This is a genomic window from Tenacibaculum ascidiaceicola (assembly GCF_047470925.1).
Classification (GTDB): Bacteria; Bacteroidota; Bacteroidia; order Flavobacteriales; family Flavobacteriaceae; genus Polaribacter; species Polaribacter discolor.
Window position 1 is genome coordinate 170,832 of sequence record NZ_JAZKJP010000008.1, and the last position, 57,671, is coordinate 228,502.

The 57,671-nt window shown below is 32.1% G+C and carries 52 protein-coding genes and 3 tRNA genes (1 of these 55 only partly in view); 40 read left to right on the top strand and 15 right to left on the bottom strand.

Annotated elements, in window-relative coordinates; all coding sequences use genetic code 11:
- The 11 genes from tuf to VBY68_RS09280 form a co-directional block, all read left to right on the top strand.
- Positions 1-227, top strand: partial view of an elongation factor Tu gene (gene tuf, locus VBY68_RS09230; RefSeq protein WP_099214072.1) — the end only. 961 nt of this gene lie to the left of the window's left edge; the window shows 227 of its 1,188 coding nt (coding positions 962-1,188); its start codon lies off the left edge, out of view; its stop codon occupies positions 225-227.
- Positions 228-286: 59 nt separating this feature from the next.
- Positions 287-359, top strand: a tRNA-Trp gene (locus VBY68_RS09235).
- Positions 360-413: 54 nt separating this feature from the next.
- Entirely contained in the window at positions 414-605 is a 192-nt protein-coding gene (gene secE, locus VBY68_RS09240; protein WP_099214073.1) for a preprotein translocase subunit SecE, read from the top strand.
- 2 nt (positions 606-607) lie between these two features.
- Positions 608-1,156, top strand: a complete 549-nt coding sequence (gene nusG, locus VBY68_RS09245; RefSeq protein ID WP_099214163.1) for a transcription termination/antitermination protein NusG — start codon at positions 608-610, stop codon at positions 1,154-1,156.
- Between the two features lie 65 nt (positions 1,157-1,221).
- On the top strand, positions 1,222-1,659 hold the full coding sequence (gene rplK / locus VBY68_RS09250) for a 50S ribosomal protein L11 (protein WP_047790105.1): 438 nt from the start codon (positions 1,222-1,224) through the stop codon (positions 1,657-1,659).
- 20 nt (positions 1,660-1,679) lie between these two features.
- The gene (gene rplA, locus VBY68_RS09255; RefSeq protein ID WP_099214074.1) at positions 1,680-2,369 is read left to right on the top strand and encodes a 50S ribosomal protein L1; all 690 of its coding nucleotides are present in this window, start codon (positions 1,680-1,682) and stop codon (positions 2,367-2,369) included.
- 21 nt (positions 2,370-2,390) lie between these two features.
- A complete protein-coding gene (rplJ, locus tag VBY68_RS09260) occupies positions 2,391-2,909 on the top strand; it encodes a 50S ribosomal protein L10 (RefSeq protein ID WP_099214075.1) in 519 nt (172 codons plus the stop codon).
- Between the two features lie 50 nt (positions 2,910-2,959).
- On the top strand, positions 2,960-3,334 hold the full coding sequence (gene rplL / locus VBY68_RS09265; RefSeq protein ID WP_099214076.1) for a 50S ribosomal protein L7/L12: 375 nt from the start codon (positions 2,960-2,962) through the stop codon (positions 3,332-3,334).
- Positions 3,335-3,573: 239 nt separating this feature from the next.
- Positions 3,574-7,383, top strand: a complete 3,810-nt coding sequence (gene rpoB, locus VBY68_RS09270; protein WP_099214077.1) for a DNA-directed RNA polymerase subunit beta — start codon at positions 3,574-3,576, stop codon at positions 7,381-7,383.
- A gap of 98 nt (positions 7,384-7,481) precedes the next feature.
- Entirely contained in the window at positions 7,482-11,756 is a 4,275-nt protein-coding gene (gene rpoC / locus VBY68_RS09275; RefSeq protein ID WP_099214078.1) for a DNA-directed RNA polymerase subunit beta', read from the top strand.
- Between the two features lie 91 nt (positions 11,757-11,847).
- A complete protein-coding gene (locus VBY68_RS09280) occupies positions 11,848-12,159 on the top strand; it encodes a DUF3467 domain-containing protein (protein WP_047790111.1) in 312 nt (103 codons plus the stop codon).
- 56 nt (positions 12,160-12,215) lie between these two features.
- Here the strand turns inward: VBY68_RS09280 and VBY68_RS09285 are convergent, their stop codons facing one another.
- Positions 12,216-12,902, bottom strand: a complete 687-nt coding sequence (locus VBY68_RS09285; RefSeq protein WP_099214079.1) for a Crp/Fnr family transcriptional regulator — start codon at positions 12,900-12,902, stop codon at positions 12,216-12,218.
- Between the two features lie 103 nt (positions 12,903-13,005).
- On the opposite strand from VBY68_RS09285, the gene VBY68_RS09290 reads away from it, so the two are divergent.
- The 12 genes from VBY68_RS09290 (at position 13,006) to VBY68_RS09345 (ending at position 24,914) form a co-directional block, all read left to right on the top strand.
- A complete protein-coding gene (locus VBY68_RS09290) occupies positions 13,006-15,378 on the top strand; it encodes a heavy metal translocating P-type ATPase (RefSeq protein WP_415269553.1) in 2,373 nt (790 codons plus the stop codon).
- Between the two features lie 4 nt (positions 15,379-15,382).
- Entirely contained in the window at positions 15,383-16,048 is a 666-nt protein-coding gene (deoC, locus tag VBY68_RS09295) for a deoxyribose-phosphate aldolase (protein WP_415269554.1), read from the top strand.
- Positions 16,049-16,090: 42 nt separating this feature from the next.
- A complete protein-coding gene (deoD, locus tag VBY68_RS09300; RefSeq protein ID WP_121148342.1) occupies positions 16,091-16,789 on the top strand; it encodes a purine-nucleoside phosphorylase in 699 nt (232 codons plus the stop codon).
- A 51-nt stretch (positions 16,790-16,840) separates the two neighbouring features.
- The gene (hemN, locus tag VBY68_RS09305; RefSeq protein WP_415269555.1) at positions 16,841-18,202 is read left to right on the top strand and encodes an oxygen-independent coproporphyrinogen III oxidase; all 1,362 of its coding nucleotides are present in this window, start codon (positions 16,841-16,843) and stop codon (positions 18,200-18,202) included.
- A gap of 89 nt (positions 18,203-18,291) precedes the next feature.
- Positions 18,292-18,627: a hypothetical protein gene (locus VBY68_RS09310; RefSeq protein WP_099214084.1), complete on the top strand. Its 336-nt coding sequence runs from the start codon at positions 18,292-18,294 to the stop codon at positions 18,625-18,627.
- A gap of 112 nt (positions 18,628-18,739) precedes the next feature.
- On the top strand, positions 18,740-18,904 hold the full coding sequence (ccoS, locus tag VBY68_RS09315) for a cbb3-type cytochrome oxidase assembly protein CcoS (protein ID WP_073184498.1): 165 nt from the start codon (positions 18,740-18,742) through the stop codon (positions 18,902-18,904).
- Between the two features lie 33 nt (positions 18,905-18,937).
- On the top strand, positions 18,938-21,139 hold the full coding sequence (gene ccoN, locus VBY68_RS09320; RefSeq protein ID WP_099214086.1) for a cytochrome-c oxidase, cbb3-type subunit I: 2,202 nt from the start codon (positions 18,938-18,940) through the stop codon (positions 21,137-21,139).
- Between the two features lie 5 nt (positions 21,140-21,144).
- Entirely contained in the window at positions 21,145-21,312 is a 168-nt protein-coding gene (locus VBY68_RS09325) for a CcoQ/FixQ family Cbb3-type cytochrome c oxidase assembly chaperone (protein WP_099214087.1), read from the top strand.
- A 14-nt stretch (positions 21,313-21,326) separates the two neighbouring features.
- Positions 21,327-22,247, top strand: a complete 921-nt coding sequence (locus tag VBY68_RS09330) for a cbb3-type cytochrome c oxidase N-terminal domain-containing protein (RefSeq protein ID WP_099214088.1) — start codon at positions 21,327-21,329, stop codon at positions 22,245-22,247.
- A gap of 31 nt (positions 22,248-22,278) precedes the next feature.
- Entirely contained in the window at positions 22,279-23,700 is a 1,422-nt protein-coding gene (gene ccoG, locus VBY68_RS09335) for a cytochrome c oxidase accessory protein CcoG (RefSeq protein ID WP_415269556.1), read from the top strand.
- Positions 23,701-23,769: 69 nt separating this feature from the next.
- Complete coding sequence (locus VBY68_RS09340) at positions 23,770-24,216, top strand: FixH family protein (protein ID WP_099214090.1); 447 nt, start codon at positions 23,770-23,772, stop codon at positions 24,214-24,216.
- A complete protein-coding gene (locus VBY68_RS09345) occupies positions 24,216-24,914 on the top strand; it encodes a sulfite exporter TauE/SafE family protein (RefSeq protein ID WP_099214091.1) in 699 nt (232 codons plus the stop codon). Before VBY68_RS09340 ends, VBY68_RS09345 begins: the two co-directional genes overlap by 1 nt.
- Positions 24,915-24,950: 36 nt before the next feature.
- On the opposite strand, the gene VBY68_RS09350 is transcribed toward VBY68_RS09345, so the two are convergent.
- Positions 24,951-26,255: a hypothetical protein gene (locus VBY68_RS09350; RefSeq protein ID WP_415269557.1), complete on the bottom strand. Its 1,305-nt coding sequence runs from the start codon at positions 26,253-26,255 to the stop codon at positions 24,951-24,953.
- Positions 26,256-26,384: 129 nt separating this feature from the next.
- Between VBY68_RS09350 and VBY68_RS09355 the strand changes: the two genes are divergently transcribed.
- Complete coding sequence (locus VBY68_RS09355; protein ID WP_099214093.1) at positions 26,385-27,221, top strand: universal stress protein; 837 nt, start codon at positions 26,385-26,387, stop codon at positions 27,219-27,221.
- 61 nt (positions 27,222-27,282) lie between these two features.
- Here VBY68_RS09355 and VBY68_RS09360 read toward each other — a convergent pair whose 3' ends face one another.
- The 9 genes from VBY68_RS09360 to VBY68_RS09400 all read right to left on the bottom strand — a co-directional run bounded on the left by VBY68_RS09360 (position 27,283) and on the right by VBY68_RS09400 (position 37,293).
- Entirely contained in the window at positions 27,283-27,987 is a 705-nt protein-coding gene (locus VBY68_RS09360) for a DUF4369 domain-containing protein (RefSeq protein ID WP_121148354.1), read from the bottom strand.
- A gap of 40 nt (positions 27,988-28,027) precedes the next feature.
- Positions 28,028-29,335, bottom strand: coding sequence for a DUF819 family protein (locus VBY68_RS09365; protein ID WP_099214095.1), 1,308 nt, complete (start codon positions 29,333-29,335; stop codon positions 28,028-28,030).
- 42 nt (positions 29,336-29,377) lie between these two features.
- Complete coding sequence (locus VBY68_RS09370; protein ID WP_121148357.1) at positions 29,378-30,043, bottom strand: DUF2490 domain-containing protein; 666 nt, start codon at positions 30,041-30,043, stop codon at positions 29,378-29,380.
- 140 nt (positions 30,044-30,183) lie between these two features.
- Positions 30,184-32,103, bottom strand: a complete 1,920-nt coding sequence (locus tag VBY68_RS09375; RefSeq protein ID WP_124590938.1) for a S9 family peptidase — start codon at positions 32,101-32,103, stop codon at positions 30,184-30,186.
- Positions 32,104-32,147: 44 nt separating this feature from the next.
- The gene (locus VBY68_RS09380) at positions 32,148-35,342 is read right to left on the bottom strand and encodes a WD40/YVTN/BNR-like repeat-containing protein (protein WP_415269558.1); all 3,195 of its coding nucleotides are present in this window, start codon (positions 35,340-35,342) and stop codon (positions 32,148-32,150) included.
- Between the two features lie 96 nt (positions 35,343-35,438).
- Complete coding sequence (locus VBY68_RS09385) at positions 35,439-35,606, bottom strand: type II toxin-antitoxin system antitoxin (protein WP_081728321.1); 168 nt, start codon at positions 35,604-35,606, stop codon at positions 35,439-35,441.
- 138 nt (positions 35,607-35,744) lie between these two features.
- The gene (locus VBY68_RS09390; RefSeq protein WP_415269559.1) at positions 35,745-36,245 is read right to left on the bottom strand and encodes a hypothetical protein; all 501 of its coding nucleotides are present in this window, start codon (positions 36,243-36,245) and stop codon (positions 35,745-35,747) included.
- Between the two features lies 1 nt (position 36,246).
- On the bottom strand, positions 36,247-36,414 hold the full coding sequence (locus VBY68_RS09395; RefSeq protein WP_121148363.1) for a DUF4177 domain-containing protein: 168 nt from the start codon (positions 36,412-36,414) through the stop codon (positions 36,247-36,249).
- 18 nt (positions 36,415-36,432) lie between these two features.
- Complete coding sequence (locus tag VBY68_RS09400; RefSeq protein WP_415269560.1) at positions 36,433-37,293, bottom strand: SPFH domain-containing protein; 861 nt, start codon at positions 37,291-37,293, stop codon at positions 36,433-36,435.
- A gap of 122 nt (positions 37,294-37,415) precedes the next feature.
- On the opposite strand from VBY68_RS09400, the gene VBY68_RS09405 reads away from it, so the two are divergent.
- The 5 genes from VBY68_RS09405 (at position 37,416) to VBY68_RS09425 (ending at position 42,309) form a co-directional block, all read left to right on the top strand.
- A complete protein-coding gene (locus tag VBY68_RS09405) occupies positions 37,416-38,204 on the top strand; it encodes a S1/P1 nuclease (RefSeq protein WP_415269561.1) in 789 nt (262 codons plus the stop codon).
- Positions 38,205-38,332: 128 nt separating this feature from the next.
- The gene (locus VBY68_RS09410; RefSeq protein WP_124590935.1) at positions 38,333-38,845 is read left to right on the top strand and encodes a TlpA family protein disulfide reductase; all 513 of its coding nucleotides are present in this window, start codon (positions 38,333-38,335) and stop codon (positions 38,843-38,845) included.
- Positions 38,846-38,851: 6 nt separating this feature from the next.
- Positions 38,852-39,472, top strand: a complete 621-nt coding sequence (locus VBY68_RS09415) for a thioredoxin family protein (RefSeq protein ID WP_099214103.1) — start codon at positions 38,852-38,854, stop codon at positions 39,470-39,472.
- Positions 39,473-39,587: 115 nt separating this feature from the next.
- Complete coding sequence (locus VBY68_RS09420) at positions 39,588-42,086, top strand: M14 family metallopeptidase (protein ID WP_415269562.1); 2,499 nt, start codon at positions 39,588-39,590, stop codon at positions 42,084-42,086.
- A gap of 67 nt (positions 42,087-42,153) precedes the next feature.
- Complete coding sequence (locus VBY68_RS09425) at positions 42,154-42,309, top strand: YqaE/Pmp3 family membrane protein (protein ID WP_081728322.1); 156 nt, start codon at positions 42,154-42,156, stop codon at positions 42,307-42,309.
- A 91-nt stretch (positions 42,310-42,400) separates the two neighbouring features.
- Here VBY68_RS09425 and pafA read toward each other — a convergent pair whose 3' ends face one another.
- Positions 42,401-44,038: an alkaline phosphatase PafA gene (pafA, locus tag VBY68_RS09430; protein WP_415269563.1), complete on the bottom strand. Its 1,638-nt coding sequence runs from the start codon at positions 44,036-44,038 to the stop codon at positions 42,401-42,403.
- A 118-nt stretch (positions 44,039-44,156) separates the two neighbouring features.
- Here pafA and VBY68_RS09435 point away from each other — a divergent pair, with 118 nt between their 5' ends.
- The 9 genes from VBY68_RS09435 (at position 44,157) to VBY68_RS09475 (ending at position 51,999) form a co-directional block, all read left to right on the top strand.
- Positions 44,157-44,897, top strand: a complete 741-nt coding sequence (locus tag VBY68_RS09435) for an MlaE family ABC transporter permease (RefSeq protein ID WP_099214107.1) — start codon at positions 44,157-44,159, stop codon at positions 44,895-44,897.
- Complete coding sequence (locus VBY68_RS09440; protein ID WP_124590928.1) at positions 44,897-45,661, top strand: ABC transporter ATP-binding protein; 765 nt, start codon at positions 44,897-44,899, stop codon at positions 45,659-45,661. Before VBY68_RS09435 ends, VBY68_RS09440 begins: the two co-directional genes overlap by 1 nt.
- Positions 45,662-45,794: 133 nt before the next feature.
- Positions 45,795-45,867, top strand: a tRNA-Lys gene (locus tag VBY68_RS09445).
- Positions 45,868-45,914: 47 nt separating this feature from the next.
- Positions 45,915-45,997 (top strand) — tRNA-Tyr (locus VBY68_RS09450).
- A 114-nt stretch (positions 45,998-46,111) separates the two neighbouring features.
- Positions 46,112-48,511, top strand: a complete 2,400-nt coding sequence (locus tag VBY68_RS09455; RefSeq protein WP_415269564.1) for a TonB-dependent receptor — start codon at positions 46,112-46,114, stop codon at positions 48,509-48,511.
- A gap of 70 nt (positions 48,512-48,581) precedes the next feature.
- The gene (locus VBY68_RS09460) at positions 48,582-49,697 is read left to right on the top strand and encodes a C1 family peptidase (RefSeq protein ID WP_415269565.1); all 1,116 of its coding nucleotides are present in this window, start codon (positions 48,582-48,584) and stop codon (positions 49,695-49,697) included.
- A gap of 117 nt (positions 49,698-49,814) precedes the next feature.
- Positions 49,815-51,263 (top strand): DUF389 domain-containing protein, encoded by a 1,449-nt coding sequence (locus tag VBY68_RS09465; protein ID WP_121148384.1) that lies wholly within the window; start codon positions 49,815-49,817, stop codon positions 51,261-51,263.
- Between the two features lie 29 nt (positions 51,264-51,292).
- Entirely contained in the window at positions 51,293-51,703 is a 411-nt protein-coding gene (locus VBY68_RS09470; RefSeq protein ID WP_415269566.1) for a winged helix-turn-helix transcriptional regulator, read from the top strand.
- Positions 51,704-51,711: 8 nt separating this feature from the next.
- Positions 51,712-51,999: a YciI family protein gene (locus VBY68_RS09475; protein WP_415269567.1), complete on the top strand. Its 288-nt coding sequence runs from the start codon at positions 51,712-51,714 to the stop codon at positions 51,997-51,999.
- A gap of 123 nt (positions 52,000-52,122) precedes the next feature.
- Here the strand turns inward: VBY68_RS09475 and VBY68_RS09480 are convergent, their stop codons facing one another.
- From VBY68_RS09480 to pdxH, 3 genes are read right to left on the bottom strand one after another with little or no spacing between them, the layout of a single operon-like run.
- The gene (locus VBY68_RS09480; RefSeq protein ID WP_099214114.1) at positions 52,123-53,019 is read right to left on the bottom strand and encodes a Ppx/GppA phosphatase family protein; all 897 of its coding nucleotides are present in this window, start codon (positions 53,017-53,019) and stop codon (positions 52,123-52,125) included.
- 8 nt (positions 53,020-53,027) lie between these two features.
- Positions 53,028-53,516 carry a SixA phosphatase family protein gene (locus VBY68_RS09485; RefSeq protein ID WP_099214115.1) on the bottom strand — a complete coding sequence of 163 codons (489 nt, stop codon included), beginning with the start codon at positions 53,514-53,516 and terminating at the stop codon, positions 53,028-53,030.
- Between the two features lie 30 nt (positions 53,517-53,546).
- Positions 53,547-54,194 carry a pyridoxamine 5'-phosphate oxidase gene (gene pdxH / locus VBY68_RS09490; protein ID WP_099214116.1) on the bottom strand — a complete coding sequence of 216 codons (648 nt, stop codon included), beginning with the start codon at positions 54,192-54,194 and terminating at the stop codon, positions 53,547-53,549.
- A gap of 235 nt (positions 54,195-54,429) precedes the next feature.
- On the opposite strand from pdxH, the gene VBY68_RS09495 reads away from it, so the two are divergent.
- Together VBY68_RS09495 and VBY68_RS09500 are read left to right on the top strand one after the other, a co-directional pair.
- Positions 54,430-56,586 carry a TonB-dependent receptor gene (locus tag VBY68_RS09495; RefSeq protein ID WP_415269568.1) on the top strand — a complete coding sequence of 719 codons (2,157 nt, stop codon included), beginning with the start codon at positions 54,430-54,432 and terminating at the stop codon, positions 56,584-56,586.
- A 101-nt stretch (positions 56,587-56,687) separates the two neighbouring features.
- The gene (locus VBY68_RS09500) at positions 56,688-57,314 is read left to right on the top strand and encodes a tetratricopeptide repeat protein (RefSeq protein ID WP_415269569.1); all 627 of its coding nucleotides are present in this window, start codon (positions 56,688-56,690) and stop codon (positions 57,312-57,314) included.
- The last annotated feature ends 357 nt before the right edge of the window (positions 57,315-57,671 follow it).

Genomic DNA, 57,671 nt, shown 5'->3' on the forward strand with positions numbered 1-57,671 from the left:
ACACTCCATTCCATAACAACTACCGTCCACAGTTCTACGTACGTACAACTGATGTAACAGGTAACATTAACTTACCAGAAGGTGTTGAAATGGTAATGCCAGGTGATAACTTAACTATTACAGTTGATTTAATCCAACCTATCGCATTAAACACAGGTTTACAGTTCGCTATCCGTGAAGGAGGTAGAACAGTAGGAGCTGGTCAGGTAACTGAAATCTTAGACTAATTATAGTTTAATAATAAAGTATAAGGAGTCTCTTTTTAAGAGGGAGACTCCTTTAAAATACGGGTTTAGCTCAGTTGGTAGAGCACTGGTCTCCAAAACCAGGTGTCGGGAGTTCGAGTCTCTCAACCCGTGCAAAAAACTAAAACGAGTTGTGGTGAAAACTGCAACTCGTTAAAAGGATAAAATATGAGTAACTTTGTACAATACATTAAAGATTCTTTTGAAGAATTAAATACCAATATGACTTGGATTTCTCGTGAAGAAGCTCAAAAGTCTACTGTCGTAGTAGCAGCATTTACAATTGTATTTGCTCTAGTTGTGGCTGGAATAGATTGGGTTTTTCAAACAGGGTTAGATAACTTCTTTAAAATGTTTTAATGATGGCTGATTCGGTGATGAAGTGGTATGTGGTTAGAGCTATTGGAGGTCAAGAAAATAAGGTAAAAACTTATATCGAGACTGAGATTGCTCGTCATGGGTTGTCTGATTTTGTGAACCAAGTAATTGTTCCTACAGAAAAAGTTATTCAAGTAAGAAACGGAAAGAAAATTAACAGAGAAAGAGTTTACTTTCCGGGTTATGTAATGGTAGAAGCTAATTTAGCAGGAGAGGTTCCTCACGTAATTAAATCAGTAACAGGAGTTATTGGTTTCTTAGGTGAAACAAAAGGAGGAGATCCAGTACCAATGCGTAAGTCAGAAGTAAACAGAATGTTAGGTAAAGTAGATGAACTTTCTGTTAAAGATGAAAATATCGCAATTCCTTATACAGTAGGAGAAACTGTAAAAGTAATTGATGGTCCTTTCAATGGGTTCGATGGAACTGTTGAAAAGGTAAATGAAGAAAAGCGTAAGTTAGAAGTAATGGTTAAGATTTTTGGAAGAAAAACACCATTAGAGTTAAACTATATGCAAGTAGAGAAAATATAATAGTTACACCTATATTTAGATGGTGTTTAAGCTTCCAATTTAAACACATCGTTAAATCTTAAACAATGGCAAAAGAAGTAAGTAAATTAGTTAAACTACAAGTTAGGGGAGGTGCAGCGAATCCGTCGCCACCAGTTGGACCCGCTTTAGGTGCTGCCGGTGTTAACATCATGGAGTTCTGTAAGCAGTTTAATGCTCGTACACAGGACAAACAAGGTAAAGTATTACCTGTTGTTATTACAGTTTATACAGACAAATCATTTGAATTTGTTGTAAAAACTCCACCAGCCGCAGTACAATTATTAGAAGCGGCCAAAATTAAGAAAGGTTCAGGAGAACCTAATAGGAAAAAAGTAGCAAGCGTTTCTTGGGATCAAATTCGTGGAATTGCAGAAGACAAAATGGTAGATATGAATGCCTTTGAAGTTGAGTCTGCAATGAGAATGATTGCTGGAACTGCTCGTTCTATGGGATTAACAGTAACAGGTGATGCACCTGCTTAAACTTTAAAAGATATTTAGAAATGGCAATTACTAGAAAGCAAAAAGAAGCTCGTGCTAAGGTAGATAGCTCTAAAGTTTATAGCTTACAAGATGCATCAGCATTAGTTAAAGAGATTACAAACGTAAAATTTGATGCGTCTGTTGATTTAGCAGTACGTTTAGGAGTAGATCCTCGTAAAGCTAATCAAATGGTTCGTGGTGTTGTAACATTACCTCACGGAACAGGTAAAGATGTAAAAGTTTTAGCATTAGTTACTCCAGATAAAGAAGCAGAAGCTAAAGAAGCTGGTGCTGATTATGTTGGATTAGATGAATATCTTCAAAAAATTAAAGGAGGATGGACTGATGTAGACGTTATTATTACTATGCCAAGTGTAATGGGTAAATTAGGTCCTTTAGGACGTGTATTAGGTCCTCGTGGTTTAATGCCTAACCCAAAAACTGGTACAGTAACTATGGATGTTGCAAAAGCAGTACAAGAAGTAAAGGCTGGTAAAATCGACTTTAAAGTAGATAAAACTGGTATTGTACACGCTGCAATCGGAAAAGCGTCTTTCGATGCTACGAAGATTGAAGAAAATGCAAATGAGTTATTACAAACATTAATTAAATTAAAGCCAACAGCGGCAAAAGGAACATATATTAAAAGCATCTTTATGTCTTCTACAATGAGTCCTAGTGTTGCTATAGATGTAAAATCTGTATCGTAAGGCAGTTAAAACTTTTTAATTATGACTAGAGAGGAAAAATCACAAGTAATACAAGATTTAACAGCACAATTAGCAGATACAAGTACCATCTATTTAGCAGATATTTCTGGTTTAGATGCAGCAACTACATCTAACTTACGTAGAGCTTGTTTTAAAGCAAACGTACAATTGGCTGTTGTAAAAAACACATTGCTTTCAAAAGCAATGGAAGCTTCTGATAAAGATTTTGGAGAGTTACCAGATGTATTAAAAGGAAATACTTCAATGTTAATTGCTGAGGCAGCTAATGCACCAGCAAAAGTTATCAAAGAGTTCAGAAAAAAATCAAAAGATCGTCCTTTATTAAAAGGAGCGTATGTTGAAGAAGCAGTTTATATTGGAGATGACCAATTAGACGCTCTTGTTAACATCAAATCTAGAGAAGAACTTATTGGAGATATTATTACCTTATTACAATCTCCTGCTAAGAATGTTGTTTCAGCATTACAATCAGGTGGTGGTAAGTTATCAGGTATCTTAAAGACATTATCAGAAAAATAATTTCGCGCACTAATAAACTAAATAAATAAAATTTTTAAAAAACAATTAAAATGGCAGATTTAAAAGATTTCGCAGAACAATTAGTTAACTTAACAGTAAAAGAAGTTAATGAATTAGCTGATATTTTAAAAGAAGAGTATGGTATTGAGCCAGCAGCAGCAGCAGTAGCAGTAGCAGGACCAGCAGCAGGTGGTGGAGATGCAGCTGAAGAAAAAACTGAGTTTGATGTAATCTTAAAAGCAGCAGGAGGTTCTAAATTAGCAGTTGTAAAATTAGTTAAAGAATTAACTGGATTAGGATTAAAAGAAGCTAAAGGTATTGTAGATAGCGCACCAGCACCAATTAAAGAAGCTGTATCTAAAGATGAGGCAGAAGGTCTTAAGAAGTCTTTAGAAGAAGCAGGAGCTGAGGTAGAGCTTAAGTAAGCTATACTCCCGAATTATAAAAAAACGGGAAAAACAATAAAGGTTTAGGTACTAAAAACTTATGTTTTTAGGCCTAAACCATTTTGTGTATATATTCGTTCTTTATTTTTCACAATTTGCAGAATTGTGAATTTACGATTATAAAGTGCTGATTTTTAATCAGTAACAGCAATTAAAATTGCAGTATTGAAACTGTTAAGTTTCAAAAATAATATTTTTAATTAAAAATAGCATCTCTTTTGGCAACGATAAATACTACTGAAAGAATTAACTTCGCGTCATCGCAGTTAGGAGCTGATTATCCAGATTTTTTAGATATTCAGGTAAAATCTTTCCAAGATTTCTTCCAATTGCAAACTAAAGCTGAAGAGCGAGGAGAAGAAGGTTTGTATAAAACTTTCATGGATAACTTCCCGATTACAGATACACGTAATCAATTTGTATTAGAATTTTTAGACTACTTTGTAGATCCACCAAGATACAGCATTCAAGAATGTATTGAACGTGGATTAACTCACAGTGTACCTCTAAAAGCACGTTTAAAATTATATTGTACCGATCCAGAACACGAAGATTTCGAAACAATCGTTCAAGATGTTTATTTAGGTACAATTCCTTATATGACAAACTCTGGTACCTTTATTATAAATGGTGCAGAAAGAGTTGTTGTGTCACAATTACACCGTTCACCAGGTGTATTCTTTGGGCAATCTTTCCACGCTAACGGAACCAAATTATACTCAGCAAGAGTAATTCCATTTAAAGGTTCTTGGATTGAATTTGCTACAGATATCAATCAAGTAATGTATGCTTATATTGATAGAAAGAAAAAATTACCAGTAACAACGTTATTCAGAGCCATAGGTTTTGAAAGAGATAAAGATATTTTAGAAATCTTTGATTTAGCAGAAGAAGTAAAAGTTTCTAAAGCTGGATTAAAGAAAGTATTAGGGCGTAAATTAGCAGCAAGAGTATTAAAAACTTGGCACGAAGATTTCGTAGATGAAGATACAGGAGAAGTTGTATCTATTGAACGTAACGAAATTATTTTCGACCGTGATACTATTATAGAAAAAGAACATATTGATGAAATAATTGAATCTGGAGCTAAAACTGTATTATTACATAAAGAAGACAACCAGCAAGCAGATTATGCCATCATTCATAATACATTACAAAAAGACCCTACAAACTCTGAAAAAGAAGCTGTAGAGCACGTATATAGACAATTACGTAATGCTGAACCGCCAGACGAGGAAACTGCAAGAGGAATTATTGAAAAATTATTCTTCTCAGAGCAACGTTATAGCTTAGGTGAGGTAGGACGTTTTAGAATGAATACTAAACTTCAGTTAAATGAAGATTTAGATCAAAAGGTATTAACTAAGAACGATATCATTACAATTATTAAGTATTTAATTGAGTTAATCAATTCAAAAGCTGAAGTAGATGATATCGATCACTTATCTAACCGTCGTGTTAGAACTGTTGGAGAGCAATTAGCAGGTCAATTTGGTGTAGGTTTAGCTCGTATGGCACGTACAATTCGTGAAAGAATGAATGTTCGTGATAATGAAGTATTTACTCCAATCGACTTAATTAACGCTAAGACTTTATCTTCAGTAATTAACTCTTTCTTTGGTACCAACCAGTTATCTCAGTTCATGGATCAAACCAACCCATTAGCAGAGATTACTCACAAGCGTCGTTTATCGGCATTAGGACCTGGAGGTTTATCACGTGAAAGAGCAGGTTTCGAGGTTCGTGACGTTCACTATACACACTATGGTCGTTTATGCCCTATTGAAACACCTGAAGGACCAAACATTGGACTTATTTCTTCTTTAGCTGTTTATGCTAAAGTAAATAATATGGGATTCATTGAAACACCATATAAGAAAGTAGAAGAAGGAAGTGTTTTAGGAGAAGAGCCTATTTATTTAAGTGCAGAAGAGGAAGAAGGAATGAAGATTGCTCAATCTAATTTACCAATAGCAGAAGATGGTAAGATAGAAAGAGATAGAGTAATTGCACGTGAAGAAGGTGATTTCCCAGTTGAAAGTCCTGAAGCAATTAACTATATGGACGTTGCTCCAAACCAAATTGCTTCGATTTCAGCATCGTTAATTCCTTTCTTAGAACATGATGATGCGAACCGTGCATTGATGGGATCAAACATGATGCGTCAAGCAGTTCCATTATTACGTCCAGAATCTCCAATCGTAGGTACAGGTTTAGAGCGTAGAGTAGCAAAAGACTCTCGTATCTTAATCAACGCTGAAGGAGCAGGTACTGTAGAGTATGTAGATGCAAATAAAATAACAATTAAGTATGATAGAACAGAAGAAGAGCGTATGGTAAGCTTTGATTCTGACGAAATATCATATAACTTAATTAAGTTTAGAAAAACTAACCAAGGTACTAACATAAACCTAAAACCAATTGTAAAAGTTGGTGATAGAGTTGAAGAAGGTCAAGTGCTTTGTGAAGGATATGCAACACAAAAAGGAGAATTAGCTTTAGGTAGAAACATGAAAGTAGCCTTTATGCCTTGGAAAGGGTATAACTTTGAGGATGCGATTGTGATTTCTGAAAAAGTAGTTCGTGAAGATATTTTTACTTCTATTCATATTGATGAATATTCATTAGATGTTCGTGATACGAAATTAGGAGCTGAAGAATTAACAAACGATATTCCTAACGTTTCTGAAGAGGCTACAAAAGACTTAGATGAAAATGGAATGATTCGTATTGGAGCAGAAGTAAATCCAGGTGATATCTTAATTGGTAAGATTACACCAAAAGGAGAATCTGATCCAACTCCAGAAGAAAAATTATTACGTGCTATCTTTGGTGATAAAGCAGGTGATGTAAAAGATGCATCATTAAAAGCTTCTCCATCATTAAGAGGTGTTGTAATTAATAAAAAATTATTCAAACGCGCAGTAAAAGATAAGAATAAGCGTGCTCGTGATAAAGAAGCAATTGCAGCTTTAGAAGCATCTTATGTATCTAAATTTGAAGAGTTAAAAGATGTTTTAGTTGAGAAATTATTCAACTTAGTATCAGGTAAAACTTCTCAAGGAGTGTTTAATGATTTAGGAGAAGAAGTATTACCAAAAGGTAAAAAGTTCACACAAAAAATGTTAAACTCTGTTGAAGACTTTACACATTTAAGTGGAACTTGGACTACCGATAAAGACTTAAATCAATTAGTTGTAGAGTTAGTTCATAACTATAAGATTAAAGTAAACGACTTACAAGGAGTTTTACGTCGTGAGAAGTTTACAATTTCTGTAGGAGACGAATTACCAGCAGGAATCTTAAAACTTGCTAAAATATACGTAGCTAAGAAACGTAAGTTAAAAGTTGGTGATAAGATGGCGGGACGTCACGGAAACAAAGGTATTGTTGCACGTATTGTACGTCAAGAAGATATGCCTTTCTTAGAAGACGGAACACCAGTAGATATCGTATTAAATCCATTAGGGGTACCATCTCGTATGAATATTGGTCAGATTTATGAAACTGTTCTTGGATGGGCAGGTCAAAAATTAGGTCAAAAATATGCGACACCTATTTTTGATGGTGCTAAAATAGATCAAATTAATGCTTTAACAGATGAAGCAGGAATTCCACGTTACGGACATACATATTTATATGATGGAGGTACAGGTAAACGTTTTGATCAGCCAGCAACGGTAGGGGTAATTTATATGATTAAGTTAGGTCACATGATTGAAGATAAGATGCACGCGCGTTCTATTGGACCTTACTCATTAATTACTCAGCAACCATTAGGAGGTAAAGCTCAGTTTGGAGGTCAGCGTTTTGGTGAGATGGAAGTTTGGGCACTTGAAGCATATGGTGCATCAAGTATCTTACGTGAAATCTTAACTGTTAAGTCTGATGATGTATTAGGTAGAGCAAAAACTTACGAGTCTATCGTTAAAGGAGAAGCAATGCCAGAACCAGGTTTACCAGAATCATTTAACGTATTAATGCACGAACTTAAAGGTTTAGGATTAGACGTTAAGTTAGAAGAATAATCACAGTGAAATGTCTCAGAGCAACAGCTCTGAGGCAAATCATTTTTTCAATATCAGTCTTATTATAAGACATTTATTTTTAATTCGAATCCATTATCATGGCAAGAAAAAACGAAAAATACACTGTTAAGAAGTTTAACAAAATTTCAATAGGTTTAGCATCACCTGAGTCTATTTTAGAGGCTTCTAAAGGAGAGGTGTTAAAACCAGAAACTATAAACTACCGTACACACAAACCAGAAAGAGATGGGTTATTTTGTGAGCGTATCTTTGGTCCTGTAAAAGACTATGAGTGTGCGTGTGGTAAATATAAAAGAATTCGATATAAAGGTATCGTTTGTGACCGTTGTGGTGTTGAAGTTACTGAGAAAAAAGTACGTAGAGATAGAGTAGGTCATATTAACTTAGTAGTACCAGTAGCACATATCTGGTACTTTAGATCATTACCTAACAAAATGGGATACCTTTTAGGGTTACCATCTAAGAAGTTAGATATGATTATTTACTACGAACGTTACGTAGTAATTCAGCCAGGTATTGCTAAAAATGCTGAAGGAGAGCCATTACAAAAAATGGACTTCTTAACTGAGGAAGAGTATTTAGATATCGTAGATGAACTTCCACAGGAAAATATGTACTTAGAAGATTCTGATCCTAATAAGTTTATCGCTAAAATGGGAGCAGAGTGTTTAATTGATTTATTAGAAAGAATCGATTTAGACGAGTTATCATATCAGTTACGTCATAAAGCAAATACTGAAACTTCTAAGCAACGTAAAAACGAAGCATTAAAACGTTTAAATGTTGTTGAAGCATTTAGAGACTCTCAAAAAAATAGAGAGAATAATCCAGAATGGATGATAATGAAAGTAGTTCCGGTTATTCCACCAGAATTACGTCCATTAGTACCATTAGATGGAGGTCGTTTCGCAACATCTGATTTAAATGATTTATATCGTCGTGTAATTATCCGTAACAATCGTTTGAAGCGATTAATGGAAATTAAAGCACCAGAAGTAATTTTACGTAATGAGAAACGTATGTTACAAGAATCAGTAGATTCATTATTTGATAACACACGTAAATCATCTGCAGTAAAAACAGAGTCTAACAGACCATTAAAATCATTATCTGATAGTTTAAAAGGTAAACAAGGTCGTTTCCGTCAAAACTTATTAGGTAAGCGTGTTGATTACTCTGCACGTTCGGTAATTGTTGTTGGACCAGAATTAAAATTATACGAATGTGGATTGCCAAAAGATATGGCAGCTGAATTATACAAACCTTTTGTTATTCGTAAGTTAATCGAAAGAGGAATTGTTAAGACAGTAAAGTCTGCAAAGAAAATAATAGATAGAAAAGAACCAGTTGTTTGGGATATCTTAGAAAATGTAATTAAAGGACATCCAGTTTTATTAAACCGTGCCCCTACCTTACACCGTTTAGGTATTCAAGCTTTCCAACCAAAATTAATCGAAGGAAAGGCAATTCGTTTACACCCATTAGTATGTACGGCATTTAACGCCGATTTCGATGGGGATCAAATGGCGGTTCACTTACCATTAGGACCAGAAGCTATTTTAGAAGCGCAGTTATTAATGTTAGCTTCTCATAATATCTTAAACCCTGCAAACGGAGCACCAATTACGGTACCGTCTCAGGATATGGTTTTAGGGTTATACTATATGACAAAAGAAAGAAAGTCAACTCCAGAAGTGCCTATTAAGGGTGAAGGATTAACTTTCTATTCTCCAGAAGAAGTTACTATTGCTTATAATGAAGACAGAGTAGACTTAAATGCTGGAATAAAAGTAAGAACCAAAGATTTCAACGAAAACGGAGAGTTAGTAACTCAAATAATTGAAACTACTGTAGGTAGAGTATTATTTAATGAAGTAGTACCAGAGCAGGCAGGATATATTAATGAGGTATTAACAAAGAAATCGTTACGTGGAATTATTGGAAATATCTTAAAAGTAACAGATATTCCATCTATAGGTAAATTCTTAGATGATATTAAAGGTATGGGGTATACGTTTGCCTTCCAAGGAGGTTTATCGTTCTCATTAGGAGATATCATTATTCCTGAAGAAAAACATACAATGATTGCTGAAGCTAACAAAGAAGTGGATGGAATCGTTATGAACTATAACATGGGTATGTTAACGCAAAAAGAGCGTTACAACCAGGTAATTGATGTTTGGGGATCTACTAATAATAGATTAACTGAATTATCAATGAAGCGCTTACGTGAAGATCAACAAGGATTTAACTCTGTATTTATGATGTTAGATTCTGGAGCACGTGGATCGAAAGAGCAGATTCGTCAGTTAACAGGTATGCGTGGATTAATGGCAAAACCTAAAAAATCGACTGCAGGAGGTGGAGAAATTATTGAAAACCCAATTTTATCGAACTTTAAAGAAGGTTTATCAATTTTAGAATACTTTATCTCAACGCACGGTGCACGTAAAGGTCTTGCCGATACCGCATTAAAAACAGCCGATGCAGGATATTTAACACGTCGTTTAGTAGATGTATCTCAAGATGTAATCGTTAACGAAGAAGATTGTGGTACATTAAGAGGATTAGAAGTTTCTCCATTAAAGAAAAACGATGAAATCGTTGAACCTTTAAGTGAAAGAATTACAGGTCGTACTGCATTATATGATGTTTACGCACCAGCATCTGATGAATTATTAGTTGAAGCAGGTGAGTTAATTACTCCAGTTTTAGCAGATAAAATTGAAGCTTCAGGAGTAGATAAAGTAGAAGTACGTTCAGCATTAACATGTGAATCTGAAAGAGGAATATGTGAAAAATGTTACGGACAAAGTTTATCTACTGGTAAAAAAGTTCAAAGAGGTGAAGCAGTTGGTGTAATTGCAGCACAGTCTATTGGAGAACCAGGTACACAGTTAACATTACGTACATTCCACGTTGGAGGGGTAGCAGGAAACATCTCAGAAGATAACAAGCTAATTTCTAAATTCGATGGAGCTGTAACAATTGATGACTTACGTACTGTAAAAGGTAAAGATACAGCAGGAGAAGAAGTAGATATCGTTATTTCTCGTACTGCAGAAATCAAAATTACCGATAAGAAAACAGGAATTGTATTAAGTACTAACATTATTCCTTACGGTTCTATCATCTTTGATAAAGATAGAAAGACAATAAAGAAAGGAGATGCAGTATGTCAATGGGATCCATTTAACGGAGTTATTGTTTCTGAGTTTGGAGGAAAAGTTAAGTTTGACAATTTAGAACAAGGAATTAACTTCTCTGTAGAAATTGATGAACAAACAGGTTTCCAAGAAAAAGTAATTACTGATTCTAAAAACAAGAAAATTATTCCTTCATTAATTATTGAGGATGCTGATGGTAATGCTTTACGTTCGTACAGTTTACCAGTAGGAGCACACTTAATGGTAAGTGATGGAGATAAAGTAGAGTCAGGTAAAACATTAGTTAAGATTCCTCGTAAGTCTGGTAAAGCAGGAGATATTACAGGAGGTTTACCACGTGTAACAGAGTTATTCGAAGCACGTAACCCTTCTAATCCAGCTGTAGTAGCACAAATTGATGGAGTTGTGTCATTTGGTAAAATTAAGCGAGGTAACCGTGAAATTATTATCGAATCTAAAACAGGAGAGATTAAGAAATACTTAATTAAGTTATCTAATCAAATCTTAGTTCAAGAAAACGACTTTATTAAAGCAGGAATGCCATTATCTGATGGAGCAATTACTCCTATTGATATTTTAAATATTAAAGGACCTTCAGCAGTTCAAGAATACTTAGTAAACGAAATTCAAGAAGTATATCGTTTACAAGGGGTAAAAATTAATGACAAGCATTTCGAAGTAGTAGTACGTCAAATGATGCGTAAAGTTAGAATTATTGATTCAGGAGATACTTTATTCTTAGAAAATCAATTAGTTCATAAAACTGATTTCATCAAAGAAAATGACGCTATTTACGGAATGAAAGTTGTTGAAGACGCTGGAGACTCTGCAAACTTAAAACCAGGACAAATAGTTACAGCTCGTCAATTAAGAGATGAAAACTCTTTATTACGTAGAGAAGATAAAAACTTAGTAGTAGCACGTGATGCACAACCAGCAACAGCTGAGCAAGTATTACAAGGTATTACAAGAGCATCGTTACAAACGAAGTCATTTATCTCAGCTGCATCATTCCAGGAAACAACTAAAGTATTAAATGAAGCTGCTGTAAACGGTAAAATTGATACCTTAGAAGGATTAAAAGAAAATGTAATTGTTGGTAAACGTATACCAGCAGGTACAGGAATGAGAGCTTACGAAGATATAGTAGTTGGACCTAAGGATGAGATTGAACAAAGTTTATAAAAACTTAAGTTTATAAATAATATCAAGGGTTTAGAGTTCTTAGAACTCTAAACCCTTATTTTTTAACTAAATAATATTAAGAGACTTAATTATGGAAGATAATAAGAAAGAACCACAATTAAATATAGAGTTAGATCAAGAAATAGCAGAAGGAACTTATAGTAATTTAGCTATCATAAACCATTCTGTATCAGAGTTTATTGTTGATTTTATAAATATTATGCCAGGAGTTCCTAAAGCAAAAGTAAAATCAAGAATTATTTTAACTCCACAACATGCAAAACGTTTATCAAAAGCTTTAGCAGACAATATTCGTAAGTTTGAACAAGCTCATGGAGAAATAAAAGATTATGAGCAACCACCAATTCCAATGAATTTTGGAGGAACCACAGGTGAAGCTTAAAACAAAAAAATCGTCTATTTAGACGATTTTTTTGTTTGTAATAATATTAATAAGGTTTAAAAACCTTCAGAAAGTTCTTTTAGAGCTTTCACATCAGTTATAAAAATTTCTTTACCTTTTAAATCGATTAGTTTTTTCTTTTTAAATTCAGAAAGTAAACGAATAGCACTTTCAGTTGCTGTACCTATAATATTAGCTATATCTTCTCTTGATAAATTAATATTTATAGAGCCATTTTCGTTTTTATCAAACTTTGAGTCTAGTAATAATAGAGTGGCAGCCAAACGTTGTTTAACAGTCTTTTGAGCCATATCTACAATAACATCATCAGCTTTCTTTAAAGAATTGGCCATTTTCTTTAAAACATCCATAGAAAAGTTAGAATTGTTTTCTAAATCTCTAAGAATTTCTTCTTTAGGAATAAAGCAAACCTCCATATCATTCACGGCAATAGCTTTTAAGTTTGAAGCCTCATTGTTTATTAAACTACGCTCACCTAAAATATCACCTTTTCTTATTAAGTGAATAATTTGGTCTCTACCATTATCACTCATTTTAGACACTTTACAAACACCATCTTTAACACAAAAAACACCATTAATGTATTCGCCTTCATCAAAAAGAACTTCACCTTTTTTTATTTTTTTAGACGTTTTACACCCAGTAATTCTTATCAATTCATCTTTGGTTAAAGCCTTCAAAGAATTAAATTCTCGAATGATACATTGCTCACACTTGCTCATAGATATGCCCTTTTTTTACTACTCAAATATACGGAAAACCTGACAATTATCATGTTTTTATTTAATATCTTATCGGACATTTGTACTAGGCAAAAGAGTAAATATGGAAAGCACAACATGTTTTCATTGTGGTAACGAGTGCGACACAAAAACAATTACAATAGAGGATAAATTTTTCTGCTGTAATGGGTGTAAAACAGTTTATGAAATTTTTTCAGAGAACGATTTAACTTGTTATTACGATTTTCAAAACAACCCAGGAGCAATACCTGAAGAGATACAAGGAAAATATGATTTCTTGGATAATGAATCCATTGTAGATAAACTATTAGAGTTTAACGATGGTAATGTACAAGTAGTAAATTTATATATTCCACATATACATTGTAGCTCATGTATCTGGGTATTAGAAAATTTACACAAACTACAAGAGTATGTGTCTTCATCACAAGTTAATTTTCCTAAGAAAACAGTACGAATCACCTTTAATTCAGAAAAAGCATCACTTAAAGAAATAGTATTGTTACTAAGTTCTATAGGATATGAACCTTATATAAGTCTTGAGGATTACGAGGTAGGTAAAAAGAAAGTAGACCGTAGTTTAATTTATAAATTAGGAATAGCAGGTTTTGCCTTTGGAAATGTGATGTTCTTGTCGTTTCCAGAATACTTTGAAGTATCAGAATATTGGTTAGAACAATACAAAGGAATCTTCCGTTGGTTAATGTTTATATTTTCCCTCCCAGTAGTTTTTTATGCAGGACAGGATTATTTTATCTCAGCTTATAAAGGACTTCGTTCAAAAATTTTGAATATTGACGTTCCTATTGCTTTAGGAATCTTAGTATTATTCGTGCGAAGTACAGCAGAAATAATTCTTGATTTAGGAACAGGTTTTTTTGATAGCTTAACAGGATTGGTGTTCTTTTTATTGCTAGGGAAATTTTTTCAGCAAAAGACCTATAACTTTCTTTCATTTGAACGCGATTATAAGTCATACTTCCCAATTGCAGTAACTAAAATAACAACGGATAAAAAAGAAGAGAACACACAAATCTATGATGTAAAAAAAGGAGATAGACTTTTAATTAGAAATCAAGAACTAATACCCGTTGATGGAATTTTAATTAACGGAGAAGCAAAAATTGATTACAGTTTTGTTACAGGTGAAGCCATTCCTGTAAATAAAAAGTCAGGAGATAAGTTATTTGCAGGAGGAAAGCAACTGTCAGGAAGTATAGAAATGGAAGTGCTAGCTTCAGTTTCACAGAGTTATTTAACACAATTATGGAGTAACGATATATTTCAAAAAGATAAAAACTCATCATTTAAAACCTTAACAGATAAAATCAGTAAAAACTTTACCATAACTGTACTGTCTATAGCGTTTTTGTCTACAGCTTTTTGGTTGTATTATGATTCAAGTGTAGCATTAAACGTATTCACATCAGTACTTATTATAGCTTGTCCATGTGCAATAGCATTAGCAGCACCGTTTACTTTAGGGAATATTTTACGAATTTTTGGAAGAAAGAAGTTCTATTTAAAAAATGCTACAGTCGTAGAACAGTTAGCAGCTGTAAACTCAGTTATTTTTGATAAAACAGGCACGCTTACCACTAATAAAGAGAATACGATAACGTATGAAGGAGAAGACTTAGATAAAACTCAAAGAGCGATATTAAAAAGTTCATTAAGATCTTCAAATCATCCACTGAGTAGAATGTTATACACTTCTTTAGAAGAAGAAATGTTACCAGTTGAAAGCTATCAAGAATACGTTGGAAAAGGAATTGAAGCAAGTTATAAGCATACAACTTTAAAAATAGGCTCATCATCATTTGTGAAAAACGCAAAAGAACAAGCAAATCTTGACACTTCTGTTCATATTAGTATAAATAATGAATACAAAGGAAAGTATGTATTTAAGAATGCTTATAGAAAAGGAGTTAAAGAGTTGTTTTCTAACTTAACTAAAAAATATAGTCTATCAGTAGTTTCAGGAGATAATGAAGGAGAAAAGAAATTTTTAGAAGAGTTATTACCAAAGGAAACTACATTTTTATTCAATCAAAAACCACAAGATAAATTACACTACGTAGAAGAATTACAAGAGAAAAAGAAAAGTGTATTAATGATAGGTGATGGATTAAACGATGCAGGAGCGCTAGCGCAAAGTAATGTAGGGGTAGCGTTATCAGAAAATATAAATGTATTTTCTCCTGCTTGTGATGCTATTTTAGATGCTACAAAATTTAGTGAGATAGGCAATTATATTAAAGCATCACAAAAAGCAATAAAAATTATTAAGTATTGCTTTTTATTATCTTTAATGTACAATATTGTAGGGCTTTATTTTGCAGTAACTGGTCAATTAATGCCAGTAATAGCCGCAATTTTAATGCCGTTGAGTTCAATTAGTGTGGTAGTGTTTACAACTATAGCTACCAATATTTTAGGAAGAAAAATAAAATAAAAAGATGCAGATTAATAAATATATAGATCATACGCTACTAAAAGCCACAGCTACAAAAACTGATATTATAAAACTATGTAATGAAGCTAAAGAGTATGACTTTTATGCAGTTTGTGTAAATGGATGTAATGTAGAGTTAGCAACTAAAGAATTAAAAGGTTCTGATGTAAAAGTAGCAGCAGTAATAGGTTTTCCATTAGGAGCAATGACTACAGAAACTAAAGTTTTTGAAGCAAAAAACTGTATAAAAAATGGAGCTTCAGAAATAGATATGGTTATTAATATAGGCAAGTTGTTAGAAGGAGATGAAGATTATGTAGAAAACGAAATTCGATTAATAAAAGAAGCTATTGGAGATGCTATATTAAAAGTGATTTTTGAAAACTGTTATTTATCAAAAGAGCAAATTAAAGTAGCAAGTAAATTGGCTGTTGAAGCTGGTGCTGATTTTGTAAAAACTTCTACAGGTTTTGGTACTGGAGGAGCAACCTTTGAAGACGTTGCAATAATGGATAGTGTTGTAGATGGAAAAGCTCAAATTAAATCAGCTGGAGGTATTAGAGATATAGAAACAGCTAGGAAGTATATAGAAAATGGAGTAACTCGTTTAGGAACCTCTTCAGGAGTAGCTTTAGTAACTAGCGGTGTTTCTGATAAAAACGAATATTAAAAAACTGAATCTTAATAGTTCAAAACCTAAAAATAGTAAAGAATGAGCATACACATAGAAGCAAAAAAAGGAGAAATAGCAGAAACTGTTTTATTACCAGGTGATCCTATGCGTGCAAAATGGATTGCAGAAACATTTTTGGAAAATCCAGTTTGTTATAACGATGTTCGAGGTATGTTAGGATTCACTGGAACCTATAAAGGAAAACGGATTTCCGTACAAGGAACAGGAATGGGAATTCCTTCTGCTTTAATTTATGCTCATGAATTAATTAATGAATATGGGGTTAAAAACTTAATAAGAGTAGGTTCTGCAGGGTCGTATCAAAAAGAAGTAAAAATCCGAGACATTGTTATTGCTATGGCAGCTTCTACCAATTCAGGATTAAATACCATTCGTTTTAACGGAGCCGATTTTGCGCCAACAGCAAGTTTTGAGTTGTTTCAAAAAGCCGTAGATGCAGCAAAAGAAAAAGGAATTCCACTAAAAGCAGGAAACATCTTAAGCTCAGATGAATTTTATGCAGATGAATTTGAAAGCTATAAAAAATGGGCAGATTATGGTGTGTTGTGCGTTGAAATGGAAACCAACGGATTGTATACAGTTGCAGCAAAGCATAAAGTAAATGCATTATCAATTTTAACCATTTCAGATAGTTTGGTCACAGGAGAAAGAACCACAGCCGATGAAAGAGAACAAACCTTTAAAGAAATGATTGAAATTGCTCTAGAATTGGCGTAATGTCAGTTAGAGTGATTTTATTGAAGAATGAAACAAAACATTATCAAGAACATGAACTCACTTATTCAAAAATATAACATTCCAGGACCTAGATACACAAGCTATCCAACAGTTCCATATTGGGATAACGAAACATTTTCAAAAGAAAAATGGATAGAAACTTTTAAGCGTTCGTTTATAGAAAGCAATTCCTCAGAAGGAATTAGCTTATATATTCATTTACCATTTTGTGAGAGTTTATGTACGTTTTGTGCTTGTCACAAGCATATTACAAAACGACATGAAATGGAAGATCCGTATATAGAAACCGTTTTAAAAGAGTGGCAGTTATATGTTGATTTAGTTGACGAAACACCTATAATAAAAGAAATACATTTAGGAGGGGGAACGCCAACATTCTTTTCAGAGAAACAATTAAAAAGGTTAATTGATGGAATTTTTATCAATGCTGAAAAACACCCAGACCACGAATTTAGTTTTGAAGGGCACCCAAACAATACTACAAAAGAACACTTGCAAACATTGTACAATTTAGGTTTTACAAGAGTAAGTTTTGGGGTACAAGATTATAATCCAAAAGTACAAGAAGCTATTCATAGAGTACAACCTTTTGAAAACGTAGAAAAAGTACACAATTGGGCAAAAGAAATAGGCTACACGTCTATCAGTCACGACTTAGTATTTGGACTTCCATTCCAAACAAAAGAAAACGTAATTTATACCATTAATAAAACAAAAGAATTAGAACCCGATAGAATTTCATTTTATAGTTACGCGCATGTTCCATGGGTAAAAGGAGTAGGGCAACGTGGATTTAATGAAGATGACTTGCCTAAAAATGAAGAAAAACGCGAGTTGTATGAAATAGGTAAAGAATTATTTGCCGAAATGGGCTATGTAGAAATAGGAATGGATCATTTCGCATTACCTACTGATAGCTTATATAAAGCTACCAAAGAAAAAACACTACATCGTAACTTTATGGGATACACCGCTAATAAAACACAGTTAATGGTAGGTTTAGGAATGTCGTCAATCTCTGATTCTTGGTATGGATTTGCACAAAATGTAAAAACTGTAAAAGAATACGAAAGAATTGTGAACGAAGGAGAAATCCCTGTGTTTAGAGGGCATATATTATCAGAAGAAGACTTAATAATAAGAAAGCATATTTTAAATATTATGTGTCATTTCTCCACTTCGTGGGAAGAAGAGCAATTACAGATAAAAAATGTAGAAGCACATATAGGAAAGTTAGAAGAAATGATAGATGATGGATTGGTTTCTATTGAAGGAAAAAAGTTAACAGTTCCTGAAAAGGCAAGACCTTATGTGCGAAATATTTGTATGGCTTTCGATAAAAAATTACATGAAAAACAGCCTGAAACAAAATTATTTTCAATGACTATTTAATTTGTTGGTAATTAGTGTTTTATAATGAGTATTATTGTGTTTTTACTAAAAAAATGATTAAATTTGAGTGAACCTAAAAACCAGGAGTTATGGAATCATTTGAAGTAAATTGGTCAAAGGAAGAGCTACACACCTATCTTTTTATCTATTGTATTAATGCAGATTTTAAAGAAACAAAAGAAGAACTCGAAGCCATTTCTTTAAGAACAAACCAAGAAACGTATAAGAAGATGCATAAAGAATTTGAAAAAGATAATGACTATGCTAGCATTCAAAAAATTAATAAATCACTCAAAAAATTAAACTACGGTAAAGAAGAAGTAAATAAACTATTTGAAGAAATAAAAGAATTATTTCTATCAGATGGTAGTTATGCTATTTTAGAGAAAAATCTTCTAAGAGGTTTACAAAGATTACTTAAATAAAGAGAACTTTTCGTTCTCTTTATTTTTTTTGAAAAAAAACTCAAACATGACAAAAGTCATATTTTAAGAAAACCTTCACAGTTACCTTTGAACTATAATTATCAGGCAAGATATGAGCGTTATTTACTTACTACTATCACTAAGTATTTTAGTGGCTATTATTTTCTTTATAGCATTTATTGTTTCAGTAAAAAAAGGGCAGTACGATGACTCGTACACGCCATCAGTTCGCATGTTGTTTGATGATGAACTGGTAAAAGAAGAAACAAAGAACTAACAATTAACAATAGATATTAAATTCAAATAGATTATGGAAATGCAACAATTTTATTACGATAATAAGATCGTAAAAAAATTCATCTACGCAACCTTACTATGGGGAATAGTAGGTTTTTCAGTAGGATTGTTATTGGCTTTTATGTTTTTATTCCCAAATTTAACTGACGGAATTTCGTGGTTAAGTTTTGGGCGTTTAAGACCATTACACACAAATGCAGTAATTTTTGCATTCGTAGGAAATGCCATTTTTGCAGGAGTTTACTACTCACTACAACGATTACTGAAAGCGCGTATGGCGAGTAATTTTTTAAGTAACTTTAACTTTTGGGGATGGCAGTTAATAATTGTTGCAGCAGCCATAACGCTTCCGTTAGGGTATACAACTTCAAAAGAATATGCCGAATTAGAATGGCCAATTGATATAGCCATTGCATTAGTTTGGGTAGCTTTTGGAGCTAACATGATTTGGACAATCTTACAAAGAAGACAACGCCATTTATATGTAGCAATTTGGTTCTACTTAGGAACTTTTGTAACCGTAGCGGTATTACACATTTTTAATAGTTTAGAATTACCTGTAAGTTTTATGAAAAGTTATTCAGTATACGCAGGTGTTCAAGATGCATTAGTACAATGGTGGTACGGACATAATGCGGTAGCATTCTTTTTAACGACTCCATTCTTAGGGTTAATGTACTACTTTGTTCCTAAAGCCGCTAACCGTCCGGTATATTCATATAGATTATCTATTGTACACTTCTGGTCGTTAATTTTCATCTACATCTGGGCAGGGCCTCACCACTTATTATATACATCATTACCAGATTGGGCTCAAAATTTAGGAGTAGCATTCTCTGTAATGTTGATTGCACCATCTTGGGGAGGTATGATCAACGGACTACTAACACTTCGTGGAGCTTGGGATAAAGTAAGAGTAGACCCAGTATTAAAATTCATGGTAGTTGCAATTACAGGTTATGGTATGGCAACGTTTGAAGGACCAATGTTATCATTAAAGAATGTAAATGCAATTGCACACTTTAGTGATTGGATTATTGCTCACGTACACGTAGGAGCCTTAGCATGGAACGGATTCTTAACTTTCGGTATGTTATACTGGTTAGTACCAAGAATGTTTAAAACAAAATTATACTCTACAGCATTAGCAAACTTCCACTTCTGGATAGGTACCTTAGGTATTATCATGTATGCATTACCAATGTATGTAGCAGGATTTGTACAAGCATCAATGTGGAAACAATTCAATCCTGATGGAACCTTAACATACGGTAACTTCTTAGAAACAGTAAATGAAATTATTCCAATGTACTGGATGCGTGCTATCGGAGGAAGTTTATTTATACTAGGAGCATTCGTAATGTTATACAATATTGTTAAAACTGTAAGATCAGGTAGTGAAGTAACAGATGAATTAGCAGAAGCAGCAGCATTAACAAAAGTGTCTAAATATAGAACTTCTAAAGAAGGGTGGCACACTTGGTTAGAAAGAAGACCAGTAAAATTAACAATCTATGCTACAGTAGCAATTTTAATTGGAGGTGTTGTTCAAATTATACCAACTTTATTAGTGAAGTCAAATATTCCAACTATAACAAGCGTACAACCATATACACCTTTAGAATTAGAGGGTAGAGATATTTATATCCGTGAAGGGTGTGTAGGATGTCACTCACAAATGGTTCGTCCATTCAGGTCAGAAGTAGAGCGTTATGGAGAATTTGCAAAAGCAGGAGAGTTTGTATACGATCATCCATTCTTATGGGGTTCTAAACGTACAGGACCAGATTTATTAAGAGTTGGAGGAAAATATAACGACAGCTGGCACTTAAATCACATGTACGATCCGCAAAGTACTTCACCTGGTTCTATCATGCCTTCATATCAATGGTTAGTAAGAGATAAACTAGATAAGAGTGATACAGAAGGCAAAATGAAAGCAATGGTTAGCCTAGGTGTTCCTTATACTGAAGAAGATATAGCTAATGCGCAAGCAAGTATGGAAGAACAAGGGGCTAAAATTCAAGAGAACTTATATGCTGATCCAGATTTTGCAACAAATTATGAAGCAGATAAAAAGTACGCTCAAGAAAACGGACAAACTTTCATTGAAATGAAAGATAGAGAAATCGTAGCCCTAATCGCTTATTTACAACGACTAGGTACCGATATTAAGATTAAAGATGTTGAAGATCAATTAAGCGCTAAAAACTAGAAAGCATGTTAAAGTTTGTAAAAAACCATATGGAAACAATTGCAGGTATTGAAATATACCCAATTATTTCACTAACTATATTCTTTACATTTTTTGTAGTGTTGTTTTGGTGGGTATTTACAGCCAAAAGAGAGTATATAAGTAGAGTAAGTAAATTACCTTTAGATAATTAGTAAAATTAAACAAGATGAAAAAATATTTTCAATCTATAGTATATATCATTTTTGTTGCAGTTACCTTTTTTGCTATAGTTACTGCGATTAAATCATACGAAAATCCATTTAGTCTATATGAACATCCGTTAGTATGGATAGCAATAGTAGGGCTTGTAACAGTAGTTGTGTTAAAAGAAGCTTTAAATATTGTATCACAACAAAAAGCGGAGCAACTTCAAATGGAAAAAGATGGTATTCAGCCAGAAGAAGTTGATAACTGGGCTTGGGCTAAGAAAATTATAAATAAATGGACAGAAGCTAAAGCCATAGAGGAAGAGGACGAAATTATACTAGATCATAACTATGATGGAATTAAAGAGTTAGATAATAATTTACCGCCATGGTGGCTATATATGTTCTACGCAACAATAATTTTTGCAGCCGTATATTTAGTAAGATACCATGTACTGGGAGCAGATAATCAAGAGATGGAATATGCTCAGGCAGTGGCAGAAGCTAAAAGAGAGTTAGCGGCATTTAAATCAAATTCTAAAGAAGCAGTTATCGATGCCGAAACAGTAACAGTTTTAACAGATGCTGGTGATTTAAGTAGAGGTAAAGCTGTATACAACTTAAACTGTGCTGCATGTCATATTGCAGATGGAGGTGGAGGTATTGGACCAAACTTAACCGATGAATATTGGATTTTAGGAGGAGGTATAAAAAATATCTTTAATACAATTTCTAATGGTGGTAGAGACGGTAAAGGTATGGTAGCTTGGAATAAAACGTTGAAGCCAAAAGATATTCAAAAAGTAGCAAGTTATATTCTCTCTTTACAAGGAACTACTCCTGCAAAACCAAAAGAACCACAAGGAGAGTTATATAAAGAAGAAGGGGCAGCTCCTGCTGTAGCTGAACCTGATGAACAACCAAAAGACAGTATTCAATAAATAGTTACAAATTAGTTTTTAATAGTTGATTATGGAAACACCCAAGAACGAACAATTTAGAGATAGTATTGGTACTATAAATGATGAAGGAAAAAGGGCTTGGGTGTTTCCAAAAAAACCAAGTGGTAAGTTTTATAAATACCGAAGCTATGTAAGCTATTTTTTATTAGCATTTTTATTACTAGCACCTTTTATTAAAATCAACGGAAATCAGTTTTTACTATTTAATGTTTTAGAACGTAAGTTTAATATTTTCGGATTTCCTTTTTGGCCTCAAGATTTTCACTTAATGGTGATTTCAATGATAATAGGAGTGGTGTTTATCATCCTATTTACTGTTGTATTTGGTCGAATTTTCTGTGGATGGATTTGCCCACAAACCATTTTTTTAGAAATGGTTTTCAGAAAAATTGAATATTTAATAGAAGGAGATAGAGGTAAACAAATTCGTTTAGCTAAACAAGCATGGGATGCTGAAAAAATAAGAAAAAGAATTTTAAAATGGGTAGTCTTTTTTATCATCTCTTTTATTATAGCAAACGTTTTCTTAGCGTATCTAATAGGAAGTGATAAATTAATAAGTTACATAACTGGTAACCCATTAGACCATATTAGTACTTTAATATCATTGCTAATTTTTACAGGGGTTTTCTATTTTATTTTTGCATGGTTTAGAGAACAGGTGTGTATTATAGCTTGTCCTTATGGTAGACTGCAAGGAGTACTGTTAGATAATAAAACTATTAATGTTGCTTATGACCACGTAAGAGGAGAAGGAAAAACAGGAAGAGGAAAATTTAATAAAAAAGAAGATAGAGCAACAACAGGAAAAGGAGATTGTATAGATTGTTTTCAATGTGTACATGTATGCCCTACAGGAATTGATATTCGTAATGGTACACAATTAGAATGTGTAAACTGTACCGCTTGTATTGATGAGTGTGATCACATGATGGAAAAGGTAGGCTTACCAAAAGGATTAATCCGTTATGCAAGTGAAGAAAACATTGTTAAGAAAGCACCTTTTAAGTTCACTGCAAGAATGAAAGGATACACAGCAGTATTATTCATTTTAATAGGAATTTTAGTAGGAATGTTGTTTTTAAGAAATGATGTAGAAGCAACAATTTTACGATTACCAGGTCAGTTATACCAACATAAAGAAAACGGGGTTATTAGTAATATTTACACTTTTAAAGTAGTAAATAAAACGACAAAACAGATTGATAATGTGAGTTATAAGTTATTGTCTCATAAAGGAAAAATAGAGACTGTAACGCATCAAGATTTTGAAGTACCAAAACAAGGGTTAGCGGAAGGAACTTTGTTTATAGAGTTACATCAATCTGAAATGAAAAATGACAAGGAAAAACTAAAAATAGGAGTGTATAGTGGCGATAAACTTATTGAAACAACTACAACCAACTTTTTAGGACCAAGAAGTTATAGATAAACCAGTCAAAAGGTTGGCAGGTTTTAGTAATACTAAAGACAAAAAACCAAAGACAAAAAAATAAATAAAATGAAACTAAACTGGGGCACGGGTATAGTAATAGCAATTATAGGCTTTATAGGCTTTATCATGTATTTTGTAATCACTATGAGTACAGGTAAAAATTATAACCACGATTTGGTAACTGAAAAATATTATCAACAAGAATTAGAATTTCAGAACAAATTAGATGCTACTAAAAATGCGAAAGCATTAAAAGAAAATATTAAAATAGAAAAAGTAACTGAAGGAATTAAAGTCCATTTTCCAACGGACTTTAATCCTAAAGATATAAAAGGAAAAGTGTTCCTATACAGACCATCTGATAAACAATTGGATTTCGAAATGCCTATTTCGATTTCCGAAACATATTTGCTCGTGCCTGAGAAACGTTTGTTGGGTGGTCGTTGGAACATAACAGTTTCCTGGAACTACAAAAATAAAGATTATTTATTTCAGAAAGAGTTGGTGTATTAATGTTTCTCTCAGCAATTATATTTGGTTTATTGGGAAGCTTCCACTGTATTGGTATGTGTGGCCCTATAGCCTTTATGTTACCTGTAGATAGAACGAATAAAGTAAAGCAGTTTTTTCAAATTACCAGTTATCATTTTGGACGCTTATTTACTTATAGTTTAATAGGTTTTTTGTTTGGTTTATTAGGAAAAGGGTTTTATTTCTTCGGATTTCAGCAACAACTTTCTATTATTGTTGGAGTATTAATGATTTTGGCAATCCTTGTTCCCAAAACCTTTCAAAAATACAACTTCTCAAATCCAATAAATAAATTGGTAATGAAGGTAAAATCTTCTCTGGGAAAAGAGTTAAAGAAAAAAGGAAACGATACCTTTTTTACAATTGGCTTTTTAAACGGTTTTTTACCTTGTGGCTTAGTATATATGGCAGTTTTTGGAGCACTAACTACAACAAATATGTTGTCAGGAAGCCTATATATGTTTCTATTCGGGTTAGGGACTATACCGTTAATGACAGCAGTAGTTTATGTAGGTAATTTTGCAAATGGCTTGGTGCGAAAAAGAATTCAACAAGCAATACCTTATGTTGTAGTTTTTATTGGAGTATTGTTTATTCTTAGAGGGTTAGGGTTAGGAATACCTTATGTTTCTCCACTCCCTGTAACAGATATTCATAATTCAGTTGAAGGTTGTCATTAATCATAATTAAAAACAGTCTAAATACTTATTTACTAGTTAGTTTTTTTGTTTATTAGTTATGCTAATACCTTGTGTTATATGGTTTCCTTGATTATCTATTATTACATTTCCTTTTAATGTAAAAGCATCATAAAAACTAAGAATTGTTTTGTTTGGTAAAAAAGTTGCATCCACAGTAACTTTACCATAAGCATCATTTAAAAAAGAATTGTTTTCTTCATTAAAATCCCATAGTTTATTTCCTGTTATAGTATCATATGCCGAAATGGTATAAGGAGTTTCTTTTTTTATGTTGACTTTGTGTCTAATAATAATAACACTATTTGTGTAAGAAATAATTTCAGCATTTAAAAACACAGCTTCTTGTAAAGTAGTAGCTAGTTGTTTCTTTTTTGCTAATAATTTATATCTATGTTCGTTTATGCGTCTTAAATAGTATGTGCTGTTAGTGTATTTGTATTGATCTGTGATTAAATTATCATCTGTATGCAAGTATAATACCTCACCGTAATTAGTTTTTATATAAATACTACTTTTTTGAGCAGGAGAGTAACTTAATTCGGCAATACCTCTTTTTTGATATTTTTCTGGCATCATACGATTTAAATCCTCTTTGTTTTTTATAATCATGGAGCTGTTAACCATGTCAAAAGCTTTTAAATAATCATTAGAAGCTTCTAATAACCACAGGGTATTTTTTGCATTAAAAGTGTGAATACTACTACCAGGAATAACTAATTTTTCAAATAAAACAGTATCTACTTTGGTGGTGTTAAATTTTCTTACAACTAAAAATGAAGAGTCATTGCTTACGGTTTTGTGTTCTTTAATATAGCTACCTTTTATTTTTTGTATACCTATTTCCCAAATTTCATTATTAGGATTATATATACGCTCTTTAAGTACATAAGCACCTCTTTCATTAATGTTTAAAAAAGAATCAATATTTATGAATTTGGGCATAAAGTAGAAGCTAACAACAAGTAGTGTTAAAATAAAATCTCTTTTGGCTAATTGCATTTTTTGTGCTTTAAAATTTAAAAAAGCAGCAACAGCAGAAAATACTCCAAAGTAAAAAATTAGAGCAATAAAAATCACTAAAAGTAAAGGAAGGGCTATATATAAACCATCATTATTTAATACAAAAAAATCAAAAGTCCACCCATTTTGTCCTGGTTTATATGAATAATGTGTACTGGTATATGCTATAGGTCTATTAAAAAAAAGACGATTGGGTATGGTAATAAAGAACTTTAATAAAATACCTAAAATAGAAACGACCATTAAAGAAATAAAGGCACGTACAATAACGCCCACAAATTTAGAAGAGTTTTTATTCATAACAAATGTAAAATTTAAGAAAGCAAATGTATAGAATATATAGTGGTTTATAAAGTGACAAAAATCATAGTTTTACTAATAAAATTTAGGTAACTTTATAGGAGACATTAAACCTAAAAGTAATAAATCATGAAAAAAATTATAGTCCCAGTTGATTTTTCTGAATATTCTGAAAATGCTTTACAAACAGCAGCTTTTTTAGCAAAAAGATCAGATGCTGAGGTATTGGTAGTACATATGCTTGAGTTGTCTAACGCTGTCTTAAGTCAATCAGAAAGTTATTTACAGCAAGAAATGCTGTTTTACTTAAAAATGACTGAGAAGAAATTAGCAGAATTTTTACAGAAAGATTATTTATCAGATATAAAAGTAACCCCAATTATAAAGCACTTTAAAATTTTTAGTGAAATAGATCAGTTGGCAAGAAATGAAGGGGCAGACTTGATAGTTATGGGATCTAAAGGAACTAGTGGTTTAAAAGAAATGTTTATAGGTTCTAATACAGAAAAGGTTATCCGTTACGCACATGTACCTGTATTAGTAATTAAAGAAGAGCCAATAGTAAAACAAATAGAAAAGGTATTGTTTGCTTGCGATTTTTCTGATGACGATGTGAAACCATATAAAGAAGCAAAAGAATTTCTTAAGAAATTTAATGCAGAAATAGAACTAGTGTATGTGAGTACTCCAACCTCTAAATTTAAAAGTACAAAAGAGTTAGAAGAAAGAATGAAGCGTTTTTTCAATCAAACTAATGAAAGTTATGAAGAATGCGCACAGAAAGTAAAAATTATTTCTGATTACACTGTAGAAAAAGGAGTGTTTTACTACGCCAATAAAATAAACTCAGATGCCTTAATGGTAGCTACACATGGTAGAAAAGGAGTAGCACACTTTTTTGAAGGAAGCATTTCAGAAGATATTGCTAATCATAGTAAATTACCAGTGCTGTCTTTTAAAATTTAATGCACAGAAAATAAAAAAGCTCATTCAATTTGAATGAGCTTTTTTTTATAAGAGGAAAATTTTACTTTTCTTCTTTAGCTTTTATATCATCTACAAATTTTTGTAAACGTTTACCATATTCAGAGCTTTTAACTTTATCTGTTAAACTGTTATTAATAGTATCTAAAAGTTGAATGTTAGCATCATATAATTCAGATAATGCAATATATGGTGCAGCTTCACTATCAGCGTTTGCAATGGCAAAGTTTGTAGAGAATAGGTAACGACGACGGATCATTTTTTTGTAATCAGCTTCTACCTGCTCTAATTGTACTTCATCCTGGGCTTGACGAGCTTCAACTTCTTTTTTAACAAAGTCTAAACGTTGATCTATAAATCGTTGGTTTATTTTACGGTATTCATCCATAACTTCTTGGTTTTTAGAACCTTTAATTTCAGGCTTAAAACCAAATTCTTCAATTTTATCGTTTATAGTAATTTCACCTTCTTCACCAAAAAACATTATGTGTTTGTCTGTGGTATTACCATCAAAAGTTAAGTAATATATTACAGGAGATTCAACATTATCTGTTAGTATAAATTTATCATCACCTAACAACGCCATAGAATCAACAGATACTAATAATGTATCCTTCATTTTTTGAAGGTATAAAGTACCTTTTTTTAATCCTTTAATTTGACCTTTAACAACCATGTTCCCTTCTTTTTTAGAGGAACAAGCAAAAGCAACAAGTGCAATTGCGAAAAGAGCAATAATTTTCTTCATTGAATTCAAAATTTGTCTGTTGCAAATATGCAGATTTCTCCTAAACTTTTGAGGCTATTTCCATTAAAATTGTACATAGGATTGCACCTACAGTACCGATAGCGTATCCAAAAACGGCTAATAAAACACCTACAGTAGCTAAAGAAGGGTGAAAAGCTTGTGCTACAATTGGAGCAGAAGCAGCTCCTCCTACATTTGCTTGACTTCCTACAGCTAGGAAGAAATATGGAGCACGAATTAATTTAGCTACTAATATTAATAACCCAGCATGAATAGCCATCCATACTAAACCAATAAAAATTAAATTGAAATTATCAAAAATTAGCGTTAAGTCCATTTTCATACCAATAGTTGCTACTAAAACATAAATAAAAATACTTCCTATTTTACTAGCACCAGCACCTTCGTAATTTTTAGCTTTAGTAAAAGATAAAACAACAGCAGCAATTGTTGATATACTAATTAACCAGAAGAAATTTGAACCTAAGAAAGAGAAAATGTTTCTCATAGTTTGAGACTCCATACTCGCTGTTAAAGAAGCAAAAACATCACTTAAATATGCTCCGGCAAAATGGCCAAAACCAACAGTTCCAAAGGCAATAGCAAGCATAATTATAAAATCGGTTAAAGTTGGATTTCTTTTAACACTCTGAGTAAAGTTAGAAACTCTTTGTTTTAAATCTTCAATAGCAGAGGTATCAGCTTTTAACCATTTGTCTATTTTGTCTTTTTTACCAATTCCAATTAAAATGATTGCCATCCAAATATTAGCTACTACAATATCAACAAATACCATTCCTCCATATTTAGCAGGATTGTATTGGTAAATTTCCAACATAGCAGTTTGGTTAGCTCCACCACCAATCCAGCTACCAGCTAAGGTAGAAAGTCCTCTCCAAACAGCATCAAAACCTGCACCGCCAACTGTTTCTGGTGAAACAGAAGATATTAATAAAATAGCTATTGGCCCTCCAATTACAATTCCTATAGTACCTGTAAAAAACATGATTAATGCTTTAGAACCTAAGTTAAAAATAGCTTTTAAATCGATACTTAAAGTCATTAAAACTAAGGCAGCAGGCAATAAAAATCTACTAGAAACATAGTATAGTTGTGATTTGTTTTTTACGACTTCGCCAGCAGCACTAGTAGTTTCCCATTCAGGAGAAATAATACCAAGTGTTGTAAAAATAGCAGGGATAAAATAAGCCATAAATAACCCTGGGACTATTTTGTAAAACTTAGGCCAAAACCCTGAAGTTTTTGATTCTGTATAAAATACAAAACCTAACGAAATCATTAAAATACCAAATACGATTGCATCGTTTGTAAAAAGAGGTGCTTCCATTTAAAAATAATTTGTCGCTAAAGTATGAAATAATAGTTAGTTCTATTTTCTATGATCTGTGCTGATTGCAACTCCTAATTGAATTCTATTAAAGTTGCCAACCTCATTTAGATTTATCAGTTGATATCCTGCTTGAAGCTTAACTATGTCAGATACTTTGTATTTAAAACCAGCTCCAAACCAGTTTTGATTATAGGATTCACCCTTAAAATCTAAAAAAGTTTCATTATACAAATATGTAGACCATTTTTTATCGATAGGATGACTTAAAGCTAATTGATATCGGAAAAAATTACCAGTTGTTGATTCAAAAAAACGTTGTTCTCCTCTAAAACGATGTGCTAAATTTAAGCTAGCTATTTTATGCTTTACATTTAGGTCTTCATAAATTCGATGTTCGTTAAAATCGCCCGCGTCAATACCAAAAGTTCTATCTGTATTTAAGAAAGCATATCCTACGGTAGCGCTTAAAGTTTTGTTGAATTTATAATTACCACCTAAACGTCCAATGAATTGCTGTATATCGTCTCCAATTTCAAAAAAACGGAAATGCGCCATGCTTTTTAAACTAAACTTCTCAGAAATTTGATGAGATCCGTTGTACATATACCATACACCTAATTCTTTTGTTGGGTCTGGGGCTACTGATTGTTGAGCGAAATTGTTTAATGAAAATAAAGTGATAATTAATAAAGTTAACTTTTTCATAATTGTTAAAGTGGTTGTTTGTTATATTAAAAATCCCCTACATATGCGGTATATGTAGGAGATTCAATTGTTATATGAGCAAAAATAAAAACCAGAGTTTTCTTAAGAAAAATTAGAATGTTAAAATTGCGCCAACTTGTTTATAATTCATCATTTTTAATAGGTTCCTCTTTTTTTAGATAAGTATCTAAAAATTGTAAAATTCTACTATTAGCTTCTATTTGATTTTCCTTTTTAACAAAACCATGTCCTTCATCATCAAAAAGAACATATTCTACAGGAACACCATTTTTCTTAACTCCAGCTACAATTTCGTCTGACTCTACTTGTAAAACTCTTGGATCTTTAGCTCCTTGTAATACCATTAATGGTTTGGTTACTTTATCTGTATGAAATAAAGGAGAAATTCTTTTCAATCTTACTGAGTCTGCAGAGTGTGGATCACCTAACTCTTTGTATAAAGCTTCTCTAAAAGACTCCCACCAAGAAGGAATGCTTTTTAAGGTGCGCATCCAGTTCGTAACTCCGTAAATGTTTACTCCAACAGCAAATTCTTCAGGAGTATATGTTAAAGCTGCCATTGTCATATAACCTCCGTAAGACCCTCCTATGATTCCTATTTTTTCAGCGTCTATTTCTGGTTGTTTTGCTAACCAATTTTTACCCTCTACACAATCTTGCAAATCTTTTTCTCCGTGGTTTAAATCATCCATAGTAAAAAAGGTTTTACCATATCCGCTACTACCACGATTATTAACAGCCAAAACAGCATATCCGTGGTTTACTAAATATTGAATTCTTGAACTAAAGTTTTGACGTGATTGCCCTCCAGGACCTCCGTGAACCCAAACCAAAGCAGGCACTTTAGTATCTTCTGAAGCTTGATGTGGCAAGTAGTAGATTGCAGGAATAGTTACTCCATCAAAAGAAGGGTAACGAATTACTTTCGCTTTTACTAAATCTTCGGGGTTAATTTCTTTATTTAATACATCAGTTAGTTGTGTTTGCTTTTTTGTTTTTAAGTCATACACATATAAGTTAGAAGGAGTGTTAGAGCCACCAGCATAAAAACGCATCATGCTTTCATCTCTAGAAAAACCAACACTAGTAATGCTTTTTCCGTTAACATTAGGTAGTTCTATGTTTTTACCAGCTTTAACATCATAAACTTCAATTACATTCTTAGCATCTTCATTAATATATGTTACTCTGTAGCTACCATTATTGGTAAAGTAACTTCCAGAAATATCCCAGTCTTTAGCTAATACTTTTTCTGTTTCGTTGGTACTAATAGTATATTTCATTAAGGTAGCAAATTCACCTTCCGCATCTGTTGTATAGTAAAACTCAGTATCATCAATAGAAAAATCAGCTGCTGAATTACCACTTAATCTTAGGTTAATTTTAGTGATTACTTTGGTGGTTCTGTCAAACAAAAACAAATCACTATCGTTGGTGTTAACTGTTTTGCTTAGTGCTAACATGTTTTTGTTGTTTGATATAGCCGAAACGTTATAACCTTCTTTGTTTTCATAAATCATTTTAGGAGTAAAAGTTTCAAGATCCATTTCGTAGAGATCCATAAAGCGATTGTCTCTTTTGTTTGAAGTAAAAAAGAAGCTTTTTTCATCTTTAGCCCACCCAAAAAAGCTAGCTCTAGCTCCTTTAGTTGGTGTTAAATCTTTAATGTAACCATTAAGTTCTCTTAAAAAGATGTGGTAAATTTCATCACCATTATTATCCATTCTAAACAGCATTCTTTCATCTTTTGGAAAATAAGAGGTTGCAAAAACTGAAGAGCTATCTGATTTTGTAATAGGCTCTAACTCACCACCAGAAGTTGAAACAGTGTACATGTTATAAATTCCTGAACGATTACTAGTTACTAGTAATTTAGAGTTATCAGGAGAAAAACTTCCTCCAAAAACATTTTCGTTATCCATCATTTGCTCAATAGAGTATTTTTTGAGTGTTATGATGGCTTTGTCAGAATCTTTTTTATCCATTTTACAGGCAACTACCGAAAAGGCAATGGCAAGTAGTAAGAAATGTTTTTTCATAAGTGTATGTTTGGGTTATTAATTTTTGTTTTTAGTAAGCTTTTTTATTCTAAACTAAATTGCTTGGTTTCTTTAAAAGGAGACAAGTCTATTTTCTCAACTTCAATCTTATATTCTTTCCAATCTTTATCAAAGAAAGTATTGGTTTTTTCTAGTGCTGGTTTTAGTGCTTCTTTAAATTGAATAATTAATTGTTTTTCTGTAGAAGTTTGTTCTCCAAATCTACTATTAACGTATCTGTTAGCTATTCCTAAACGTTGCGTAACATTCATTTCTGGGTTTCGTGTAATACCCTGTCTTTTGTCTATCTTACCTAAATAAACAGCTAAAAGTGTATCTATTTTCTTAACTATATCTTTAGAATATTTAATTGATTCTTTGTAAAGTTTTTTGTCTTTTTTAGATAGTTTTTGATTGAAATTATTTGCAATATTTTTACTCTCAACTAACTGTTTTACGACATCAGCTATAATTTTTTGTTGAGACTCTAAGTCTTTGGCTGTTGCATATTTTTGATCGATTGCGTTTTGAGAAATACGAAGTCTAGGATCAAACTTTACAGTAATATTTTTTTCTGATGTTTGGTTACCAAACGTAGCTTTTATTCTGTAAGTACCAGGTTTTACTTGTACACCCCTAGGTTCTCTTTTTTGTTTTCTGATTGTTCTTGAAGGTCGAGGAACACCTTTTTCACTCATAAACCAAACACCTTTGTGAATTCCATTTTCTTTAGGAGTTTTTCTTTTAAAAGTTCGAATAAGCCTGTTACCATCAAAAACTTCAAATTTGATAGAATCCCATTTTACAGTATTTTCATCCTCCTTTTTTAGTGGTTTCTTATCTTTTTCATCAGGTTTTTTTGTTGATTTTGGTTTATTCACATAAAACTGAACCAAAGCACCACGACCTCTGTTAGTTCCATTAAACATAGCATCAGCACCAAATCGGCTACCAGTGGGTTGTTGGTATGCTGCTTGATATGCTGTTGGTGGTGTGAATAACTCAATATTTTTGGTAAGAATATTTTTGTCTTTAGCTAAAGCTCTTAATGGACGAATATCATCTAATACCCATGCTGCTCTACCAAAAGTACCAATAACTAAATCGTGTTCTCTTGGGTGAATTACTAAATCTTTTACAGGAACTGTAGGGAAACCTTCCGTCCATTTAGTCCATTTTTTTCCTGCATCAATAGAAATATACAAGCCATCATCAGTTCCCAAGAAAAGTAAATTTGGCTCAATTGGGTCTTCAATAATACATTGTGTAAAGCTTTTTACGTCATTTTCATCAACAATACGTTCCCAAGTTGTTCCATAATCTTTAGTTCTGTAAGCATAAGGTTTATAGTTAAAACGACGATAATCGTTAGCAACTAGTAAAGCTTCTCCTTTATTTTTGTTAGATGCTTTTATTTGCGTAATCCAACTGTTTTCTGGTAATCCTTTTAGGTTTTTGGCAACATTTGTCCAAGTTGTACCTCCATTTTTAGTAATATGTACTTGTCCATCATCAGTAGCAGCCCACAACATATCTTTTTCAATAGGAGATGGCTCAATTACTAAAACAGTACAGTGGTTTTCTGCACCAGTAGCATCCATGGTTAACCCACCACTTTCAGATTGTTTGAGTTTACTTTTATCATTTGTAGTTAAGTCTGGAGAAATTACCTTCCATGTTAACCCTTTATCAGTTGATTTATGTACAAACTGACTTCCAAAATATAGTGTAGAATTATCAAAAGGATCAATATTAATAGCAGCATTCCAATTGAAGCGTAGTTTTACATCAGCATCAGGATGTGTTGGACGAACGGTATAGTTATTACCTGTTTTATAATCGTAACGAGATACATATCCTTGTTGACTCATAGACCAGCCATAACGCGAGTCGTCTTTATCAGGAATAACATCAAAACCATCTCCAAAGCTAATCTCTTGCCAATAAGAATTTCGTATTCCTTGTGCTTTCCATACATAAGCTGGTCCTCTCCAAGAACCATTATCTTGCATACCGCCATACACATTATATGGAAACTCATTATCTACATTAATATGATAAAATTGAGCTACTGGTAAATTACCAATAAAACGCCAAGTTTTACCACCGTCTTTGGTAACATTCATTCCTCCATCATTTCCATCAATCATAAACTTTCCATTTTTTGAGTGAATCCACCAAGCATGATGGTCTGGGTGAATACCGTTATCAACTCCATATGCAGGCATGAGTTGTTTAAAGTTCTTTCCTCCATCAATAGAAACATTTATGTACGTAAAAACAGTATATAACTTATGTTCGTTTTGAGGATCTACATAAATTTCTGAATAGTAAAAAGGTCTATTTCCAATGCCTTTTTTATCATTAATCTTTTTCCAAGAAAAACCACCATCTTCACTTTTATATAAAGCATTTTTTTTTGCTTCAACAAGAGCATACACAGTATTTGGGTTCGAAGGAGCGATTGCTACACCAATTCTACCTAGTTCACCTTTAGGGAAGCCTTCTTTTTCGGTAATTTTCTTCCAGTTATCGCCACCGTCATGGGTAATGTATAAACCGCTTCCTTCACCTCCAGATTTAAAAAACCAAGGATCTCGTTTGTGTTCCCACATAGCTACTATTAGTTTATTAGGATTGGATGGATCCATAATTAAATCAGCAGCACCAGTTTTGTTATTGTTGAATAAAATTTGTTTCCAAGTTTTACCACCGTCGGTAGTTTTATATACACCACGTTCTTTATGTTCTCCCCAAGGAGATCCGATAGCGCCTACGTATACAACATCCGGATTGTTTGGGTGTATAACTACACGGTGTATGTGACGTGTTTTTTCTAATCCCATTGATTTCCATGATCTACCACCATCCAGAGATTTAAAAATTCCATAACCACCATTTAAACTATTACGAGGATTTCCTTCACCAGTCCCTGCCCAAATTACACTAGGATTGGATTGTTGTATGGCTAAAGCACCAATAGAAGCAGTTATTTCTTTATCAAAAATGGGTTCCCATTTAATACCTCCTGAAGTAGATTTCCAAATACCTCCTGAAGCTGTACCAACAAACATAATATCAGGGTTAGATTCTACAACATCAATGGCTGTTACACGTCCGCTCATTCCACCAGGACCAATATTTCTTGGTTTCATGTTTTTGACTAAATCCATTGAGAATTCTTGAGAAAAAGCAGCACAAGAGAAGGTTATAAATAGGAGATAAAAAAGTTTTTTCATAATAGTTAGTTGCTTGTAATTTAAGTTTGTACAATGTACAAAATAGAAAACGCCCAATAAAATTGGACGTTTTTTTTAACAAGTTCTTAAGATTTGTTATTCTTCTTCTTTCTTTTTAGGTTCTCTTTTGGCTTCTTTAAGTGCTTGCATAAGCATCCATTCAATCTGCCCATTGGTAGATCGAAATTCATCTGAAGCCCATTTTTCAATGGCTTTTAACATATCTTCATTAATGCGGAGTGCAAAAGCTTTCTTTTTTGCCATGTTGTGTTTTATAATAGTGTTTTTTTGAAACGCTAAAATGGTTGCAAAAATACAATTTCAAATTTCTTTTAATTTACAGTAAAGACATTATAAAGGTTAAAATATATACTATTGTAATAGTTATTACTTGTATCATTATTAGTTGATTTTGTATTGATAGTTTTCTAATACATGTTTAGCTTCTCTTTCTTTTTTTGTTCCTATCAATAACTTTTTTCCGTTTTTAAGTTCTAGTTGAATACCAATGGTTCCTGAAATGTTAATAGCAGTTCCTTTTTTTCTATTCCAAAGTAAACCGCTTTTGAATCCCCAGCCGCTATATTCGCCAATAGGATCATAGGTTCTGATATATGCTTTATTAATTTCAGACCAAGCTATTTTTTTTAAAGAAAAGTGAAAAGGAAAAAATTGATAATGAATTCCATATTCATCAATTCTTGTCGTTAGTTTAAAAATAAAGATAAAAGCAAAAGAAGCAACAATTCCAAGAAGAACAAATATAAACTCAGTAGAACTCATTGTTGAATTTTGTTGTGTATATTCTTTAATGATAAGTGTAACAGATACAATTAGGCATAGTGCTAATAACACTAACAGCCATAGTTGAGTAAATTGTTGTTCTTCTTTAAAAACTTTCATTTTATCGGTTTTTATCTCTTTCTAAAATGACTTCAATATTACCGTCACTTACTTGGTATGTACTAGCAACTCGCCAACCTTGTTTCGCATAATTGTTAATTTCATCTTCAAACTTTTGTCTTCCGTTAGACCAACTAAATTTTCTATGTATAATTTTATATTCTTTCATTAGTAAGTAATAGTTTTTTTAATGATTTAAAGTTCCTGCATTTACTACTGGAGAAGCTTCTTTATCTCCACATAAAATAACCAATAAATTGCTAACCATCGCAGCTTTACGTTCTTCATCTAAATCAACAATCTCTTTTTTGTTTAATTCTTCTAAAGCCATATCAACCATATCAACAGCACCTTGTACAATTTTATGACGAGCTGCAACGATGGCTGTAGCTTGTTGACGTTTTAACATAGCACTTGCAATTTCTTGTGCATAGGCTAAATAACCAATTCGTGCTTCTAAAACCTCAATACCTGCAATAGCTAACCGTTCTTCTAACTCTTTTTCTAAAGCTTCACTTACTTCGTTTACACTAGAGCGTAGTGTAATATCTTCTTCGTGTCCCTCATCAGCAAAATTGTCATATGGATACATACTAGCTAGTTTTCGTACAGCAGCATCTGTTTGTACACGAACAAAATTCTCATAATTATCAACATCAAAAGCAGCTTTATAGGTTTCTGTAACTCTCCAAACTAAAATGGTACTTATCATTACTGGGTTTCCTAGTTTATCATTAACCTTTAAACGCTCACTATCAAAATTACTAGCCCTTAACGAAACAGTTTTCTTTTTGTATAGTGGATTAGCCCAGTATAAACCATTTTGTTTTACAGTACCTACATATTTACCGAAGAATAATAGAACTTTTGAAGAATTAGGATTCACTAAAATGAAACCTAACGCTAAGATAAATGCTAATACAGAGATTAATATAAATATTGGGTTTTCGCTTTTTACTGCTAATGCGATTCCGCCAATAAAAAGAATAAGTACAATAAAAAACATTACGTACCCATTTGCTGGTTTGATGATTTTTTCTGCTTTCATGTTTGTTTTATTTAAAGTGATATTAGAATGATATCATAAAGATATAAATTAAATTTTGTTAAATCCAAATTTTTGATGATTATATTTTATAATTTAGCTTCCGATTATAATTTAAAACGTTCATGAAGACAAAATTTTTAATAGTACTAGCTGCATTGTTAGTTAGTATTTCGTCAATAGCTAACAACGAAGATATTTGGGGACCAACAGGTCATAGAGCTACTGGAAAAATTGCAGAAAAACATTTGACTAAAAAAGCTAGAAAGAAAATTGAAAAATTACTACAAGGTGAGAGCTTAGCGTTTGTATCTACTTATGCAGATGAAATAAAGTCTGATAGAAAGAAATATGGTAAGTTTTATACTTGGCACTATGTAAATATGCCATTAGATGCTCGTTACGAAGAAACAGAGAAAAATCCGAAAGGAGATATGATTACTGGTATAGAGCAATGTGTAAAAGTGCTAAAGGATGAAAATAGTTCAATTGAAGACAAACGTTTTTACTTAAAAATGTTAGTGCACTTAGTAGGTGATTTACATCAACCTATGCATGTTGGACAAAAAGAAGATTTAGGAGGTAATAAAATTCAGGTTCAATGGCATGGAAAAGGATCTAATTTACACAGAGTTTGGGATGAAAACTTGATTAATAAGTGGGATATGAGTTATGTTGAATTAGCTGATAATGCAAGAGATTTATCTAAAGAGCAAATCAAAGTAATTCAAAAAGGAACTGTTGTAGATTGGTTACATGATACACACAAAATTACTAAAGAGGTGTACAAGTCTGCTGAAGTAGGAGAAAACTTACGTTACCGTTATTCGTATGTTTATTTTCCTGTAGTTAGAGAACAGTTACAAAAAGGAGGTTTACGTTTAGCTAAATTACTGAATGAAATTTTTTGTTAGTAGAACAAATAAACGATAATAATAAGAGCTCGGAAATTGTATTTCCGAGCTTTTTTCTTGTTAATATTTAGTTAATTCTATCTTTTTAATGTGATAAACAGTTAATTTTGAGAGAAATCGTTTTAAAAATGTTTAGAAGTAAATTCTTACTAATAATTATAGTAATTGCTCTTTTTAGTGGAAAAATAACTAAAGCTCAAGTTAAAACCACACCTAAAACAATTAAGATAACCACTTTAAATTACGAAGAGTTAAAACCGTTTTTACATAAAAATAATGATAAAACTTATGTAGTTAATTTTTGGGCTACATGGTGTATGCCTTGTGTAAAAGAGTTACCTGCTTTTGAAAAACTTTATAAGAAATATAAAAACAAAGATGTTGAGGTTGTTTTGGTGAGTCTAGATTTTTCTAAACAAATAGAAACGAACTTGATACCATTTATACAAAAGAAAAAGCTACAATCTAAAATACTTCATTTTGAAGATTCAAATGAACAGTTTTGGATACCAGATATTGCTGAAAATTGGTCTGGAGCTATACCAGCTACGTTAATTTACAATTCTAACAAAAGAAAATTTTACGAACGAACTTTTAGCTATAAAGAGTTACAAAACGAATTACAAACCTTTTTAAACTAAATAATTATGAAGACATTTAAAATAATACTAATGTTATTGGTAGTTGCTACAATTTCAGCATTTACTAATGATACTTCTAGAGGTTATAAAATAGGAGATGAAGCTTCAGACTTTGCATTAAAAAATATTGATGGTAAGATGGTTTCTTTGGCAGATTATAAAGAAGCAAAAGGGTTTATAGTTGTGTTTACTTGTAATATGTGTCCATATTCTGTAGCTAATGAAGATAGATTAATTGCTCTAGATAAAAAGTATAAACAAAAAGGATTTCCTGTAATAGCTATCAATCCGAACGACCCAGAAGTATCGAAAGGAGATAGTTTTGAAGCAATGAAAGTGCGTGCTAAAGAAAAAGGGTTTACATTTCCTTATTTGTTTGATGAAGGACAGAAAGTATATCCTAAATATGGAGCAACAAGAACCCCTCATGTATATATTTTAAATAAAAAGAAAGGCAGATTAATTGTTGAATATATAGGAGCTATTGACGATAATACTCGTGATGAAAACAATGTAAAAGAACGTTTTGTTGAAAATGCTGTAGAAGCTTTGTTGAAAGGAGAAAAACCAACAAAAACAGATACCAGAGCAATAGGTTGCTCTATTAAGGATAAAAGAAACAGATAATTAAATAGATAAAGGTTAAAAATTGATAAATCCCGCGGTTTATGCGGGATTTTGTCTATTAGTGCTATTTACTGCCTAATTTTATAATCAATCGTAAAATGAAACCAAGAAAATAATGAAGAAATTATTACTATCACTACTATTTATCAGTGCTACATTAACAGCTCAAACTGTCGATTTGAGTTATTATTTACCAAAAGGTATTTCATATAACCAAAGTATTCCGACTCCAAAATCTGTTTTAGGACATGAAGTAGGAGAGTGGCATGTAACACATGATAAGTTGGTAGAGTATATGAAGGCGCTAGCCAAAGCTTCTGATAGAGTGATGCTTGAAAATAGAGGAACAACTTATGAAGGAAGACCTTTAGTATTGCTAACAATTACTTCCTCTAAAAATCATCAAAATTTAGAAGAAATACGAGAAAATCATATAAAAGCAACGAACAATGCTTCTGTTGATGTTTCTAATAGCCCAATTGTGGTATATCAAGGTTTTTCTATTCATGGAAACGAAGCAAGTGGTTCAAATGCAGCGTTGGCAGCAGCCTATTATTTAGCAGCAGCAGAAGGACAGAAAATAGAGGAGCTACTAAATAATTCAGTTATTCTTTTTGATCCAGCAATGAATCCTGACGGGTTACAACGTTTTGCATATTGGACAAATACAAACAAGGCAAATAATATCAATCCTGATCCGAATGATAGAGAATATCACGAAGTTTGGCCAGGGGGAAGAACTAATCACTATTGGTTTGATATGAATCGTGATTGGTTACCTGTACAGTTACCAGAGAGTAGAGCACGAATTAAAACTTTCCATAAATGGTTACCAAATATTTTGACCGATCATCATGAAATGGGTACGAATTCAACCTTCTTTTTTCAACCGGGAATTCCGAGCAGAACAAATCCGTTAACTCCAAAAATGAATCAAGAGTTAACTAAAGAAATAGCAACCTATCATGCAAAAGCATTCGATAAAATAGGGTCAACATATTATTCAGAAGAAAGTTTTGATGATTTTTACTACGGAAAAGGATCAACTTTCCCAGATATTAATGGAGGTATCGGAATTTTGTTTGAACAAGGAAGCTCCCGTGGACATGCGCAAGAAAGTGAGAACGGAGTATTAACGTTTCAGTTTACCGTTCGAAATCAGTTTACAGCAGCATTGTCAACTTTGGAAGCAGCTAAAAATATGCGAACTAAAATCTTACAGTATCAACAAGATTTTTATAAAAATTCAAGAAGCTCAGAAACAAACAAAGCGATAGTATTTGGTGATGAAAAAGACGCAACAAAAACAAATCACTTAGCTGAGGTTTTACAACGTCATCAAATAAAACTCCACGAGTTAAAAGAAGATTTTACATCGAATGGAAAACGCTTCAAAAAAGGGTATAGCTATGTCGTGCCTATGAATCAGAAAAATCATCGATTGGTAAAAGCAATGTTTGATGTGCGAACTAGATTTAAAGACAGTTTGTTTTATGACGTATCTGCTTGGACCTTTAATTATGCATTTGGAGTTGATTTTGCGGATAATGTTTCATTATCGAAAGCAGGAGTTGAGGTGACTAAATTGCAACCAAAACAAGGAACTATTCAACAAAAAAGTAGTGTAGGATATATATTTCTTTGGAATGAATATAACACTCCTAAAGCTTTAAATTCTATTTTAGAAAAAGGATTACGAGCGAAAGTAGCGATGAAAAAATTTACAAACGATGGTAATTCATATGACTATGGAACCATTTTTATTCCAGCTCAAAATCAAGAGTTAAACGGAAATGAGTTGTTCGATTTCTTAGGAAAAGTAGCAAATGAAAACCATATTGAAATAAAAGGAGTACCTACAGGGTTGAATGAAGGAATTGATTTAGGAAGTAGAAATTTTGAAGCTGTAAAAAAACAAAAAGTAGCGATGTTGGTAGGGAATGGAGTAACAAGTTACGATGCAGGAGAAATTTGGCATTTGTTAGACCAACGTTACAATATGAAAATAACAAAGTTAGATACACAGTACGCTACAAGAGTAAACTTGGATAAATATACGACGATTATTGTTCCGAATAGTCGCTCTATTGATAAGAACTTAGTAGAGAAACTAAAAGTATGGGTGCGTAATGGAGGAGTGTTAATCGGATATAGAAATGCAGTAAATTGGTTATCTAGCAGAGGATTTGTTAATGTAAAGTTTAATAAAACTAAAATAGATTCTATAAAGAATGTGTCATTTGAAAACCGTTTGTTACAATCAGGAGCACAAGTAATTGGAGGAGCGATTTTTGAAGCAAAGATTGACCGTTCACATCCAATCAATTTCGGATATAAAAACGATAAGATAGCTTTGTTTAGAAATACAAAGCAATTTATACAAGCAGATACGAAGAGTTATAACAACCCAATTCAGTATACCAAAAATCCGTTATTGAGTGGTTATATTTCAAAAGAGAACTTAAAGGAATTGAAAAACACCGTTCCGTTTAAAGCAGGACGCTTAGGTAGTGGAAGAGTAATCGTTTTTACAGACAATACTAATTTTAGAGGTTTTTGGTTTGGAACCAATAAACTATTGATGAATGCCATTTTTTTTGGAAAGTTGATGTAGAAAGAAGTTTAAGTGTAACAAAATTCTAATTAACTCGTCTTTTAAGTATACTAACTAAAAAAGTACTATGAGTTTATTAAGAGTTTTATTAGCAATTTTTTTTCCACCCTTAGCAGTTATAGGTAAAGGTTGTGGCTCTATTTTAATAGTGTTTTTATTAACACTTTGCGGATGGGTTCCTGGAGTAATTGCTGCACTAATTATATTAAATAACCCAAATTAAACGATGTGTTGATTTGAGAATATGAATTAATTAAAAACGCCATTTTGATAAACTCAAAATGGCGTTTTCTATTTTCATCTTCTAAGTTTTTCTATTCAAGAACTTCTTCAATAATCTTTCCAGAACATCCATTAGGGAATTCTATCTGTAATAAATTAGAAATGGTAGGAGCTATATCTACAATTTCATATTTCTTTTTAGAAACACCTTGTTTAATTCCGTTTCCATAGAAAATCATAGGGATGTGTGTGTCGTAAGAGTAACCAGAACCGTGAGTTGTTCCTTTTCTAGAGCTACTTGCAATAGTTGATGGATTAGGTACTAAAATAACATCACCAGAAAGCTTTTGATTATAACCATTTTGTAATACATGTAAAACTCCGTTTGTAAACGTAGTAGTCTGCATGGTTCTCGCAGTTACCGATTTATAAATCTTTTTATGATTAATGGCTTCATCCGCTATGGTTTGTGCCACATTTTCATAGTTAAGGTTTAACTCTCTAATCTTATCTTTATTTAAGAAAACTTGGAAGTTAGAAACGTTTTCAATGATTTCGTCAGATTTAAAATGCTTTAAGGTAATCTCATTTAAAAAGTTTTTAAAAGCAACAGGCTTTACATAACCAGCAGGTATTTTTAAAGATTCTAAGTATGAAGGAACTTGTACAGCAGCATGATCAGCTGTTAAGAATAAAGTATAATTCCCTTTTCCAACTTGTGTGTCTAAAAACTTAAATAATTCTGCTAAATTTTGATCTAAGCGTAAATAAGTGTCTTCAATTTCTTTAGAAGCAACTCCAAATTGATGTCCAACATAATCAGTTGAAGAATAGCTAACCGCTAAAAAGTCGGTATATGCTGATTTTCCTAGGTTTTCACCAATAATTGCTGCTTTAGCAAAATCGGTTGTGATAGAGTTACCAGCAGGAATACCTTTTATAATACTATAGTTGTTATTACTCTTTCTTAACGTTGGAATGTCGTGTGGAAAAACTGGCTTTTCTTCCCCTTTAAAAGTAGCTTCAAAGTTATTATCATCTTCTATACTTTGTTTGTAGGTACTAATATCATATAAAGTTTCCCAAGGCTTACTTAAGTATTCGTCTGCTTTTCCAGAAGCATTAAATTCTTGTACCCAATTAGGTAACTCATTTAAATAAAAAGAAGAAGAAATCCACTGTCCTTTATCGCCACCATCAAACCAATAAGCAGCATTAGCTGTATGTCCTGCAGGTAAAATAGCAGAACGATCTTTTATAGCAACACCAATAGTTTTACCATTCATGTTTTGAGCTAATTTTAATTGATCAGTCATAGTTGTAGTAAACATTCTGTAAGGAGATTTTTTACCTCCTTCACCATCGTTACCAACTGTGTTGTAGTTATTGTCATCAACACAATAAATGGTTTTCTTTAAATACTTATCGTACCAATGATTGCTAATAATACCGTGATTAGTAGGAGTTGTTCCTGTATATATAGAAGTATGTCCTACAGCTGTGTAGGTAGGAATGTAATTGTAGTGTGCGTTTTCTAAAGAGTACCCCTCTCTAAGCAAACGTTTAAAACCGTCATTTCCATATCTATCAGCAAAACGAGTAAGGTAATCGTAACGCATTTGGTCAATAACAACACCAACTACAAGTTTTGGTTTTTGAGTATTTGTTTTTTTGTTAACAGAGCAGCTTGTTAAACATATTATAGCTGCTAAAAAAGCTATTTTTCTCATTTTGTTTTTTGAAAATTAAAACTCAAAGGTACACAAAAAGCAAGCTAAAACTTGTAAATAAGGCGATGAGTTAATGGTTTTTTAATACTTTAGCAAAAAAGAAAATATATTTCATTTAATGAATTACATTGAGCATATAGGTAAATACTTTACAATGCTAAAACAGGTTTTTTCAAGGCCTCAAAGAGCAAGAGTATTTCGTGAAGCTTTGTTTAGAGAAATAGATGAGTTAGGGCATAAATCCATTGGGATTATAGCTTTCATATCATTTTTTATTGGAGGAGTAATCGCTCTACAAACTGCGTTGAACTTAGAAAGTCCGTTTATACCAAAATCGTTGATTGGTTTTGCAGCAAAACGATCTGTAATTTTGGAGTTTGCACCTACATTTTGTTCTATTATTTTAGCAGGTAAAGTAGGTTCGTATATAACTTCAAGTATAGGAACAATGCGCGTAACAGAACAAATTGATGCCTTAGAGGTAATGGGTATTAACTCACTAAATTATTTAGTGTTGCCTAAAATAATAGCAACTGTTTTCTTTTATCCTTTTTTAATAATCTTAGGAATGTTCTTAGGGATTTTTGGGGGATGGGTAGCAGGAGTTTTATCTGGTCTGTTTTCAGGTGCAGATTATATTGAAGGAGTTCAATTAGATTTTGATCCGTTCCTTATAACTTATGCATTGGTAAAAACAGTAGTTTTTGCATTTTTAATTGCTACAGTACCTTCATATCACGGATACTATGTAAAAGGAGGTTCATTAGAAGTTGGAAAGGCAAGTACACAGTCGGTTGTTTGGACAACTGTACTTATTGTAATAGCCAACTATTTCTTAACTCAAATGTTATTAACCTAATGATAGAAGTAAATAATTTACATAAAGGATTTAATGGTGTTGAGATTTTAAAAGGAATTACAACTTCATTTAAACCAGGAGAAACAAGTTTGATTATTGGACAGAGTGGTTCTGGGAAAACAGTGTTTTTAAAATCGTTAATTGGTTTACACACACCAGAGGAAGGAACAATTGTGTATGATGGACTAGCCAATATTGATATGACGATAGAAGACAAACGTCAATTCCGTCAAGAATTAGGAATGGTATTCCAAGGAAGTGCATTGTTCGATTCGCAAACAGTAGAAGAAAATGTTATGTTTCCTTTAAAAATGTTTACAAAGCAGCCTGAAAGTGAAATGTTAGATAGGGTAAATTTTGTTTTAAAACGTGTAAACTTAGAGAACTCTAATAAAAAGTTTCCAGCAGAATTATCAGGAGGAATGCAAAAACGTGTAGCAATTGCTCGTGCGATTGTAATGAATCCTAAATATTTATTTTGTGATGAGCCAAATTCTGGATTAGACCCACAAACATCTATTGTTATAGATAACCTAATTCAAGAAATTACGGATGAATATAAAATTACCACAGTTATAAATACACACGACATGAATTCGGTGATGGAGATAGGAGATAAGATTGTTTTTCTCAAAAATGGAGTAAAAGCATGGGAAGGATCTCACAAAGAAATCTTCAAAACAGATAATGAAGCAGTGGTAGATTTTGTGTATTCATCAAATTTATTTAAAAAAGTTAGAAAAGCATACTTAAATGATCTTTAGGTAACTTTCTGTTAATTAATAGGTAACAAAAAACATTAAAAATTTTTCAAAAAAACTTCTAAAAAATGTTTGTGGGAACAATAAAACCTTCTATATTTGCACCCGCAAACGCAGAAAAGCAAAAGCAAAAAATGACCGGGTAGCTCAGTTGGTAGAGCATCTCCCTTTTAAGGAGAGGGTCCTGGGTTCGAGCCCCAGCCCGGTCACTAGTAAAGCTTCTCGATTTTACTGAGAAGCTTTTTTTAAAAGCTTTGGGGAGATTCCAGAGCGGCCAAATGGGACGGACTGTAACTCCGTTGTCTTACGACTTCGCAGGTTCGAATCCTGCTCTCCCCACGAAAACTCAATCATAACGATTGAGTTTTTTTGTTTCTAACATATTTTTGTTTATCTTTTTTTGTCTTTTGTTAAACAAAAAATGTATTTTTGTTAAATATTAAATATTTTGATATGAGAAAAGTGTTGATACTCTTGGTTTTACTTCAGTCGTTTACTGGAGTGTCACAAAATGAAGGAGGAATTTCAGGAAAGGTTATTGATTCTAAAACAAGAGAAGTACTTCCTTTTGTTAATGTTTTGGTATATGGAACAAAAATAGGAGCAGTTTCAAATGAAAAAGGAGAGTTTGTATTGAATAATGTTCCTTTGGGGTATAATAAAATACAGGCTTCGTTTGTTGGCTATAAGACGTTAATTTCTGATGAGTATTTAGTTACTAAAGATAATTCGCCATATATAACCTTAGAGTTGATTGAAGATGCAACACAGTTAAAAGAAGTTCAAATACAAGCACCACTATTTAAAGAGTCTGTAGATAGCCCATTATCACTTCAAAGTTTGGGTATAGCAGAAATAGAAAAGAACCCAGGAGGGAATAGAGATGTCTTAAAGGTTATTCAATCTTTTCCTGGAGTAGCCTCCAATCCTGGATTTAGAAATGATATTATTATTAGAGGAGGAGCAACTTCTGAAAATAAGTTTTATTTAGATGGAATTGAAGTTCCTGTAATAAATCATTTTCAAACTCAAGGGGCAACTGGTGGACCGGTAGGAATTATGAATGCAGATTTAATTCGTAAGGTAGATTTTTATTCAAGTGCTTTTCCTGCAAATAGAGGTAACTCTTTAAGTTCTGTTATAGAGTTTACTCAAAAAAGAGGAAATCCAAATTCACTAAACACAAGAGCAACTATTGGAACTTCAGACGCAGGAATTACTTTAGATGGTCCATTAGGTAAGAATACAACCTTTATTTTTTCTGCTCGACAATCGTATTTACAGTTTTTATTTAAGTTGATAAAACTTCCTTTTTTACCAACATATAGCGACTTTCAAGTAAATGTTAAATCACAATTATCAAAAAACAGTGAATTATCAATAGTTGCTTTGGGAGCTATTGATGATTTTGAAATAAACAAAGAGGTAAATGATGGTGAAACAGATCTAGAAACAATAAAGAGAAATAAAGTTATTTTAAACTCTGTTCCTGTAAATAGTCAATGGAATTATACAGTAGGAGCCAGTTACAAGTATTTTGCACCAAACTCCACACACTTAGTTGTGCTTAGTCGAAATGAATGGAAAAACAAGGCGGTAAAATATTTTTTAAATGAAGAAATACCAGCGAATTTACTGTTAGATTATTCATCAAAAGAAATAGAGAATAAGTTGCGATATGAAAACAGCTTTGAAAGTGATAATAAGATTGATTTTAATCTAGGTTTTAACTTAGAAACAGCAAGATATACGAATAACAATTATCAGAAAAATGCTAATTCAGATGGAGTAACCATCTACGATTTTAATTCAGCGATTGATTTTGTTAAATATGGAATTTTCGGACAAGTATCAAAAAGATACTTAGATGAAAAATTAGGAGTTTCTTTAGGTTTTAGAATGGATGGGATAGATTATAATTCAACAATGAAAAATCCGTTCAATCAATTTTCACCAAGATTGTCGTTGAGCTATGATTTGTCTGAAAAATGGATGGTGAGTTCTTCAGTAGGTCGTTACTATCAATTACCGTCTTATACAGTATTAGGATATAAAAACGATGTCGGCGAATTTGAGAACAAAAATGGATTGAAGTATATACAATCAGATCATTTTGTAAGTGGATTAAGTTATAAGCCTAATACAAGTTCAAAAGTTACTTTTGAAGGGTTTTATAAAGGATATAAAGACTATCCATTCTCGTTAAGAAATCAGATAAGTTTAGCAAACCTAGGTGCTGACTTTGGCATTATAGGAAATGAAGCAGTGAGTTCAACATCTGAAGGGCGAGCGTATGGATTCGAGTTATTAGCACAGAAAAAATCATATAGCGGACTGTATGGAATAGCGTCGTATACCTTTGTAAGAAGTGAGTTTAAAGATGCACAAGGTGGATATATTCCTTCAACATGGGATAATAAACACTTGTTAACAATTACAGCAGGAAAAAAACTAAACAGAAATTGGGAAATAGGAACTAAGTTTCGATTAGTTGGTGGTAAACCTTATACACCATATGATTTAGGTGCTTCTTCTTTAAAAGATAATTACGATGTGCAAAACGGCGGAATTTTAGATTATACCAAACTTAATACAGAAAGATTAGATACGTATACACAACTAGATATACGTGTAGATAAAACATGGTTCTTAAAAAAAGCAGCCATAAACCTATATTTAGATGTTCAAAATATATATGCCAGTAGCTCTAAACAGCAACCATTTTTATTACCTATTGAAGATGGAAATGGTAGAGTAACCGATCCTAATGATAGTTCAAGGTATTTACTAGAGGAAATAGAAAGTACAACAGGAAGAGCTTTACCACGTATTGGCGTTATAGTAGATTTTTAACACTTTTGAAGTTTAATAATCTTTTAAAAAGAGTAAATTGCTTGCTTAAATTATCATAAGATTTTTAAACATGAAAAAAATTCTATTAGGAGCGGCATTAACTTTTTTAAGTATAACTTCAACTTCAGCACAAAAGTATCAGTTTTCAACAGTAAAAGATATTGAAGATACTGAAGTTAAAAGTCAAGGAAGAACAGGAACATGTTGGAGTTTTTCTACGACCTCTTTTTTAGAATCAGAAATTATCAGATTAACAGGTAAAAACATTGATTTATCTGAAATGTACACGGTTCGTAATACGTATTCAGATAAAGCAAATAATTATTTATACCGTCAAGGAAAAGCACAATTTAGCGAAGGAGGTTTAGCGCACGATGTAATTAATTCAGTAGAAAAATACGGATTAGTACCTGAGCAAGTTTTTACTGGTTTAGATCTTGGGCAAGACAGACATAATCACGCTGAAATGATTGCGGTGTTAAAATCGATGTTAGATGCTTACATTAAAAACCCAGCAGGAGAATTAAGTCCAAAATGGAAGCAATCGGTAGAAAGTGTTTTAGATGTGTATTTAGGAAAAAATAAAGGAGAGTTCACTTACGAAGGAAAAAAATATACTCCTAAATCGTTTGCAGAATATGTAAAAATAGATCCTTCAAACTATGTAACGATTAGTTCTTTTGAGCATGCAAAAAAATACGATCAGTTCATTTTAAACATTCCTGATAATTTTTCAAATGGAGCATTTTATAATGTTTCTTTAGACGAATTAGTAGCTGTAACAAAAGAAGCTATTAAAAAAGGATATACAGTAGAGTTAGACTGTGATGTTTCAGAAAAAACATTTTCATCAAAAAGTGGAGTTGCTGTAATTCCTGCGAGTAGTACAGAAAATAAAAAAGCGTTGACAGAAATTGTAGAAGAAAGAACAATTACACCAAGTTTACGTCAAACAGAATTTGAAAATTTTAACACAACCGATGATCACTTAATGCATATTGTAGGTTTGGTAAAAGACCAAAAAGGAAACACCTATTTTAAAGTAAAGAATTCTTGGGGTAAAAATCAAGGAAATCAGGGGTATGTGTATATGTCAGTTCCTTACTTCAAATTAAAAACAATATCTGTTTTATTACATAAAGATGGAATTTCACCAAAATTGAAAAACAAGCTAGGTATTAAATAAGAAAAACTTTTTAAGAGTATATAAAACGCTTGAAGGTTCAGAATCTTCAAGCGTTTTTTATATCTTTTCTAATTTTGGAATTTCGTATCTTTCCAGAGTTAACAAAAATCAAAATTTATGGAAGAAAATAAACAAGAAGAAGCTGCAGAGCAGTCAAAGCAGGAGATACAGCAGGATGCAAAAGGTTTATGGGAAAAGATAAAGAAGTTTATATTAGAACTTCTTGATTTTAGAGATGATACAGACCAAGAGGCAACAATAGAAGCAATAAAAAGCGATATTTCTTTCAAAGGAGCCACAGCGTGGATTTTAATCTGTTCTATTTTTGTGGCGTCTATTGGATTAAATGCAAATTCAACAGCAGTAGTAATTGGAGCCATGTTAATATCTCCTTTAATGGGACCTATTTTAGGAGTAGGAATGTCAATTGCTATTAACGATATTGATACATTACGCAAATCGTTAACAAACTTAGCTACAATGATTGTGTTAAGTTTATTAACAGCGTTTTTATTCTTTTTTATATTTCCACTTCGTGAAGAAACTTCAGAGCTATTAGGTAGAGTAAGACCTGATATTCGAGATGTGTTAATTGCTTTCTTTGGTGGTTTAGCATTAATTATTGCACGAACTAAAAAAGGAACGATTGCTTCTGTAATTTTTGGTGTAGCAATTGCAACAGCATTAATGCCACCATTGTGTACAGCAGGGTATGGTTTAGCAATAGGTAATTTTGACTACTTTCTTGGTGCTATGTATTTATTTACAATCAACACCATTTTTATTGCTTTAGCAACCTTCCTAGTGTTGAAGTTATTAGGGTTTACAATGATTCGTTATGTAAATTCTGCTAAACGTAAAAGAATAGCACAAATAGCATCTTTTATTGCCTTTTTAGTAATGGTTCCTGCTGTGTTTACTTTCGTAGGAGTATATAATGAAAGTGTAATTGATGCAAGCTATAAAAGGTTTTTAAAAGCGAAAGTATATGATAACCCTAACTTATGGTTACAGCGTGAAAAGCTAGAAGTTAAAGAAAAAACAATAAAATTATTTTTTAACGGTGATGTAAGCGATGCAACGGAATCTTTTTTGAGAAATGAATTAAAAACCTTCCCTAAAATAGACTCTTATTCTCTGGTAATAAATGAAAACAAAGCAAAAAGTGTTGATAGGGTAGTAGATGCGTACGATAGGGCAGTAAAAGAGTTAGATGAAAAAGATAATGTTATAAAAGGTCTTCACATGGAGATTGATGATTTAAAAAGAACAATTTCTAATTTAAATCAAACCATTGAACAAGATGCTTTATACAGGGATAAAAACTCAATTCCTTTTAGTAAAATTAGTACAGAAGCAAAAATTCGATTTAATGATATAAAAGAAATGAGTTTAGCTAAAGTATTATCATCAAGTGATTTTATAAAAGTTGACACAACTACTGTAGTTTCTGTAAAATGGAATACAAAATTAAAAGACTCTGTCATTGTGAAAAATGAAAATGAATTAAGAAGCTGGATACAAAAAGAGTTAAAGACAGATAAAATTCAACTAAGAAGAAAATAAATAGTCTTCTGATTATTAAACAAAGCCGAATGAATTATTTATTCGGCTTTATTTTAAAAATAATTACTACAATTTTTGTAGTTAACTACAGAAATTGTAGTTTTGAAAGCAATATGAATATACCCAAACCAGGAAAATCAGTAAGAGGTTCTAAATCAGGAAAACCTATTATGGCACTTTTTGATTTGTTAGGACGTAATTGGACAATGAGTATCATTTGGTATTTAAATGATGCTCCAAAATCATTTAGTGATTTAGAGAAACTCTGTGATGATATTTCTCCTACAACTTTAAATACAAGGCTAAAAGAACTTCAGAAAACCTTTATCATAGAAAGAGTTGTAGAGGGATATAAACTAACAGATATAGGAGAAGAACTATTTGTTCTGTTTGAGCCTTTAAGAGAATGGTCGTCAAAATGGTCAGAAAAATTTAACTAAAAACAGATATGTTTATAATCAACTTTAATTTTATTAAACCTATAGAAGAGGTTAATAAATACACAGAATCACATAGAGATTATGTAGCTAAACAATATGAAAAAGGTAAGTTTATTATTGGTGGACCCAAAGTACCACGTGAAGGAGGAATAGTATTGTCTAATTCATGTACAAAAGAAGAGGTCATTGAAATATTAAGTAAAGATCCTTTAATAGTTAAAGGATTAGCTGAATATAGTTTAACTGAATTCTCGCCAATGATGAGTACAGAAAATTTAAATTCTTATGTAAAATAAAAAACCGAGCTGTATAGCTCGGTTTTATTTTTTGATTACTTGTTAGAGTATTCATAGTAAATAAGAGAAAACTCTAATTACCTATTATATGACACTATAATATTAAAAGAGTCACAAATAAAGTTAAAGCTTATTGAAATATAAACTTTTTATGATTCCATCTGAAAGTCCAATTTTAGGAACATATATTTTTCTTGCTCCGCTCCATTTCATGGCAGATAAGTATATTTTTGTAGCAGGAATAATTACATCAGCTCTATCAGGATTTAAACTTAACTCTGAAATTCGTTCTTGATAACTCATCTTTTTTAAGAACTGATATTGAGCGTTAAGATAAATATAAGAAATAGGTTTACCAGCATCTCTACCAGACATTTTAAATAGCTTGTTGATGTTTCCACCAGAACCAATTAAAGAAATACGTTTGTATTCGCTTGTATTTTCTTCAATCCATTTTTGAACCTTTTTAAAAAGTGCTTTATTTTCAGGTTTGGTGTTGTTAAGTACACGAACTGTACCTATTTTAAAGGATTTAGAGTTTATAATTTTTCCTTTAGAAAATAAGGTAAACTCTGTACTACCACCACCTACATCTACATATAAGTAGGTAGATTCAGATTTTATTAATTGATTTAAATCAGTTGAAGAGATTATTGCAGCTTCTTTTTTACCATCAATAATATCAATTTTAACTTCAGTATTTTTAAAAATAGTAGCAGCAACTTCTTCACCATTTTCTGCTTCTCGCATAGCCGATGTTGCACAAGCCTTGTACCTTTCAACACCATGAATTTTCATGATTAACTTAAAGGCTTGCATTGCATCAAGCATTCTTTGAGTATTAGCTTCTGAAATTTTTCCAGAAACAAAAGCGTCAGCTCCTAAACGGATAGGTACACGAACTAAGGATGATTTTTTAAACTGTGGTTCTTTGTTTTTTTCTTCAATAACGTTGGCTACTAATAACCTCACTGCATTAGATCCAATATCAATAGCGCCGTACTTTTTTATCTTCAAAATGTATTGATTTATCTATGGTTTTTAGGAAACTCTACTAAAACTGTGTTTCCTTTTTTAATGTCTTTCCAATGTTTAGTATCAAACTCTATTCCAACAACGCCACAAGTACTTACGTGGGCAATAGGCTTATTTCCAAATTTATTAACAAAACTATTAATACCGTGATCGTGACTAAATACAATAGCACTGTTAAAGCTATCGTCAAGAGCCTTTACAGTTTTTACCAAATACCCATCACTAAAGCTATACAGTTGACGTTTTATTTTAAGATTGGATAAAGGATATCCAAAGTTCTCACAAAAAATAACAGCCGTATGAAGTGCTCTATTGGCACTACTAGAAAGAAATACATCGGGTCTTTGTATTTCTCCCGCTAGGTATTTAGATAAAAGATGGGCATCGTTAATACCACGCTCTTTTAATGGTCTGTCAATATCTTTAACGCTCTCATATTTCCAAGATGATTTCGCGTGACGAACGATATAAAGTGTTTTCATTTAATTATAAAATGCTATGTAAATATAAAACTAAGGAGCTAAACGTTCAAGTTTCCAAGAAAAATCTTTTTGTAAAGTATATCTAATACGATCGTGCATACGGTTAGGTCGTCCTTGCCAAAACTCAATAGAAACAGGTTTAACTAGAAAACCACCCCAATGTTTTGGTCTAGGTATTTCTTGATTTTCAAACTTTTTTTCAAAGGAAGTAAGATTATTATCTAGCTCATTGCGAGAAGTCACTACTTCACTTTGATTAGAAGCCCAAGCTCCTAATTTACTTCCGTCTGGTCTCGATTCAAAATAACCATCAGATAAATTCTCAGCAAGTTTTTCAGCTTTCCCTTTAATAATAATTTGTTGTTCTAAACCAGACCAGAAAAATGATAAGCACACATGGTTGTTATTTAAAATAGCCTTTCCTTTTTCTGAATTATAGTTGGTATAAAAAATAAAGCCTTCCCATGTATATTTCTTTAATAAAACAACTCTACTTTTTGGAAAACCATCTAATCCAATAGATGCAATTGTCATAGCATTTGCTTCATCTACCATTTCAGATTCATCTGCAGTAAAAAACCAATCCCTAAATAATTCAATAGGATTTTCAGGACAGTTATTCTCTAGTAACTCTCTTTTTTCGTAAGATTTTCTATAGTCACTTAAATCGTGTGCCATTCTTGTTAATTTATACTATGTAAAAGTACAACATTATCAAAAGTATTGTAAGTGTTAGGTATTAAAATTTAGCAAGATTTGAATAATCAAAAGCAAGAAAGGTAAAATGAAGATAGTTAAGTAGTTTTAGTTTTGATGCGTAAAACAATTCATCCGTAAAATTATACAGTTGAGTATTTCTTTTTGTGTTGAAGTTTAAAAAGAAAGCAGTTTTGTGGTGTCAAAAACAAACAGAATGAAACATTTATTACTTGCTATATGCTTTTTAATGCATACACTATTAATTGCACAAACAACTATTTCAGGAAAAATAACGGATACTAAAGGTAATCCTATTGAAGGAGCAAATGTATATTTAGAGGGAACTTACGACGGAACTTCATCTGACGAAAAAGGAAATTTCTCATTTACAACTTCAGAGAAAGGACAACAAACATTAACGGTGTCTTTTATTTCATTTGAAACGTATATAAAAACGGCGAATGTTTCAATGTTCAAAAACTTAAAAATAGTACTTCGAGAAGATGTTAATACATTAGATGCTGTAAATATAAATGCAGGAACTTTTGAAGCAGGAGATAATGCCAAAGTAACAGCGTTAAAACCTTTAGATGTAGTAACAACAGCAAGCGCTTTGGGAGATTTTGTTGGTGCACTACAAACCTTGCCTGGTACTTCCTCGGTTAGTGAAGATGGGCGTTTATTTGTTCGTGGAGGAGAGGCAGACGAGACACAAATTTTTATTGATGGAATTCGAGTATTTACACCGTACAGTCCTTCTGCGCGTAACATTCCTACCCGCGGACGATTTTCTCCTTTTTTATTTAAAGGAATTACATTTTCTACAGGAGGTTATTCAGCAGAATACGGTCAAGCGCTATCGAGTGTTTTATTATTAAACACGAATGACGAAGCAATAAAAGAAAAAACTGATATCTCATTAATGACGGTTGGTTTAGGAGTAGGAAACACTCAGGTATTTGGAAAAAATTCACTAAGTGTAAACGCTTCATACATCAATTTAGCACCTTACCAAAAATTATTTCCCGATAGGAATACTTGGAACAAACCAGTACAATCATTAAATGGTGAAGCTGTATATCGTTTTAGATTTAAAAATGAGTCTTTATTGAAGTTGTATGGAGCTTATAGTTATACTGATTTTGATATGATTCAAGAGGATATTAATTATGAAGATGGATTTCGTTTTGGATTGAAAAATAGAAACTTGTATTTCAATGGGTCTTATAAACAACATCTAGCTAATAATTGGACAGTCTCAGGAGGAGCATCGTTTACTAACGATAATTCAAAAATGAATATACTAGATGATAAGGTTGTAGATAATGAAAACTCAGCTCATGTTAAAGCAACATTAAAAAAGAGGTTTTCAAATCGATTTAAATTAAGTTTTGGAGCAGAATATTTTATAACTGATTTTTCTGAAGATTATAACAATGAAATGAATGGAAGTGCTACTTATGGATTTGATAATAACATCTTTGGAAGTTTTGTTGAAGCAGATATCTTCTTTTCTAAGAAACTAGCAACAAAAGTAGGAGTACGTATAGAAAACTCTGAGTTGTTAGATGAATTTACAGTTTCTCCAAGAGCTTCTATAGCATATAAATCGGGAGAAAATGCACAGTTTTCATTTGCTTACGGACGTTTTTATCAAAACCCTAAGAATGAGTACTTAAAATTCAACACACAATTTAAAGCAGAAAACACTTCTCATTTTATAGCAAATTATCAGTATGTAAAAAACAAACAGATTTTAAGAATAGAAGGGTATTATAAAAAGTATCAAGATTTAGTAAAATATGATACTGACATAGCGTTGCCATATTCTAATTACTCAAACTTAGGAGAAGGATTTTCTAAAGGAATAGATGTTTTTTGGAGAGATAATAAAAATATAAAAAACACAGATTATTGGGTTTCTTATTCGTTTTTAGATACAGAAAGAGATTATAAAAATTACTCAACAAAAGCTACACCAAATTTTGCATCAAAACACAACTTATCGGTCGTAGCAAAACATTGGATAGAAGATTGGAAAAGTCAAATTGGGATGAGTTATAATTTTGCTTCAGGTAGAAGTTATACAAATCCTAATAAAGGTGGGTTTTTAAACCAAAAAACAAAGAATTATAATTCTGTAAGCTTGAATTGGGCATACCTAATTAGCCAACAAAAAATACTGTATTTCTCGGTAAATAATGTTTTAGGTACTCAAAACGTATTTGGGTATAATTATAAAAACACACCAAACTCAGCAGGGACTTACAATCGACAAGCTATAATACCATCGGCTGATAGTTTCTTTTTTGTTGGATTCTTTTGGACGATAAGTGATAATAAAAAAGATAACCAGTTAAATAACCTTTAAACAATGACAATTCAGTTATAAAAAGCAACAGTTCAGTATAGTATTTTATATAAATAATAACAATAAAAAGATATTTGAAGCATTAATTAAAATCAATTAACATGAAGAAAATTATTACAATTTTAGTATTAGTACTTACAGTAAGTATATCAGCACAAGATAAATACGAAAAAGGAATGGCAAAAGCCTTTGAGCTTTGGAAAGTGAATAAAACAACGGAGGCAGCTCAATTATTCGAGCGAATTTCTAAAGCTGAAAAAGACAACTGGTTACCGTCTTATTATGCAGGGGTGATCAACATCTTAGAGAGTTTTCAAATAAAAGAAGAAGCACCGTTAATTGCCAAATTAAATAAGGCACAAGAGTTTTTAGATACTGCAAAATCTATTTCACCAGAAAATCCGGAAATATTAATTACACAGGCATTATTACATGTTTCATATATGGCTTTTGATGGACAGAAGTACGGGATGACTATGTCGATGAAAAATGCAGCGTTGTATGAAAAAGCATTGAAAATAGCTCCTAATAATCCGAGAGTTATTTTAAGTAAAGCTGAATCGGATATGGGAGCAGCTCGTTTTTTTGGACAATCTACGGAACCTTTTTGTAATAACGTAAAAAGAGCTATTAAGTTAGGAAAGGAAGAAAAAATAAAAGAAAAATTTTATCCTAAGTTTAATGTACAAAGAGCAGAACAGGTATTGAAAAAATGTATGAAGTCCTAATACTTTTGTACTAACTGAATTAATAAGTTAAAAGAATCTTCATCAGCTACCCATTTTTTATACTTTTTAAAAGGGAGCTGTTGAAGTTTTTTTGTAAGAAAAGATTCGTTTCTTTTTGTTATATAGTTCAAAAGTAATTTATTATCACCTATTTACAATCAATTTAGAGAAAAAGGTATCTCTCTTCATAGGATATAAAAAATAGAAAAATTATAGATGTTTCTTGGTCTAGTACGATGATGTTTTTCGTAATGGTTTCTATCACTTCTTATTTCTTTATTAGATAGCTTATCATAAGCCTTGTTTAAAGTGTAGTTGTTTGATTTATTGGTTTAATTAAGGTTGATGTCTTGTGTA

Excerpts from the sequence above, each read along its gene's own strand:
- secE (WP_099214073.1), top strand. The coding sequence starts at position 414 with ATGAGTAACTTTGTACAATACATTAAAGATTCTTTTGAAGAATTAAAT.
- nusG (WP_099214163.1), top strand. The coding sequence starts at position 608 with ATGGCTGATTCGGTGATGAAGTGGTATGTGGTTAGAGCTATTGGAGGT.
- rplK (WP_047790105.1), top strand. The coding sequence starts at position 1,222 with ATGGCAAAAGAAGTAAGTAAATTAGTTAAACTACAAGTTAGGGGAGGT.
- rplA (WP_099214074.1), top strand. The coding sequence starts at position 1,680 with ATGGCAATTACTAGAAAGCAAAAAGAAGCTCGTGCTAAGGTAGATAGC.
- rplJ (WP_099214075.1), top strand. The coding sequence starts at position 2,391 with ATGACTAGAGAGGAAAAATCACAAGTAATACAAGATTTAACAGCACAA.
- rplL (WP_099214076.1), top strand. The coding sequence starts at position 2,960 with ATGGCAGATTTAAAAGATTTCGCAGAACAATTAGTTAACTTAACAGTA.
- rpoC (WP_099214078.1), top strand. The coding sequence starts at position 7,482 with ATGGCAAGAAAAAACGAAAAATACACTGTTAAGAAGTTTAACAAAATT.
- VBY68_RS09280 (WP_047790111.1), top strand. The coding sequence starts at position 11,848 with ATGGAAGATAATAAGAAAGAACCACAATTAAATATAGAGTTAGATCAA.
- VBY68_RS09285 (WP_099214079.1), bottom strand. The coding sequence starts at position 12,902 with ATGAGCAAGTGTGAGCAATGTATCATTCGAGAATTTAATTCTTTGAAG.
- VBY68_RS09290 (WP_415269553.1), top strand. The coding sequence starts at position 13,006 with ATGGAAAGCACAACATGTTTTCATTGTGGTAACGAGTGCGACACAAAA.
- deoC (WP_415269554.1), top strand. The coding sequence starts at position 15,383 with ATGCAGATTAATAAATATATAGATCATACGCTACTAAAAGCCACAGCT.
- deoD (WP_121148342.1), top strand. The coding sequence starts at position 16,091 with ATGAGCATACACATAGAAGCAAAAAAAGGAGAAATAGCAGAAACTGTT.
- hemN (WP_415269555.1), top strand. The coding sequence starts at position 16,841 with ATGAACTCACTTATTCAAAAATATAACATTCCAGGACCTAGATACACA.
- VBY68_RS09310 (WP_099214084.1), top strand. The coding sequence starts at position 18,292 with ATGGAATCATTTGAAGTAAATTGGTCAAAGGAAGAGCTACACACCTAT.
- ccoS (WP_073184498.1), top strand. The coding sequence starts at position 18,740 with ATGAGCGTTATTTACTTACTACTATCACTAAGTATTTTAGTGGCTATT.
- ccoN (WP_099214086.1), top strand. The coding sequence starts at position 18,938 with ATGGAAATGCAACAATTTTATTACGATAATAAGATCGTAAAAAAATTC.
- VBY68_RS09325 (WP_099214087.1), top strand. The coding sequence starts at position 21,145 with ATGTTAAAGTTTGTAAAAAACCATATGGAAACAATTGCAGGTATTGAA.
- VBY68_RS09330 (WP_099214088.1), top strand. The coding sequence starts at position 21,327 with ATGAAAAAATATTTTCAATCTATAGTATATATCATTTTTGTTGCAGTT.
- ccoG (WP_415269556.1), top strand. The coding sequence starts at position 22,279 with ATGGAAACACCCAAGAACGAACAATTTAGAGATAGTATTGGTACTATA.
- VBY68_RS09340 (WP_099214090.1), top strand. The coding sequence starts at position 23,770 with ATGAAACTAAACTGGGGCACGGGTATAGTAATAGCAATTATAGGCTTT.
- VBY68_RS09345 (WP_099214091.1), top strand. The coding sequence starts at position 24,216 with ATGTTTCTCTCAGCAATTATATTTGGTTTATTGGGAAGCTTCCACTGT.
- VBY68_RS09350 (WP_415269557.1), bottom strand. The coding sequence starts at position 26,255 with ATGAATAAAAACTCTTCTAAATTTGTGGGCGTTATTGTACGTGCCTTT.
- VBY68_RS09355 (WP_099214093.1), top strand. The coding sequence starts at position 26,385 with ATGAAAAAAATTATAGTCCCAGTTGATTTTTCTGAATATTCTGAAAAT.
- VBY68_RS09360 (WP_121148354.1), bottom strand. The coding sequence starts at position 27,987 with ATGAAGAAAATTATTGCTCTTTTCGCAATTGCACTTGTTGCTTTTGCT.
- VBY68_RS09365 (WP_099214095.1), bottom strand. The coding sequence starts at position 29,335 with ATGGAAGCACCTCTTTTTACAAACGATGCAATCGTATTTGGTATTTTA.
- VBY68_RS09370 (WP_121148357.1), bottom strand. The coding sequence starts at position 30,043 with ATGAAAAAGTTAACTTTATTAATTATCACTTTATTTTCATTAAACAAT.
- VBY68_RS09375 (WP_124590938.1), bottom strand. The coding sequence starts at position 32,103 with ATGAAAAAACATTTCTTACTACTTGCCATTGCCTTTTCGGTAGTTGCC.
- VBY68_RS09380 (WP_415269558.1), bottom strand. The coding sequence starts at position 35,342 with ATGAAAAAACTTTTTTATCTCCTATTTATAACCTTCTCTTGTGCTGCT.
- VBY68_RS09385 (WP_081728321.1), bottom strand. The coding sequence starts at position 35,606 with ATGGCAAAAAAGAAAGCTTTTGCACTCCGCATTAATGAAGATATGTTA.
- VBY68_RS09390 (WP_415269559.1), bottom strand. The coding sequence starts at position 36,245 with ATGAAAGTTTTTAAAGAAGAACAACAATTTACTCAACTATGGCTGTTA.
- VBY68_RS09395 (WP_121148363.1), bottom strand. The coding sequence starts at position 36,414 with ATGAAAGAATATAAAATTATACATAGAAAATTTAGTTGGTCTAACGGA.
- VBY68_RS09400 (WP_415269560.1), bottom strand. The coding sequence starts at position 37,293 with ATGAAAGCAGAAAAAATCATCAAACCAGCAAATGGGTACGTAATGTTT.
- VBY68_RS09405 (WP_415269561.1), top strand. The coding sequence starts at position 37,416 with ATGAAGACAAAATTTTTAATAGTACTAGCTGCATTGTTAGTTAGTATT.
- VBY68_RS09410 (WP_124590935.1), top strand. The coding sequence starts at position 38,333 with ATGTTTAGAAGTAAATTCTTACTAATAATTATAGTAATTGCTCTTTTT.
- VBY68_RS09415 (WP_099214103.1), top strand. The coding sequence starts at position 38,852 with ATGAAGACATTTAAAATAATACTAATGTTATTGGTAGTTGCTACAATT.
- VBY68_RS09420 (WP_415269562.1), top strand. The coding sequence starts at position 39,588 with ATGAAGAAATTATTACTATCACTACTATTTATCAGTGCTACATTAACA.
- VBY68_RS09425 (WP_081728322.1), top strand. The coding sequence starts at position 42,154 with ATGAGTTTATTAAGAGTTTTATTAGCAATTTTTTTTCCACCCTTAGCA.
- pafA (WP_415269563.1), bottom strand. The coding sequence starts at position 44,038 with ATGAGAAAAATAGCTTTTTTAGCAGCTATAATATGTTTAACAAGCTGC.
- VBY68_RS09435 (WP_099214107.1), top strand. The coding sequence starts at position 44,157 with ATGAATTACATTGAGCATATAGGTAAATACTTTACAATGCTAAAACAG.
- VBY68_RS09440 (WP_124590928.1), top strand. The coding sequence starts at position 44,897 with ATGATAGAAGTAAATAATTTACATAAAGGATTTAATGGTGTTGAGATT.
- VBY68_RS09455 (WP_415269564.1), top strand. The coding sequence starts at position 46,112 with ATGAGAAAAGTGTTGATACTCTTGGTTTTACTTCAGTCGTTTACTGGA.
- VBY68_RS09460 (WP_415269565.1), top strand. The coding sequence starts at position 48,582 with ATGAAAAAAATTCTATTAGGAGCGGCATTAACTTTTTTAAGTATAACT.
- VBY68_RS09465 (WP_121148384.1), top strand. The coding sequence starts at position 49,815 with ATGGAAGAAAATAAACAAGAAGAAGCTGCAGAGCAGTCAAAGCAGGAG.
- VBY68_RS09470 (WP_415269566.1), top strand. The coding sequence starts at position 51,293 with ATGAATTATTTATTCGGCTTTATTTTAAAAATAATTACTACAATTTTT.
- VBY68_RS09475 (WP_415269567.1), top strand. The coding sequence starts at position 51,712 with ATGTTTATAATCAACTTTAATTTTATTAAACCTATAGAAGAGGTTAAT.
- VBY68_RS09485 (WP_099214115.1), bottom strand. The coding sequence starts at position 53,516 with ATGAAAACACTTTATATCGTTCGTCACGCGAAATCATCTTGGAAATAT.
- pdxH (WP_099214116.1), bottom strand. The coding sequence starts at position 54,194 with ATGGCACACGATTTAAGTGACTATAGAAAATCTTACGAAAAAAGAGAG.
- VBY68_RS09495 (WP_415269568.1), top strand. The coding sequence starts at position 54,430 with ATGAAACATTTATTACTTGCTATATGCTTTTTAATGCATACACTATTA.
- VBY68_RS09500 (WP_415269569.1), top strand. The coding sequence starts at position 56,688 with ATGAAGAAAATTATTACAATTTTAGTATTAGTACTTACAGTAAGTATA.